This window comes from Micromonospora sp. DT47 (assembly GCF_049844475.1).
Lineage (GTDB): Bacteria > Actinomycetota > Actinomycetes > Mycobacteriales > Micromonosporaceae > Micromonospora.
Genome location: NZ_JBNCLC010000017.1, coordinates 1 through 55,983 on the forward strand (window position 1 = coordinate 1; position 55,983 = coordinate 55,983).

A 55,983-nucleotide genomic window follows, 5' to 3' on the forward strand; every position below is an offset into this window, starting at 1 on the left:
AGGGTGCGGTCCAGCCGGATCCGACCGGTCTGGCGATCCATCTCGTACTTGTTGCGCGTTCCCCTGGGGACCTCGATCGTGACGTCGAACTCCATGCGGCTGCTCCGGTCTTCGGACCTTCAGTCGGTGACCGGCAATCGGCCTGGTCGGTGATGAACACGGCGATCTCGCTGCCATGCGAGTGTTCGAAACACTGATAACGACACGGGCCAGTAGTTGTAACGGCTGGTCCGGCGGGGCGAACGCAGGCACCCTGAGAGTGTTCCGCCGCGGTGGGGGCCCGCCGGCATCCGACCGACCTGGGACCGCTGCGGTTAGGTCAGTTCACCGAGGAACGAGAAGAGGACCAAGAGCAGTTCCCGATGCGGCCGACGCGGCGGCGGCGTGTCCGGTATGCGAGGAACGAGAGACATCACCCACGAAGTCTCGATACTCGGCTCCTGCTACCGCGAGTTGCCCCACCGGTCCGCGACTGCACCGGCGAGCCCTTCGGCAAGCGTATGGCCTCTTCCTCCTCGACGGCTCGCCCCATCTCACGGCCCTCGACAAGCCGGCGGCGTTGATGCTGCCGATGGTGTGCGGACTGGCGGGTCGATCAGCGCACCGCCTGATCTCGGCTCATCGGGTGACGCTGCCACCCGCGCGTTCCACCCACGCCCCGAGGACGATCCTCGACGCTGGCAATACCAGGGCTTCCAGGTAGCGGCGGCACTATCCCTCCCTCCGCAGGAGGCGCCAGGGTTGGGGCCGGTGGGGGTGGGCGGGTCGATCCGGACCGCTCGGGGTGAGCCTCGGCCCCCTATCGCGGCGGCGCCGAGCACCCCGGCCCGGACAGGCGTAGGCTGGGGCTATCCCGGAATCGACGACATCCCATTCCCGAGGTGCCCGCCACACCGGCTCCGCGCGAGGGGATGCCATGTCCGTACCCGAGCGCACCCGTTTTGCAGTGGCCCGCCCGACCGACCTCCCGCCGTCGGAGCATCGGGACCAAGTCCCCACCTCCCACCGACCCGGGTGCCGTTGACCCGCGCCGGTGCGGCCCGGATCGGCTTCTGCGCTGCGGCGCTCACGATCGTCGCCATGGTGATCGACACCGTCCGCATCACCCACCTGCACCGGCTCCACCGCCGAGGCTGAGCCGAGCAACCGACGACCGGGCCCGTGACGGGGTCGGCGAATTGCCCCCTGCCCGGGGCATGACGCGATTCCGCGCACGACCCCACCGCTACGCCGCGGTCACGGCGATAAGGATCCGACATGACGCCATCGACCAACGCCCTCGCTCCCCCATCGCCGCCATCGACGCCGCGCCTGCGGATCGAACCGACCCGGTCCCCGCGCACGCTGCTCGACGGCGGCTGGTGGCCCCGCTCGACAGATCCGTTCGCGGAGCTACCCGGCCTCATCCTCGCCATCGACCGGCTGCGCGGGCCGATCAACCGGCTGGTCCTCAACGCCGGGACCTGGGACGGCAACCCGCGCCGCCTGGCCGTCGGCGGCAGGGTCCTGCGGTTGGGCTACTTCACCAGTCAGCCCACCAGCCTGCTGACCGCGATCTGCCTCAACGGCGATCGGATCGACCTGCTGGTCGTCCCGCCGGAGACCGCGGTCGACCTGGCCGAGGCCGCGATGACGCTCGCCGCCACCGCCGGCAACCTGGTCCATACCCCGCAACTGCTCACCGCCGCCGGCAGAGTGTCCGACGCGAGGGTCGACAGCGCGGGCAGGCGCACATGGGAGGCGGAGGGGGGCCGTCTCCAGACCGCCCCCGACGCCCGTGCCACCGTCGCTTCCTGCGGAGCCGACGCCAGACGGGCCGGGAAGTCCGCGCCGGTGGAACCGGCGCCCGCGCCGACAGCACCTCCGCCGAGGCAGCAAAGGACCGACGACGTTCCCACCATCACCACCAAGGAGCAGACCATGACAATCGCCCGGCACACGATCACCTCCGCACTGCGTCGGCGCGGCCAGCACACCAGGGCCGACTGGGTCGAGCGGGAGCTGCCGGAGCAGGTCGACACCAGCCGGCACACCGGACTGCTCGCGACCCTGCGTCTCGATCCCACCGAGCTCGCCGAGCCGACTGCCCGGTGAAAGTGGCCCTGCTGGGACCAGTGGCCTGGCGGACCCCGCCGCGCCACTACGGCCCCTGGGAACAGGTGACCGGTCTGCTCGCAGATGGGCTCGCCGCGCGGGGCGTCCAGGTGACGCTCTTCGCCACGTTGGACTCGATCACCTCCGCCGCACTCGACGGGGTGTGCCCACGCGGGTACGCCGAGGACCAGAGCATGGACGGGCGGGTCTGGGAGGCGATGCACGTCTCCCACGCGCTGGCCCGGTCCGCCGAGTTCGACCTCGTGCACAGCCACCTGGACTGGCTGCCGCTGGCATTCGCCGCGCACTGCGCCGCCCCGCTGCTCACCACCGTGCACGGATTCTCCGGGGCAGGAATCCTGCCGGCGTACGAGAAGGGCCGCTCGTCCTACGTCTCCATCTCCGACGCCGATCGGCTTCCCGGGCTCGACTACCTCGCCACGGTGCACCACGGCGTCGACCTCGACGGCTTGCCGTTCACCCCGGAGCCCGGCCCCGGGCTGGTGGCCTTCGGCCGGATCCACGCCGACAAGGGCACCCATACCGCCATCGAGATCGCCCGGCGGGCCGGCCGGCCGCTGACCATCTGCGGCATCGTGCAGGACGAGCGCTACTTCGACGAGCAGGTGGCCCCGCACGTCGACGGCGAGCGGGTCACCTTCCTCGGCGCTGTGGGCCCACGCCGCCGCGGGGAGATCCTCGGCGGCAGCGCGGCGCTGCTGCACCCCATCGCCTTCGACGAGCCGTTCGGCCTGTCCGTGGTGGAGTCGATGGCCTGCGGGACGCCGGTCGTGGCATACGCCCGCGGGTCGATGCCCGAGGTGGTCGATGAGGAGGTGACCGGGCTGCTGGTACGCAGCGTCGAGGAGGCCGTCGAGGCGGTCGGCCGGATCGCCTCGATCGACCGCGCGGGCTGCCGGGCACGGGCCCGGCACCGCTTCGGCGCCGACCGGATGGTCACCGACTACCTGGCCCTCTACGAGGATCTCACCGGTCGACCGGAACGCTGATACGTCCAGGTGCCGACGATTCGCTGCGAATCCGGCTCCGCCCGATCCAGGTTCACCGCCGGCCCCACACCCGCTGAAGCGGCCGCCGCCCTGAACCCGTTCCGTCGGCCATTCACGTTGGTCGACGTGCGCCGTTACCTCATGTGGTCGCCCCGTCCCCCGGTGGCGGCCGACAACCGGAAGGCACGGCACCCCATGCCCGCCAGCTACGGCTTCCTGAGCACCCACCCACCGACCCGGTGCGGACTGGCCACCTTCAACTCGGCCCTCGCCGCCCACCTCACCGCCGGCGGCCCGCCCGCCGGCGTCGTACGGGTCACCGCCTCCGGCGACGACAAACGCCCCGAACCCGGGGTCGTGCACACCTGGTCGGCGCGGAACGCGGCCGGCTGGCGGGGCGCCGCCGCGGCGCTCAACGCCTTCGACGTGGCCGTGGTGCAGCACGAGTACGGCATCTACCCCGGGACCGACGGCGAGGACGTCCTGCCGTTGCTGCGCCGGCTCACCGTGCCGAGCATCGTGGTCCTGCACACAGTGCTCCGTCAGCCCTCGGCCAGGCAGAAGACGCTGCTGGAGCAGATCGTTGCCGCCGCCGGCGCGGTCGTCACGATGACCGGCACCGCCCACGACCGGCTGCTCGTCGGCTACGCGGTGAACCCGGCGAAGGTCTCGGTGATCCCGCACGGCGCCGCCGACCACGTCGGCGCACCCGCGCTGAGGCGTACCCGCCCGCACCTGCTCACCTGGGGACTGCTCGGTCCCGGCAAGGGGATCGAGTGGGCGTTGCGGGCACTGGCCCGGTTGCAGGACCTCGACCCGACCCCCACGTACACGATCGCCGGCCGGACCCACCCGAAGGTGATCGAGCACCAGGGCGAGGCGTACCGGGCCGGCCTGCACCGCCTCGGCGCCGAGCTCGGCATTGCGCACGCCGTGGACTACCAGGCCGCGTACCACGACCAGGCCACCCTCGGCGCGCTGGTTCGCTCCGCCGACGTGGTCCTGCTGCCCTACGACTCGCGGGAACAGGTGACCTCCGGCGTCCTGATCGAAGCGGTGGCCGCCGGCGTCCCCGTCGTCGCCACGCCCTTCCCGCACGCGGTCGAGCTGCTCACCGGCGGCCCCGGGCTGGTCGTACCCCATCAAGACCCGACGGCGCTCGCGGCCGCGATCCGGCGGATCCTGACCGAGCCCGGCCTGGCCGCCGGCCTTGCCGGCCGGACCCGGCCGATAGCCGCGGAGCTGCGCTGGCCGGCGGTGGCGGCCCGGTACGAGGCCCTCGCCGGACGGCTCATCGCCGCTCGGTCGACCGCGGTCGCCCCGGCGGCGGCGTGACCGGGTCGAGCCACCGGGCCGGAACTCCCGGCCGCGCCGCCGAGCGGGCGCCCGCGCCGAGCTTCACCCACCTGGCCCGACTCAGCGATGACACCGGCCTCTTCGAACACGCCCGGCACGCCATCGTCCGCCGGGAACACGGCTACTGCACCGACGACGTCGCCCGGGGTCTGCTGGTCACCAGCCGCGAGCCGGAGCCGTCGGCGCAGGTGCTCGGGCTGGCCGAGCGCTACCTGGCCTTCCTGACCCACGCCCAGGACACGCGCGGCGCCTTCCACAACCGCCTCGGCCACGACCGGCGCTGGGCCGACCAGCCCGGTCTCGGTGACTGGTGGGGACGGGCACTGTGGGGGCTGGGGACGGCCGCCGCCCGCAACCCCGCCGCCTGGATCCGTACCGAATCGCTGGTGGCCTTCAGCCGCGGCGCCGCCCGGCGGTCGGCCGCGCCGCACGCGATGGCCTTCGCCGGGCTGGGCGCCGCCGAGGTGCTGCGTCGCCATCCCGGCCACGCCGCCGCAGCGGCGCTGCTCGACGACGCCGCCCGTGCCGTCGGCCCCGGCGACCCCGATCCGCGCTGGCCGTGGCCGCAGCCTCGGCTCAGCTACGCCAGCGCCGCCCTCGCCGAGGTCGTCATCGCCGCCGGACGGCTGCGCGGGGACGCCCCGCTGCTCGCAGCCGGGCTGCGGATGCTGACCTGGCTGTACGAGGTCCAACTGCTCGACGGGCGGCTCTCGGTCGTACCGGCGGACGGTTGGCGACGCGACGGTCCCCGCCTGCGCCACGACCAGCAGCCCATCGAGGTCGCCGCCCTCGCCGACGCCTGCGCCACCGCCGCCGCGGTCACCGGCGACCCTGTCTGGGAGACCGGGCTCCGGCGGGCCGTCGGATGGTTCCTCGGGGAGAATGACCTCGGCATGGCCATGTGGGACCCGGCGACCGGCGGCGGCTACGACGGGCTCACCCCGCACGGCCCCAACCTCAACCAGGGCGCCGAGTCGACGCTGGCGCTGATCTCCACCCTGCAGCACGCCCGGCAGTGGTCGTGACCGGGGCGCTGGCCACCCGCCAGGGGCTCACCCTCGCTCCCGATCCCCGTCGGGTCATCGTCAAGCTCTTCGTCCCGGGTGAGGACGCCGCCGTGGCGCACACCCGCGCGCACGACCTCGTCGACCGGATCGCGGACCTCGACCCTGACGAGACGGAGATCCTGCTCCGACAGACCATGCACGACTTCGGCGACCGGCACCACGACCTGGAAGGCACCTTCCAGCACCACTACGAGCTCGTCCGGCACCGGGTCACCCGCACCCGGCAGCTCTCACCCACCGCCCGGCTTGCTGGTGGGCGCCTACTTCAGCCACGAGTACGCCGTCGAGGCCGCGGCACTGTGCAATCCGTCCATGGTGGCCCACCCCGACCAGTCCGAGCTGCGACCCGGGCAGCTGCGGGCAGCGGTCAGCCTGCGCCAGATCGGTGAGGGTCACCTCTCCTCCATCGGATTCGCCAGCGCCGTGCTGGGGCCCGGGAGCCACCTCGTCGTGCAGGGACGGTCGGGGTCGCTGGTAACCGGCCGACGCGGCCACGTCCAGCACCGACGCGACCTGCTCGCCGCCGGGCTGCGCGAGGAGGGCTGGGACAACGAGGTGTGCGCGACGGTGCTGGCCGCCCTGCCGGAACACTACGACGAGGCCGATTTCGAACGGGTCCTGGGCGCTCTGCCGCCCGATCTGCTCTACTGCAGCACCACGCCGGACACCCTGGAACAGCTGCGCCGGACCGCTGCGGCCAGCTACGCCATCGCCTTCCCGGCCGACACCCTCCTGCATGAGCGGGTGCTCTGGCCGGCCACCGCGGCGGAGAGCAACGGCATGGAGGACGCCCGTTTCGTCAGGTTCGTCGACGACGCCGGCGTCCCGACGTACCGGGCGACGTACACCGCCTACGACGGTCGACGGGTCGCCCCCCGGACGGTGATCAGCGACGATCTGCGTCACTTCCGGATCGACCCGATGCGCGGCCCGGGCGCCCGGAACAAGGGGATCGCGCTCTTTCCCCGGGCCGTCCACGGCCGGCACCTCGCGCTCTGCCGCTCCGACGGTGAAACCATCGGCCTGACCGCCCTGGCCGACGACAACGCCTGGCGGGCTCCGGTGCCGCTGCACGGCCCGCGCCGCAGCTGGGAGTTGATCCAGGTCGGCAACTGCGGGTCGCCCATCGAGACCGACGCGGGCTGGCTGGTGCTCACCCACGGCGTCGGCCCGATGCGCCGCTACGCCATCGGAGCCCTGCTGCTCGACCTGCACCGACCGGAGCGGGTGATCGCCGAGCTGCCCGGGGCGCTACTGGCCCCCGATGACACCGAGCGCGAAGGGTACGTGCCCAACGTCGTCTACTCCTGCGGAGCGCTGCTCCACGGCGACCTGCTCTGGCTGCCGTACGGCGCCAGCGACGCCCGGGTCGGCTTCGCCACCGTACCCCTCGCCACGCTCGTCGAGGCGATGGTCCGGGGCCGGTCCAGCTGAAAGTCGAGCGGCCGACGAGGTCCGGCGGGCCGGACGTCCGCCCGGCGGGCGCCGTTGCGTTATCGGAACGGTGGACGTGTTGAACCCGTGCCGGGGTCCTCGGTCAGATCACTTGGGCGAGTTCGGTGAACGCCGCGGCCACCCGCGACGCCGGCGAGGCATCGACGGCGAGTTCGTGTTGAGTCACCTGGCGTTGGCGGGCACGCGCGTCGGCGCCGACCTCGTCCCGATCCTGGATGCTGGGCATGCGGGCGTGGTCCAGGTCGCGATGGCCTGGCTCACCGGAGACCTCGCCGCCGTACGGCCTCAGTTCAGCCCAGACGTTCAAGGTCTGTCTCGACTGGTCAAGTCGTTCCCCGACCTGGACGGGATCGGCGCTGAGACTTCACCCCTATTGCCTGGCGGCTGGTACCTCGGCGGCCAGTTTGGTGGCGCCCTCACCTTCGCTCACGGAGCAGCGCTCGACGCCACGGGGCGAGTCGTGATCCCGGTGCCGGGCGACGGCGAGGCCGGAACATCGGGCGATGCGTCCCCGGTTCCGGCCGGTCGCGCGGTTCCGGCAGGCGCTCGGACCCGACGGCGGCCTGGCCTCGCGGCGACACGGTCGCGCTGTTGCAGTCGGCGGCCGCCGACCGGATCTTGGCCGACGAACCCGCCGGAACCAGCTCGGTCGGCCATCACCTCTCGTACGCTGAAGATTGGTGGGCTCCGAAATGCGCTGGGGGGGTGCCGTGGAGAGCACGTCGAAGCGGGCGACGCCCGCGGATCCGTTGCCCGGGATCACGGTCGACGTGCGGACGGCCGGCCAGGAAGTGGCCACGCTCCCACCGGGGCTCGGCCCAGACGCGATCGGCGTGCTCGACGGCCGGACGTTCATGTACTCCGATGCGTCGGGCGACGTCCCGCCGGGTTCGATCGGCGGCCTGCTGGTCGAGGACACCCGGTATCTCAACCGGTGGCTGCTCACCATCAACGGCCAGCGGTTGATCGCGCTGGGCTCGGCGGCCACCGACTACTACTCCGCGGATTTCTTCCTGACCAACGCCGGCCACCCGGAACTTCCCGCGAACGCGATAGACGTACGGCGGCGGCGCCCGCAACGGCCTGCACGAGCGGATCGACCTCGCGTCCTACGCCGCCGAACCGGCCCGGATCGAGCTGCGGCTGCAGGTCGGGACCGACTTCGCCGACCTGCTGGAGATCCGTGGCGCCGGGGTCCGCGACCGGTCCGCGAAGATCACCCGCGAGCACGCCGCGGACGGATCACGGCTCCAGTTCCGCTACGCCAACGGTGGGTTCGCCGCGGACACGGTGGTGCACGTCAACCCGCCCGCAACCCGGATCGACGGTGACGACCTCGTCTGGGACATCGACCTGCTTCGCCGCGAGCATCGCCGGATCGACCTGCACGTGCCGCTCGCGCTCGGGCCGATGGATCTGCCGTCCGTGCACATCCGCTTCGACGAGGGCGAGCCGCGCAATGACCCGACGAGCCGGTGGCACGCCGAGCGACCTAGCATCGAGACCGACTCCCAGCTGCTCGCCCAGGTGCTGTACAAGGCGTCGGACGACATCCTCACCCTGCGGGCGCGGATCCGCATCGGTGACCAGAAAGTGATCCTTCCGGGCGCCGGGGTGCCCTGGTTCCTGACCCTCTTCGGCCGGGACGCGCTGATCTCCGCGTACCAGACCATTGTCTTGAACCCCTACCTGGCCCGCGGCACGCTGATCGCGTTGGCCCGGTTCCAGGGCACGAAATGCGACGACTTCACCGACGAGGAGCCGGGCAAAATCCTCCACGAGGTCCGCGGCGGGGAGCTGACCCAGCTGGGCGAGAAGCCGTACGGCCCGTACTACGGCACCGCGGACGCCACCCAGCTGTGGCTCATCCTGCTGTCGGAATACTGGCGGTGGACCGGCGACGACGAATTCGTCCGTACCCACCGGGACAACGCACTCGCCGCACTGAACTGGATCGACCGGTACGGCGACCGCGACGGCGACGGGTACGTCGAGTACGCCACCCGCTCTCCCGAGGGGCTCGGCAACCAGTGCTGGCGCGACTCCTGGGACGGCGTGCAGTTTGCCAACGGGGAACTCCCCGTGCTGCCGATCGCGACCTGCGAGATCCAGGGCTACACGTACGACGCGAAGCTGCGGCTGGCTGAACTGGCCGGCGGCCCGCTGGCCGACCCCGCGCTCGCGACCCGGCTGCGCGATGATGCCCAGCGGCTGTTCGAGCGGTTCAACCGCGACTTCTGGATCGAGGAGCGCGGCGGCTACTACGCCATCGGTCTCGACGGCGACAAACGCCGGATCGACTCGATGACCTCGAGCATGGGCCACCTCCTGTGGAGCGGCATCGTGCCGGACGACCGGGCACCGATCGTGGTCCGGCAACTGATGTCGGACCCGATGTTCTCCGGCTGGGGCATCCGCACCCTGTCCACCGAGGACCGCGGGTACAACCCGATCGGCTACCACAGCGGCACCGTGTGGCCGCACGAAACGTCACTGATCGCCGCCGGGCTGACCCGGTACGGCTTCCGCACGGAGTCGAACCAACTGGCGCTGGCGCTGCTCGACGCCGCCAAGTCCTTCGACTTCCGGCTGCCCGAGACCTTCGCCGGCCACCCCCGCGGCGAGGGGAAGTTCCCGGTCCCGTACCCGACCCCGTGCAGCCCGCAGGCCTGGGCGACCGGCGCGCCGGCGCTGATCATGCGGGCGATGCTCGGCGGCGACGCCCGCAACGGCGAAGTCGTCCTGGATCCTCACCTGCCCGACGAAATCCGCCGGGTACTGATCACCCGGCTACCCGCCTTCGGCAAGCGGTGGAACCTCGAAGCCGTTGGCGCCATCGGCCACGTACGGCTGACGACCTGACCCGCCGGCGACGCCGGCACCCGTGACCGCTGATCGTGATCAACGGTTTGCCACCGGCCAGCCCAGCTGGACCTGTCGCTGGCCCGGGTCGACCCGGAGGCGCCCACCGGGTTGATCCTCTTCGAGCCGCGGATCGCGAAGCAGTTTCTCCAACGGCAGGTTGACATCCTGCCAGCAGATCGTCTTGACCTTGGCCATGATCGACGCAACGCGGTGCCCGGGGAACTGCTGGTGCGGCTGCGGGTGGAGCGGGTGGCCGCCTTCACCGGCATCGCGGACTGACGTCGGCCCGGCGACCCGGACAGTGAACCGCCGGCCCCGCCCCGCGAAGGGGCCGGGCCGGCGGCTCGGGAAGCGTCGGTCAGTGCACGCGCCGGCGGCCGTAGGCGCCGGCCGCGATCGCCACGCCGACCGCGGCGAAGATGACCTGGATGAGGATCTCGATCCAGTCGATGCCCGCGGTGTTCTTCACGCCGAGGGCGTTGGCGACGATGGTGCCGAGGATCGCGGCCAGCACGCCGATGACGAGGGTGAGCCAGATCGGGATGTTCTGCCGGCCGGGTACGACCAGCCGGCCCAGCGCCCCGATGACCAGACCGATGACGATGGCGGTGAGAATGCCGGTAACTTCCACGGGAGCCGTCCCTTCCAGAATAATGCCGTCGGCCCGGTGTTTTGCCCTGAGCAACGAAAAACCAAACCCAGGAGCCGCCCGCGGATCATTCGCCGCCGGGGCCAGGCGCCGGGGAAAGGGCGCCCGCGCCGCTCACCCTTCGGGCGGGACGACCGGACGGACCGCTGCCGAGGACGTGGCGGCCCGGGTACGGAGGGAGCCGGACAGCCGCGAGACCGCGAACCTCAGCAGCGGCGCGTAGACCCGGGCCGAGTCGACGAGTGAGCTGAAGTGCGACGACGAGTTGCCCTTCACGTAGTGGGTGGCGATGGTGGTCTGCTCGATGGGGAGGCCGACCCGGGCCGCCTCCAGCAGGACGGCCATCTCGTATTCGAAGTGGTCGCCCGACACCGACAGCAGCCAGTCGAGCTGGTCGGCCGGGTGGGCGCGCAGTCCGGTCTGGGTGTCGCGGACGGCACAGCCGGTGACGGCGCGGAACAGCACCCGCGTGACGGCGTTGCCGACCCGGCTGCGCAGCGGGACCTCGCCGTCGAGCCGGCGCACGCCGAGCACCATCCGGCCGGTGGTCCGGGTGCGTTCGGCCACCCGCAGGACGTCCGCGACGCGGTGCTGGCCGTCGAAGTCGGCGCAGACCACGTCCTGCCCGGGATGCGCCTCGGCGACGTGCCGGAACCCGGTCCGCAGGGCCACCCCCTTGCCCCGGTTCGTCGGGTGGCGCAGCACCGTGCACCCGAGGTCGCGGGCCGCGTCGACGGCCCGGGCCGCCGCCGGGTCACTGCTGCCGTCGTCGACCACCACGACGTGCAGGTCGGGTGCGGCGGCGCGGAGATCGGCGACCATCTCCGGCAGTCGTGCCCCTGGCTGGTACACCGGCGCGAGGACAATCATCGGTTCCCTCTCGTCTCCTGTGGCCGGTCACGGGGCCGCCCGCGACGGGCGTCCCCCCGGATTGACGCCCGTCACATACCCCGTTGGACGCCGCGTCTCCCCTCGTTTTTCGTCACCCGCCGAGGGGTAGCCCCGTGCCCCGGTCGCGGCGCACCCACCGTTCGGCACGCCGCAGCGCGGCGACCATCGCGCGCTCGCGCCGCACCAGCGCCGGGGCGTCGCCCACGCCGAGGAAGGCGAGCCGGGCGGCGATCCGCGCGGCCCGCTCCGACCGCTCCCCGCCCGGTGGCTCACCGCCCGTCGCCGGCACCTCGACCAGGGCGGAGCCGCGCAGGCCGAGCACCTTGCCGGCGAGGAACCTGATCCGCGGCAGGTGCCACGCGTGCGAGACGATGCCCAGCGGTCGCCGGGCGTCGAAGTCCCACCCGGCCAGCAGCCCTTCCTCGACGGTGTGCACGAGGTTCTCCAGGGTGCTCCGCGACCGGGTCTCCACGCGCAGCTCCGCGTACCGGTCGAGGCCGGCCGCGCGCGCCTCGCGCAGCATCAGGTCACCCTCCCGGCTCCCGGCCGGCGGCGGCGTCGCCCCCTCGCACGCCTCGGCCCAACCGCCGGCGAGCACGATCCGGGGCGACGGGCCCCGCGCCGCGGACCGCAGGAAGTGGGACTCGTGGGCGGCGACGTAGTCGGCCGCGGCCCGCACCCGGGCGATGCTGGCCGGGGTGAGCGTGTAGCGGTCGTCGGCGCACCGGACCCCTCGCCCGAACACCACCAGCACCAGGGCGGTCGACGGTGTCATGCGCTCCCCTGGCTGCCGTCCACGACATCGACGGTACGACGTCGGACGGCACGCCCCCGCGCCGGCCCGAGACCCGCTCCGGCCGCCCGGCCGCCGCCCGGCCGCCGCCCGGCCGCTGCCCGGCCGGGTTCATGACTTCCGGGGGCGGGACAAACGGTGGTGCGCGGGACCGGGTCCGCTGACAGGATGCCCGGATAGACCTCGACTCCGGCGCCGGGCTGCTGCACCGACTCACGTCGTACGTGCCGAACCGCGAGTGGGACGTACCCGTCGACCACCCGGCCGTGCGCGGCGACCTCGTCCCGAACGACCCCGCGGCGCTGCCGCCGCCGATGAAGGGCTACCCGGACGCGCTTCCCGTCCTCGCCCTGCCGCGGGAGCTGCCCGACCCCGGCATCGCCGCGACGGCCGTCCTCGCGGGTGTCCCCGCTCCGACGCGGCCGCTCGACGCGGCGCAGCTCGGCCGGGTGCTCTTCCTCGGCGCCGGCGTCGTCCGCACCGCGGAACGCAACGGTCGCCGGGTCCTCTACCGCGCCTCCGGTTCGGCGGGGGCCCGCTTTCCGCTGGAGGTCTACGCGAGCACGCGCGGCGTCGCGGGGGTCCCGGACGGCGTGCACTGGTACGACGCGACACGGCACGGGCTCGTCCAGGTCGCACCCGCCGCCACCGGCACGGTCACCACGCTCGTCGTGACCGGCGTGCCGTGGCGGACCGGGTGGCGCTACGCCGAACGCGGGTGGCGGCATCTCTACTGGGACGCGGGAACGCTGCTGTCCCAGCTGTCGGCTGCGGCCGACAGCGCCGGCCTCTCGCCGCAGCTGCGGTCCCTGTTCCCGGACGCCGCGGTGCGGGAGCTCGTCGGCGCGGACGGGGTGCACGAGTACCCGCTGGCCCTGCTCTCCCTAGGCGACGGCGAGCCGGCGATCGGGCCCACCGCACCGGCGGCCCCGGGTGAGCTGCCGCCGGTCGAGCTGCCACTGTGCACCGCGGCGCAGCGCACGGGCGAGCGGGACGAGCTCGGCACGCCCTGGCCGCGGGCGGCCGCGCTCCCGGACTTCCCGCCGTCCGACCCCCTCGATCAGGTGGTGCGCCGGCGCGGTTCACAGCGACGCATGGACCGGACCCGGACCCTGCCGCGCCACCTGCTGGAGTGGCCCCTCGCCGCGGCCCTGCGCGGGGTGCGGGTGCCGCACTGGGTCGCCGTCCACGGCGTCGACGGTGTGGCGCCCGGCCTCTACCGCTGGCCCGATTTGTCGACGCCGGTCCGCGCCGGTGGCCTGCGTGACGAGCTGCTCCGGATCTGCCTGGACCAGTCGCTCGCCGGCGACGCCGCGTACGTCGTCATCGCGGCCACCCGACTGTCGTCACTGGACGACCGCGGCTACCGTGCCGCCCAACTCGCGGCCGGGCTGGTCGAGGGCCGGCTGCACCTGGCCGCATACGCCCTCGGCGCGGGCGCCTCCGGCATGACCTTCCTCGACTCGGAGGTCCCGGGTCTGCTGGACGAGCCGGACGACCTGGCGACGCTGCTCTTCACCTGCGTGGGTATCCCGGAGTACACCTCGCGCAGCGGCGGCGACCCGGGTGCGCCGGTCGAGGTCCGGCCCGTCGTGCCCCGCCTCGGATCGCGCTGACCGCCACCTTTACGAAGCCGAGCACCATCAGCGGGCCGTGCACCTGCTCCAACGGCGCGTGCGGCGCGGGCACCGGCAGGTCGAGCAGGAGCAGGGCGGCGTAGAGGCCGGTCGCCAGGGCGAACCCGCCGGCGGCGAGGACGGGGAGCCGCCAGCGTACGGCGAGCGGCCGGGGGTTCATGCCGACTCTTCCCGGAGCTGCGGCAGGGCCAGCCGCACCACGCAGGCGTCGGGGGCGCCGAAAGGCTCGAGCACGGCGCCGGCCGGTGGGGCGCCGGCGTGTTCGAGCGTGCCGCGGACGACGCCGACGTGCAGCGCGCAGATCGCGTCGGGGTTGCGGTTGACCAGTTCCAGGAAGGGGCAGGTGTGCAGGTGGATCTCGGTCGTCCCGTCGGCCGTCTCGTGCGGGCGGGGGCTGAAGCCCAGCCCACGCAGGACGTCGAGCAGGATGTTGACCGGGTCGCCGCCGGGGGCGGTGGCGGCGGCGAGGTGGCGCCCCCAGTCGTGGCCGGCGCGGGTGGCCTCGGCCCGGACGTCGCCGTGACCGCGGCGGGACAGGTGGTCGAGCAGGGCGGCGGCGAGCGCCCGGTACGGCGCGGGCGCCGGGGCCTCGGCGATGGCCACCCGGTAGCGCCAGGCCGGCCGGGCTGGCCGCCGCTGGCCCGCGCCTTGACCAGCAGCCCGGCGTCGACCAGGCGGTCGAGGTGGGTGCGGGCGGTGGAGAGGTGCAGCCCGGTCCGATACCTGCGCGACTGGCCGCAGAGCCAGACATCGACAGCAAGCGGTCAACCGGCTCCGCCACGGCGCACCGCGCCCGTCATGCCGGCAGCCGTTCCGCCGCGGCGAGCCGAACGTCCTCGTCCTCGATCGGGTCGTCGCGCAGCTCGGCCAGCCAGCTGCGGGCGTCGTCGGTGAGCGGGGTGTGCCGGGCGGCCAGCAACCGCACCGAGGGTTCACAGTCGAGCAGGTGAATCGGCAGTACCTCCATGGTGCGCTCCTCGTCCAGCAGCAGCAGGCTGCGCAGGTAGCTGGCCCGCTCGTACGAGTGCGGCGACGCGACGGTCAGCCAACGCAGCCGGCGGATGAGCATCGCCCTGGTGTCGGTGTGAGCAGCGGGTGGCGCGGCCATGAGGATGCGGGCGAGCCCCTCGGTGAGGACGTCATAGCCGCACCACTCGTCGCCGAGCTGGTCAAGTGCGGCGAACAGGACTGCGATGTCCTGTTCGTCGCCCTGCTCGGCAAGCAGGTGCGGGGCGTTGCGGAACAGTGGGTGGTCGGCATCCGCAGCCCAGGCCCGGGCAAGCGGGAGGACCTGGGGGCCGAGCGTGCGTAGCGCGCCGAACAGACCCGCCGGCCGTGCGGGTGCGAGCCGCTCGACGATGTCGAGGAGTTCGGGTATCGGGCGCCCCCGATGGCGGATCTGCCCGAGGGCCAGACCCATGGCGGCGGCGTCGGTGTCCGTCGACCGCAGGAGGGCTATCAGGTCTGCGTCGGATGCATCGGTCAACGAGACCCGGCGGACGCAACCCGGTGAACGGCTACGAACGGCGGCGCCGAGCACCGCATCGAGCCGGGCGTCCCGGCCTCGCCAGCGGGACCAGGGATGCTCCGAAGGCCACAGCTGCGCCGTATCCCCGACCCCGACCCGCATGGCAGCGGTCTCCCACAGGTCGTCCCACCACTCAACCGGCCATTCAACGGTGAGAGTGGTCAGTGCGTCGATCCAGCGAACCCCGTTGTGGATGTATCGGCGCAATGCCTCGCGGGCCTGCCCGCCACCTGCACGAGCCAGTGTCGTCAGCACCCCGACGGCCAGGTCGAACTGATTGTCCTCGTCGCTCGGGTCGGACTCCAGCCAGGCCCGGTATGGGCCGCAGGCGTGCAGCTGCGCGATCAAAGGAGCCACGTCGAGACGCAGGTCGCGCAGCAGTCGAGCCAGGTAGGTGGAGCGCGAGTCGGTCTGCCAGTCCCACCGGGTGTCCCGACCGCAACACTGATACACCAGCTCGGCGCGCTGCCGCTGGTGGCGCAGCCGGGCGACGGCAACCCCGCGACCCAGTTCCAGTGCCCCGTACAGGCTCCGGTACGGCGCGTAGTGCCAGCTGTGTGCGCAATCCCCGTCCTCGCAACCCATCGTCGAAAGTATGGGCCGGGCCCGCGGCGCTCCTCCACCGGTTAACTGCGACTCGCTCACTCCCGCGTGACGACGGTCGACGAGGGACACCAGGTCGTGGCCAGTCCTCTCGCGGTCCTGGGGGGGCTGCGAGGACCACAAGCCCTAACCCGCTCCGGTCAGCTCTCCTCACCGACCGCCGGCCGGTACCGCTCCGCGAACGCGACGGCGTCGCCCGGCAGTCGCTCGTCAAGGACCAGGCGGAACTCCGGTTCATCCGGTGCTCCCTCGCCGAGGCCGACGTGCACCTGGACGACCTCGTTCTTGTCGGTGTGTAGCCGAGCGGCCTGGGCCGGCGCTCGCCCTGCACCGGCGGGGGTCACGCGGCCCGGCGTCCGCCTTCGGTCTGATCGCGCTCGCCGGTGCGGTGGGCTGGTGCTCCTCGCGCTCACCGCCTGACCGGGCCGGAGCCCGGCCCGCGGGAGGTGACGCTCGGATTCACGGGCGCAGGATGAGCCGGATCGGGTTGCCCTGCTTGTCGTGGACCCGCCGTACCGCCTCCTCCGCGTCGGCCAGCGGCAGCACGTCGCTGATCGAGGCGGTCAGGTCAATCCGGCCCTGAGAGGCGAGCGACACCAGTTGCGCGACGTGCTCCGCCTCCGAGCCGTAGTGGCCGAGCACGGCCTGCCCCAGGTAGTTGAACCGGGTGTCCGACGGGATGATCACCTGCTGGCCGGCGATGCCGGCGAGCACCAGCCGCCCGCGCGGCCCGAGCACCGTCAGGGCCTGCTCGCGGACCGGGGTGACGCCGGCGAAGTCGAACGCGACGTCCAGACCGCGCGCGTTGGTCAACTCCAGCAGGGCGTCCCGGAAGCCGACGTCCTTGGGGTTCAGGGCCACGTCGGCGCCGAGCATCAGCGCCCGGTCCCGGGCCGCCGGCAGCGGATCCACCGCGACGACCGGGGCAGCGCCCACCAGCAGGAGCAGCTGCACCGCGTGCGCGCCGAGGCCCCCGACGCCCCAGACCCCGACCGCCTCCGCCGGCCGGACACGGGCGGTGTCGGTCACCGCCGCCCATGGGGTGGAAACCGCGTCAGGGATGATGCAGGCGTGCTCGAACGGCAGGGCGTCGGGAATCAGCACAACGGTGTCCTCGCGGGCCAGCGCGTACTCGGCCCAGCCGCCGTCGTAGTCGACGCCCCGGGTCAGCGCGGTACCGCGCCGGTCCCGCTCCCCCGCCTGGAGCAACACCCGCTGACCCGGCTGCCAGCCTTCGACGCCCTCGCCCAGGGCGTCGATCACGCCGGCCACCTCGTGGCCTAGCGTGACCACGTCGCCGGGCAGGTTGAGCGGGGTGAGGGTGCCGTCGATCAGGTGCACGTCCGACAGGCACACCCCGGCGGCGGCCACCTTGATCCTGACCTGCCCGCGCCCCGGCTCGGGCACCGGCACCGACTCCATCCGCAGCGCCCGCTCGGTCACGTGCAGCCGCCCGGCCAGCATCTCCGCCACCACGACACCCCTCTCCCTGCGACGACCTCGACCGTGCCGCGTACCCGGGCAGGGGCACGCGATGCCGGCGGCGGCGGAAAAAGCGCCGGCCGGGGCGGATCGCCGGGGTGGCAGGCCGACGGGCCGGTAACATCCGGTCACAGAACCGGCGGAACGAGGACCACCCGTGGGCGCTCGATTCGAAGAATTGGCCTAGCGGGAGACCCCGATCGGGGAGATCAGCCTGCGCCGGCGCCGCGACCCGCCGCTCGACGTCGACGTGTACGAGGTGAAGCTCGACGACGAGTTCCTGATGTCCAGTCTCTTCCCGGTCGCGGAGATCGAACTGGCCCGGCTCGGGATGGCGCAGCTGACCGGGGACGCGCTGGACGCGGTGGTCGGGGGTCTGGGCTTGGCTACACCGCGCGGACCGCGCTCGAGGACCCGCGGCTGCGCTCCCTGGTCGTCGCGCTGAAGGCGCGAGCTCTTCCGCAGAGTGGGGCTTGAGCCGGACACCGTAGGGCTCACCGCGTCCGTCCCTCGGCGAGGATCGGATGGGCAGCAATCGGGCGAAAGGCGCGAAAGGCGCCTAAGGCCGGTGGGACTGACACGAGACGAGAAACCGGTACTGACATCCGGCTGAGAAATCTCACATGCGGGCTGCCGGCTCAGCAACTGGCTGTCCCGGCTGGAGTGCCATAAGAGTCACTATGGTGTTCGCTCCTCCAGTTTGGATCCTCGCCGGCCTGACAGCTCAACCCTTGTCCCCTTGAGCGGCTGCGGTCAGCGCGGGCCCGGGTGGTCGTGCCGGGCCAGCACCGCGTAGCAGGCAGCGAGGACGATCGCGGTCGTCAGACCGGCGCCGCCGGCGCGGGTGACGGCCAGGAACACCATTCGCTGCGGTGCCACGTCCTCGGTGGCGGCCAGGGCGGCGCCGACTGCGGCGGCGAGCGCGATGGCCGTCCAGGCCGTCACCACGAGCACCCGCTCGGCTGGCGGCCGCTGTTCGGTCGCGGTCGTGGGCGACTGCGTACGCCACCATCGGACCAGCCAGACGACGACGGCGGCGGCGCCGATGACGGTGCTCACGCGCTGCGCCCAGCGATAGCCGGCCGTGCCGAGGTGCGACTCGGTCAGCCAGCCGATGTGCGTGGCGCCCCACATCCCGTCGTGCGTGAACGAGTCCCACAGCACGTGGGTCGCCGCGCCGGCCACCAGCGAGACGACCAGCATCGCCGCGCGGCCAGCCGGCCGATGACGCTGACGCGCGGGCCGGGACAGGCGCTCGCGGAGCCGGGCCGGCGAGATGGCGGTCAGGAAGCGGGCCAGCAGCCCATGCCACAGGGCCACTGCCACCAGACCCAGCACCACGTCGACGCCGAGGACGCCGGCGAGCGAGTGGGTCAGCGTCGCCTCCAACGGCAGCGGCAGGTAGTAGGGCAGGTCGGGAACCATGCTCCCGATCACCAGGGCCGACGGCACCAGCCACGCTGACCGCGTCAGCGGCAACACGGCCGCGACGTGACTACCGGTGAACGGCACCTCGCCCCCCTCGCTCGGATGGATCCCTGGTGTGCTGCCACCGCTGGCTGGCGGTGTACAGGCCGCGCACAGCGGTGCGGCTCTGTCGCCGCAGGGGTCAGCCGCGCATGGAGCCGGTGCTCTTGCCGGCGGGATCCATTGCGACGCAGGTGACATTATGGTCACCTCTGATCCACGCTCGCTGCGTCGGATAGAGGACGAAGAGTTCAAAAGATTCAAAGTCCGCCGTCGGGGCGTAGGACTCGAAACGGTCGTGGCAGCCCTGGTCCGCCTTCTCCAACACGTGCCCCTCGCCGGGCCAGTCCCTTCCCGACAACGCGAAGGCGGCGAAGACCTCGCCCTCGTGTGGTTGCGCACAGGGAACCGCCGGCAGACTGAGAACGTTGTCGCTGTCTTCCAGGTCGTTGACACAGTCGCCCGGCCGCAAATGCCGGGCACTCACCGAACCGCCGTCGGTTAGCTCGCCGGAGGGGTCGCGGTCGGCACCCGACGCGATCGCCACCACGATCAGTGCGGCCAGGCCCAGCACCCAGACACCGGAGAGCACCAGGCCGGCGATCGCCAGCCCTTTGCCGCGGTAGGGTCGGGTACGCATCTGGACGAGCGCGACGATGCCGAAGATCACGCTGAGCAGGACCCCACCAATGACCCCCAGCACCAGGGAGGCCACCGCGAAGCCGTTGATGCCCGGGTCGGGGGTCACCGGCTGGTAGGGCTGGTACTGCGGATACGGCCGGTAATGCGACCTCTCGTCGCCAGACGGCGCGGACGGGTAAGGCGGCAGCGCGGGTTGACCGGGCGGATCGAGTTGGGCCACGGCGGGGACCATATCAACGATCTTGGGCAGGAGCAGACCCACTGTGATCTGTGGAAGGCGCCCGACTGGGGTGGCGCTTAGGTGCTGAGTAGTTTCAGCTGGGGTCACCAACCAGCCGCCACAGATTGAAGATCAAGTTAGGCCATGTCTACCATTTCTTCGATGATCGCGGCCCACCAGGCGCCTTCCCTGGTTGCCGGCTCATCCACCCGAACAAGCTCTCGACGGACGCTTTCCGCACGGTCACAACAGCGCCGTCCCTCCTCCACCTCGGCGAGACGGGCCATCTCACCCACATGCTGGAGAAAGACCGCGAAACGGCCGACGTCGCGGTTCATGAAGGTGACTTCGGGCGAGCCATCTTCCACCGGGACGACAGACCACACCGATCCCTCAGCGAGGTCGATCTGAACCTCGCAGAGGCCGTGCCAGGCGCGCCCGATCGCTAGCCGTGACGGAGAATCTGGTGAAAGGCTGGCCCTCTCGATTGGATAGGCCTCGAAGAGAACCTCCACCTCGCGCGGCAGTTCCACCTCAAGCAGCCCTGAAGCCCCCGACGGGACAACCCCACCGAAGATCCGGCGCAGGTCTGACTCCGAGTACCGGACGATGTCCCGCATCTCCTAAGAACCTCCACCTGAGACCCGTGGAACTGGCGCCGATAAGTGGAGCGTCGGCGAGAACTATCGCGCAAAGACCGATCCATATACCCCAGCCCACGTCTACAGACAGCCCGGATCGTGGAATGATCGAAGGCGATCGCGCTTCATCCATCCGCTGACGACTTCCACATCGGTGCTGGCCTGAATGGTCGCCGTTCTTGCTGAACCAGGCAAGGGCCACGCCTGGACGTCGCGCCACTGCTGGTTCACCAGGAAGACTGACAGTGCATCGCCGCCAGCGTGGCCACATACACGAGCGGCACGATCGAGCTCAACGTCCGGCACTTTCAGCTGCGCCAGTTCCTCCGGGCCGCCCCAGTGGCACTCGCAGTTGTACTCGTTGGGATGAGCAGCCACGCCGCGGAAAGTGGCCGCGATGCGCTTCAGTGCGACGTCAAGGCGAACCCGTTCGGGCGCCCGTCGGGGATTCGTCATGGGAGTTCACGTTTGAGGACTCCGGCAGCCTGAGATGGCCGAAGATCGCTACCCTCCTGGGCCAAGTGCCAGGTCGCCATGGTCGATCTCCCCAACATGCGCCGTCCCGACCGACCGAGCAGAGTCTTCGCGGTTGCGACCCCGCCCAGGGGCTCGGTGGGCTAGGCGTCGGCCAGCAGCAGCATCCCCGCGTCAGTAGGTGCAGCAGCCGGTAGCCGGTCTCCCCAACGGTGTCCGGCCCGAACCCAGCAGCGCCCGGGTGCCGCACTCGACCAGCACACACAATCGCAGCATCGGGTAGCCCCACTCGTAACGCGGCCCCCGGCGTCGGCGGTAGACCGTCTCGACGGCGCCGGCGGCCGGTACCCGCAGCAGGGTGCCGTCGACGGCGACCACCCGCCGGCCCCGCCAGAACACCCCTGGCGTGTGCGGGGTACCCACCGGCCCGGCGACCGCCTCGAACAACGCCCGCAGCGGCGCCGGGCCCACTCGCCGGCGCGCCTTCGACAACGCCGACACGCCCACCCGCGTGGTGACAGACTCCTGCTGCAACGGAACTCCTCTCGCCGAATCGTTCTTGGTCGAACTTCGACATAGAGGAGTTCTGTTGTTTATGCAACCGCAGGGCTTGACACACCGGTCACAGCCTTAACTCCACGGCGTTGTGCCTGGCAAGTCGAGCGATCATGAGCGGCGGTCAGGCGTGGGCGGGCTGCATCGCCTCGGCGAGCAGGGCGACCGAGCGCAGGCGGGCCTCGCCGGTGGCGTGGTGGGCGACGATCAGCTCGTCGGCGCCCGCCTGCCGGACGAAGGCCTCGAGGTAGTCGCGCACCTCGGCGGGTGTGCCGAGGGCGGAGTACTGCAGCATCTGGTCGACGTGCGCGCCCGCGCCCTGGGCCAGGAGCTGGTCGGCCTGCTCGTCGGTGAAGCTCTGCCCGCGCCCGAACAGGCCCGTGGCGAACGCCCGGCGGGTGGCCTGGAACTGCTCGCGGGCGGCGGCGGCGGTGTCCGCGGCGACGACGTTGACCCCGGCGATCACGTACGGCCGGTCGAGCTGCTCGGACGGGCAGAACTCCCGCCGGTACGCGGCCACGGCCGCCTCCAGGGCCTGCGGCGCGAAGTGCGAGGCGAACGCGTACGGCAGGCCGAGCGCGGCGGCCAGGGTCGCGCCGAACAGCGACGAGCCGAGGATGTACAGCGGGATCTCGGAGCCTTTACCCGGCACCGCGTCCACGCCGGGGATGCGCGACCGCCCGGCGAGGTAGGCCTGCAGCTCCAGCACGTCCTGCGGGAACGCCTCGGCCGACTGTGCGTCGCGGCGCAGGGCGCGCATGGTGTTCTGGTCCGAGCCGGGAGCACGGCCCAGGCCCAGGTCGATGCGCCCCGGGTACATCGCGTCGAGGGTGCCGAACTGCTCGGCGATGGTCAGCGGCGTGTGGTTGGGCAGCATCACCCCGCCCGCGCCGAGCCGGATCTTGCGGGTGAACGTGCCGACGTGCGCGATCAGCACGGCGGGCGCCGAGGAGGCGATCGTCGGCATGTTGTGGTGCTCGGCGTACCAGACGCGCTGGTAGCCGTGCTCCTCGGCGGTGCGGGCGAGCTCGACGCTGGCCGCGATGCTGTCGCGCGCGGTCTCGCCGGGGCCGATGCGGGCCAGGTCGAGGATGGAGAGCGGAGTGGGCATGCGGCGGTCCTTCTGACTCGAGCGGGCACCGGCGGGCCGTGCCGGATCAGGCCGGCGTGACCAGGCTCGGTCCGCCGGCCGGACCCGGTGGACCCGGTCGGCGTGAAGCGGAGCACTTGCTCCGCCTTCCCTCCGACGGTAGCACCGAAACGGAGCAACCGCTCCGGTAGGATGTGTGCATGACATCACCAGCCACCCGCAGCGACGCCGCCCGCAACCGGGGCCGGCTGCTCGACGCCGCGGCCGGGCTGATCGCCGAGCGCGGCAGCGACGTCGACGTGCGCGAGATCGCCCGCCGGGCCGAGGTCGGCATGGGCACCCTCTACCGCCACTTCCCCACCAAGGAGGCGCTGCTCGACGCGGCGCTGGAGCACGTGTTCACGTCGTGGGCCGAGCAGGCGGCAGCCGCGCTGACCGGCCGGGCCTGGCCGGATCTGAGCCGGTTCCTCGGCGACGCGCTGACCCGGCAAACGGCGTCCCCCGGCCTGCTCGACGCGTACTGCCAGGCGCTGCCCAGCCAGGCCGGCAACACCGCCCGCCAGCACTGCCGCCAGCAGGTGGGACCGCTGATCGCGGAACTGGTCCGCGCCGCGCGGGAGGCCGGCGAGCTGCGCCCCGACGTCACCGCCGAGGACGTCTCGCTGCTGCTCGTCGCGCTGGGCCGGATCGCCCCCGTGGTCCCCGAATCCGCCTGGCGCAGAGTGCTCCAGGTGGCCCTGGACGGCCTGCGCGCGACCGCGGCCACGCCCATGCCCATGCCCATGCCCGCCCAATGATCCACCGACTGAGAAGAAACTCGGGCCGTGACCACGTGCGCGGCAGCATCCCGGCGTAGCCGGGACGAGGGCATGGCGGTGGGCTTGCCGTGTCGGTGCGGGGTGAGCCTGCGGCCCCACCTGCGGGTCAGGTTCGGCCCGAGCCTTGATCACCGCGATTGGTCGTGGACCGCGCGGAAGTAGTGCGGCACCCCTCTGACAGCGGCCAGACCAGTCCGTGGTCCGTCGTACCAGTCCATCTCCACATAGACGGGATCGAAGTCATCGCCTGTGCAGGGCTCGTCGATCGGGTTGGCCATTGGGGAAGGCTACCGAAGCCGCCCATGCTGAACCGCCGCCCGTGCTGGATGTACATGAGGGGGATCTGCTCGCGGCGTGGATCGACCGCAAGACGCCGAGAACCCGCCGTCGCGGTCCTGCCGCGCCGGTCGGGCCGCGGTTCGCGTTCTACGGACGGGTATCCACGAGGGACTATCAGGATCCAGTGTCATCGCGTCGGTGGCAGCTAGACGTCGCGACGGAGCTGATCGCCGGTCGGGGCCGGATCGTGGTCGAGTTCTTCGACGTCGGCCGCACCCGTGAGCTGTCATGGGCCCAGCGGCCGCAGGCCGCCGCGCTGCTGGCCGCACTCGCCGGTCCCGATCGCGGGTTCGACGCGGTCGTGGTCGGCGAGTACGCGCGGGCGTTCTCCGGCAGCCAGCTGAGCCGCCTCGCGGAGACACTGCGTCACCACGGCGTCGAAATGTGGATCCCCGAAACCGATGGGCCGGTCGACTTCGACGACGTGACTCACAAGGCGCTCATGATGATGCTGGGCGCTCAGGCCAGACGCGAGGTCCAACGGGCCCGGTTCCGCACGACTATGGCGATGCAGGCGCAGGCCCGCGAGCAGGGCCGCTACCTGGGCGGCCGGCCGCCCTACGGGTACCGGCTCGTTGACGCGGGACCCCACCCCAACCGCGCTCACGCGCAATGGGGCCGTCGCCTGCACCGGCTTGAGCCGGACCCGGACACCGCCCCGCACGTGGCATGGATCTTCGCCCAGCGGCTGGCCGGGCGCAGCATCGCCGGCATTGCCCGGGCGCTCAACGAGATGGGAGTGCCGTGTCCCTCGGCCGCCGACCCCGTACGCAACCCGCACCGCCCCGGCGACGCGTGGCGGCTGCGGACCGTGGCGGCGATCCTGGCCAACCCGCGCTACACCGGACGACAAGTGTGGAACCGGAAGCGCAGCGACCGGGAACGCACACAGGACGACCTACCCGGCCTGCTCCAGGCGCGGCGGCTTGCCGCCCGTACCCAATGGGCGCTGTCGACCAAGCCCGCGCATCCTGCCCTGGTCAGCGAGCAGGACTTCCTCGCCGCGCAAGCCGTCAGCGCTCTGCCCCAGGCTGCGGACGGAACCAAGCGCACGTACCTGCTGGCCGGGCTGTTGCGCTGCGCGTTGTGCGGACGCAGCCTGGAATCGCAGTGAAGCCACGGCAACCGTTGCTACCGGTGCCGACACGGTCACACCACCGCCCACCAGCCGACCGCACGACAGGTTGCCAACCCGCACCTGCGCGAGGACGTCATCATCGCCCGCGTCCTCGCGCAGCTTCCACATATCAGCAGCGATGACCTCCAGGCCCGGCGTCACCTCGCGCACGTCCAGGCCACCAACGAACCAGGCGAGCTTGCCCGACTCCTGCGTGCCTACGCGATCACGATCATCTGCGATCAGCGGAGCGTTGCACTGGAAAGCGACAGTCATCGTCAGTCGTAAATGCTTCGCAGGGGTTTGCGTGTCCGAGCGACACGAACCATTGCCCCACCGCCGATGACGATCGGCAAGACTCTGAGACTTACACAAGGCTAACTGCTTCGTGACCTCTTCGGGTCCGCCGAAGAGGTCACCGTGCAGGAACCCCTGGTCAACGCGCTGCCTGTGGGATCGCAGTCTCAGGTCCCGGGACGTATACCGCACCTGCGCGACTGGCCGCAGAGCCAGGCATCGATTCAGCAGCGATGATTCCGGCCGGCCCAGGTGCTCAACGGACCAACGCGCGCACGCCGTACGGCAAGCAGCGCCAACTTGACCACTTCGACCTTCACTGGGAGGTCAAGGGCCATCAGTTCGCCGCATCGTTGCTGCTCAACGCCTCGGCGCGCGCCGCCGCTCTTCAGGAGCTGGTGCTTATCCGGTGGTGGTTAGCACCAGCTCCTGAAGGAGCTGTGACCTGGTTTAGCGCGCCACGCTCTTGAGCAGCTTCAGCGCCTGCCCCTGGTTGCCGGTGAGCAGTGTGTGGTCGGCGTCCGCGATGAGCTGTGCCCAGTTGGCGGGTGCCCGGCCGGCGATGACCGCCTCCTGTGCCTCGTCCCGTGCCAGCGAAACGGGGTCGCCCGGGAAGCGCGGCCCGGTCCGCAGACCCCAGCCGAACGGGTACAGCGGCTGGTAGTCAGCATCGCCAACATTGATCGGCACCTGAGCCGCGTCCCGAGGCCAGCTCAGTGGCAGCTGACCGGTGAAGGGGCGCTTGCCGAAGAGCACGTCGGCAACCCCGGCGCCCTCGCTGCCCGGCAGCCACGATGCGACGAGAGCATCGATCTGGCCGAGCTGGTCGGTGACGAGCTGTGGCCGGCCGGAGACGACGAGAACGACGCAGGTGCTGATCTCGGCGCATACCTTGTCGATGACCGCACGGTCACCAGCTTGCAGGGCGAGCGACTTCTCCTCCTGCTGCGGCTGGGAGCACCAGCCGCATTCGGGTCCGCCGATGTCCCCGTACCCCTCTGAGTAGGATGACTCACCGACCACCACGACCCCGACGTCGGAACCGGTGGTCGGCGCCGATGCGTCGGCGCTGTAGGTGACCGTCGCACCGGGAGCGACCTCGCGGATTCCCTCGAGGATCGTGGTGCCGGGGATGGCATCGCCTGAGGTGCCCTGCCAGGTGATCGTCCAGCCACCGGCCTGGTGGCCGATGTTGTCCGCATTGCGGCCGGCCACGTAGACCTTGGCGCTGGGGCGCAGCGGCAGCGCGTTGCCCGCGTTCTTCAGCAGTACCTGCGACTTCGCCACGGCCTCCCGGCCGATCGCCCGATGCGCCGCGCTGCCGACCCTGTCGATGTTGTCGGCCGACGCGTACGGGTGCTCAAACAGCCCGAGCTCGAACTTCTTGTGCAGGATTCGCCCTACCGCGTCGTCGATTCGCTCCTGGCTGACCCGTCCCGCGGTGACCTCGGCGAGCAGCAGCTCCTGGAACTGCGGCGCGTTGTTGGGCTGCATGAACATGTCCGTGCCCGCGTTGACGCCCACCCGGACCTTGTACGCCGTCAGCCCCCCATTCGTCGGCTCGGCCGGATCGGGGATCTGGTGGATGCCCTCCCAGTCGGAGATGATGAACCCATCGAACCCCATCTCGCCCTTGAGCACGTCGGTCAGCAGTTCCTGGTGGGCGTGCATCTTGACCGGGTTGCCGAGCCCGTCCTCCGTCCAGTCCACGCTGGAGTAGGACGGCATGACGCTGCCCACGCGGTGATTGCGTAGCGCCGGGCCATAGGGGGCGAGGTCGATGCGGGCAAAGTCGGAACGGTTCGTCACCGTGATGCCCTGGTCGATGGTGTAGCGCTGCGACCACCACGGCTGGCTTGCGTTGGCCGCGGCGATGGCGGTGTTGTACTGGGTGTCGCCGTCACCGGCGAAGTGCTTGGCCGTGGCGAGCACCCGGTCGTCGTTGTCGAGCTGACCCTTGCGGCCCTGGAGACCATCGATGATCGTGGCCATCTGAGCCGCCAGTGCTGGGTCCTCGCCGAAGCTCTCGTAGCTGCGGCCCCACCGCTCGTCGCGGGAGACGCAGACGCAGGGTGAGAAGTTCCAGGGGATGCCGGTCGCGCGTACCTCGGTGGCGGTGGCGTGGCCGATCCGCTCCGCCAGCTCCGGATCGCGGGTGGCGCCCAGCCCCACGTTGTGCGGGAAGATGGTGGCTCCGTAGACGTTGCCGTGCCCGTGTACGGCATCGATCCCATAGATCAGCGGGATCGCGAGGCGGGTGCTGAGCGCCTGCGCCTGCAGCTCGTTGACCATCGCCACCCAGGCCGCCGGGGTGTTCTGCGCGGGGGTGGATCCACCGCCGGAGAGCACAGAGCCAAGGCCCCACTGGGCGACGCGGGTGGGATCGCTGGCGACAGCGCTCCGCTCGGCCTGCGTCATCTGGCCGATCTTCTCCACAAGCGTCATCCGGCCGAGCAGGTCGGCGACCCGGCTACCGGTCGGCTGCGACGGGTTGAGATAGACAGGACGCTCGGCCCTTGTCTCGGCAGCCGAGGCCGCCGAGACCGGGGCCAGCGACGCGGTGACGGCGACGACGATGCTCATCGCGGCGAGCGTGCGCCGTCGTCGTATGGGTGATGATCGGATCTCCATCTAGGAACCTCCTCGTCCACGGGAATCGGCTGAAGGCTATGATGTACTTCATACACAGGTCAATATAAGTCGTGGAGGAAGCTGCTCGAGGCAGCGCAGCGTCGATGACCACGGTGGACGCGACGGGACCTGCGAGGGCGCTGTTGCGTTGGGGGACCGGCGGACATGTTGAACCTTGCCCCTGCCGAAAACCCCATCCGCCCTGGTGAGGGCCGGTGTGGCGTGTCGGTGATGTAGGCCCGGTTGCTGGGCGCTGGGCCTGGGCGTAGCTGGTGATCGATGCGGCATGATGGGCTGCCGTGCTGCTGCGACTGGCGTACTTGGGTGTGACGAATGCGTTCGCGGTGCTGCGCCTGCTGCCAATGAGCAATCGGGACAATGACGTGGAGATCCTTGCCCTGCGCCATCAGATCGCGGTGCTGGAACGTGTGGGGCTCGTAAAGCCGGTTCGGCTACGCTGCCTGCGAATACTCGTTGATCAACCCGCCGAGGATCGGGCGCCGTCGGACCCAGGCGGCGGTCAAGTCAGTGACTCCCGACGGCGGGTTGGGCGGCTGCTGGCCGAGCGATCGATGTGGGCGGTGGCCGTTGTAGTGGGCCGTGTACTCGGCGAGGACGGCCGCGAGGTGGCGCTCGCCGACGATGAGCATCCGGTCGGTGCACTCCCGGCGTACGGTGCCCACCCACCGCTCGGCGAACGCGTTCGCCCGGGGTGCCTGCGGCGGGGTCTTGATCACGTCGATGCCTCCGGCGGTGAACACGGCGTCGAAGGTGTTCGTGAACTTCTTGTCGCGGTCGCGGAGCAGGAACCGCAGCCCAGCCGCACGTTGGTCGAGGTCCATCAGTAGGTTCCGTGCTTGCTGCGTCACCCAGGCGCCGGTTGGATGCGCGGTCACTGCGCCGAGGTGAACCTTCCGGGTGGCGATCTCGACGAAGAACAGCACGTAGATCCGCTTGAGCAACACCGTGTCGACGGTGAAGAAATCACAGGCCAGGATCGTGTGGGCCTGGGCGGTCAGGAACTGTTTCCAGGTCGGTCCGGACCGCCGGGGTGCCGGGTCGACCCCGGCCTGGTTGAGGATCTTCCACACCGTGCTGGCCGCCACCGGGTAGCCCAAGCCGACCAGTTCACCCTGGATGCGGCGGTGCCCCCACGACGGGTTCTCCGCCGCGAGTCGCAGCACCAGGTCACGGACCTGCTTGTCGACCGGTGGCCGGCCCGGCCGGGCATGCGGGTACGTCCATCGTCGGGCGACGAGTTCACGGTGCCACCGCAGTAGCGTGGCCGGGGTGACGAAGAATACCGACCAGCGAGGGCGGGGCAGTAGCCGCGACAACACCGCCAGCACCACCCGGTCGGCCGGTTCGAGGACGGGGCGGGTCACCTGTCGGCGCAGCACCGCCACCTGATGGCGGAGCACCAGAATCTCCACATCCTTGGCCCCACCGTCGCGGGTGATCTGGGACAACATCTGCAGGATCTGGCGAAGCAGCAGGTACAGCAACCACGCGCTCATGGCCACGAGCATGACGGCTGCGCAGGGCTCGAGCTCGCACAGAACCGCACTTCAGACAGCCGAACCGAATATTCGAGCCCCACAGCGCCGAGCGGCCCGGTGCCACCGGATCCTCCCGGCTCCTTCCTGGCCATCCAGCAGGTGGGCTGGTCATCCCGGCAGGAGAACCGTCTGCGTGCCAACCGCGTGGGTGTTCCTTCGCGTCCGCCGTCCGCCGTGTGTCGTCCGCCGTGCGCCTACCGCTCCCGGACGGCGTAGGTGAGGTGCGTCACCCTCGGGGAGGGCTCCGCGCGGACCGGCGCCAGGGCCACGCGGCCCGCGTCCACGCCCTCGAACAGGCGGATTCCGGAGCCGAACAGCACGGGTGAGAGCGCGATCGAGAACTCGTCGATCAGGCCGGCGTTCACGTACTCCAGGATCGTCGCGCCGCCGCCCGCGATGCGGACGTCGCGGTCGCCGGCGGCCTCGCGGGCCTGGTCGAGCGCGGGCTCGATGCCGTCGTTGACGAAGTGGAAGGTGGTCCCACCCGGCCGCTCCCAGGGGTCACGCTTCTCGTGCGTCACGACGAACACCGGCGTGTGGAACGGCGCCTCCTCCGGCCACATCTGCTCGCCGGCGTCGAACATGCGCTTGCCCATCACGCTCGCGCCGGTGCGCTCGAACGTCTCCCGCACGATGTCGTTGTCGCGCCCTTCCTCGCCGCCCTCGCCGAGCTTCAGGTTCTCCCGGAGGAAGCGCTGCGGGAATATCCACTGCTGCAGTTCCATCCACTGCTGCCCCATCAAGTCCTCGAGGGACTCGGGCGCGATGAAACCGTCCAGCGACATCGACACGCTGAAGAACACCTTCCCGGCCATCAGCCCTCAGCTCCCTTCCGAACGATCTCGGTGACGTAGCCAGCCAGCTTGCTCAGGGTCTGCTGGCCGCCCTCGATCGCGTGGTACTTCTCGACCGCCTCGTCGCGCAGCTCCTTGGTGGGGAACACCGTGCGCATCACGATCCGGGTCGCCGCCCCGTCGGGCGCGAACGTCAGGACCGACTCGAAGGCGTTCGGGTCGCCGCGGGACTCACCGTGCAGCAGCGCGATCCCCTCCGGCGGGACGATCTCGGTCCAGGAGATCCACTCCTGGTAGTCCGTCCCGTCCGGCCCGTGCATCACAAAGTCCCACTCCCCGCCGACGCGGAACTCGAACGACCGCGTGGTGGTGGTGAACCCCTCCGGCCCCCACCACCGCGACAGGTGCCGCACCTCGGTGAACGCCTCGAACACCAGCTCCCGTGGGGCGTCGATGACCCGGGAGATCACGATCTCGCGGTCAGCCGTCGCGGACTGCGCCGGCGCTCCTCGTCCCATCTCGCTCATCAGCTACTCCTCCTGCCTTGCCTGCTTCAGGTCCTGCACGTACGCGTCCAGCCGGTCGAAGCTCTCGTTCCAGAACCGCTCGAACCCGCCGGTCCACTCGTGGACCGGTCGCAGCCCGCGGGCGTCAAGGCCGTACAGGCGCTGCTTGCCTGCCTTGCGGTCTCGCACCAGCCCGACCTCCCGGAGCACCCGCAGGTGTTTGGACGCCCCCGGCTGGGTCATCCCCAGTTCCTGGGCCAACTCGGTCACCGGCCGCTCACCCGCCCGCAGCAGCACCAGGATCTCCCGGCGCTGCGACTCGGCGATCGCGTTGAAGACGTCCGACGTCGTCGCTGCTCGTGCCATGGACGCCATCATATACCGTTATCGGCATGCGTCAAGCCGGGAGGAATCAAGCGGGTCTTGTCAGATGACGATCATGACCCTTGTCACCTGACTCGGCTCAGGCTAGTGCGCACCTCGTCAGTTGATCTGGGCCAGCGCCTCGCGTAGGTCAGACGGGAGTGGGTCTCGGCGGTCAGGGTGTGGGCGCCGACCCTGATCTGTACCGTGCGGTAACGCCGCGCGGTGCGCACGAAACGCTTGATGGACCAGCCGGTCGCGTTCTCGACGAACCTGGTGACCGCGAGCGCGGCGAACACGATGGTCAGATGGGCCTCGATGGACTCGTCCGACGCGGAGGGAAACCAACAGACACCGCCGAGCCCGGAAACCGCAAGGTAAATCCGGACACTCTCACCCGGCGCCGTCCGGACCTACCCTGCGAGTCGCTGGTCGGCGCCTTGATCATCCGCAACCTTGAACCGGACGCGACAACCGTGGCCGGTGTCCTTTCCGGATGAGGATGGCGATGTTCGAGGGTAATTGGCGGGACTGGTGGCGGAAGTTCGGAGGTAGGCGGCGGGCCTTCGACAACCAGCCCGGAGAGGCCGGGGCACTGTCTCGGTGCCAGCCGCTGACCGAGGTATGGCTTCGCCATGCTGCGATCACGCCACAGGCCGAAGCCCTTGACTGCACGGCCTTGGCCTTGAGGCGAGTGGCTCCGTGGCGTCCGGCCACGGAGCCTCCGCGGAAACCCGTTGGCGGACCACGGCGACCACTGCTACTTTTCCGGCGGCCGTGCGAGAGATCGAGGAGGTGGTACCCGTGAACGCAGTATCGACATGGGTGCTCCCCTCCGGGGTCACGGTCGGGCGATAGGTCGTCCGGGAGCGCCGTTCACGAGCACCCGAAAGGCACGACCATGCGATTCACTTCCGAACAGCGCCTCGACGACGGCGTCCTCGAACGCGGGTTCACCCTCGGCGAGATCCCCGGCATCCTGTGGACGCCCGGATTCGCATCCGCACCGGCCCCGCTGATCCTGATCGGCCACCCCGGCGGACTGCACAAGATGTACCCCCGACTGGTGGCCCGGGCCCGGCACTCCACGGCGGAGGGCTTCGCCGCGGCCACCATCGAGCTCCCCGGGAGCGGTGACCGGCCCCGTTCCGCCGCCGCCGAGGAGGCCCGCGCCGACCTGCGCCGGGCGCTGGAGGCCGGCGAGCCGGTCGACGACGAGATCGTCGACCGGCTCGTCCTCCCGCTGGTCGAGAAGGCGGTCCCGGAATGGCGGGCCGCCCTGGACGCCCTCCTTTCGCTGCCCGAGATCGGCGGCCCGGTCGGGTACTCGGGAGGGGTGATCGCCATCGGCATCCGGCTGGCGGTGGTCGAGCCGCGCATCTCGGCCGCCCTTCTGTTCGCCGGGAGTTTCGTGCCCCGCACCATGTTCGAGGAGGCCCGACAGGTCACCATTCCGCTGCAGGTCCTGCTGCAGTGGGACGACGAAGGAAACGACCGGCAGATGGCCCTGGACCTGTTCGACGCCTTCGGCTCCAAGGAGAAGACGCTGCACGCCAATATGGGCGGGCACACCGGCGTCCCGCAGTTCGAGGGGGACGACGGGAACCGGTTCTTCGCCCGGCACCTGAAGTGAGGCCGGGCCGTCAGGCCGGCAGCAGACGATAGGAGCTGTCGGCCAGGATGCCGCTCATCGAGGACAGGTCCCGGCCATCCTCGATGGCGGTGGCCAGCAGATGCACAACCGCCCCGACCGCGGCGGTCTCAGCCATCGGCGGTACCGGCCGGTCGGGGCGGTGCGGGCTGCGTTGCTGATTCCGCCATCTTGGTCCGAACAACCCAGTGGTCATCCGCAGTTCAGCACCGAGAGGCGGCGGCCCGCCGGTGTGGTTTATCTAGAGCCCGAGCTCCGCGCCTGGCCCTGCGGCCCGCGGGGTAACGCGTACCGCCGAGCTGTCCGCCCTCGTGCCGCCGTCAGTGTTAGCGCGGCGGGATCACTTCCACCCCGTGACCTGCGCGTTTGGTGATCTATCTTCATCTGATGGACGGTTCCTTCGTTCGACGTAAGCGACGGCGGGTGGTTTGGGAGTGGATCGTGCTGAGGCGCCGGGCGTGGCCGGGCTGCACCAGTCGAAGGGGTATCCGTTGCGTCCGGAGGAACCGCTACCCTGCCGCCGCGACACGGAGTGGCAGACGACGGCGCCGCGCCGGGCACGCGGCGGCGGACGAATGCGCCCACTGCCCTTCCTGGTCGCCCCAAACCGGGTACCGACGCCGTCCGGTTGCTCACGCGAGTTGAATGTGTCGCGTGATCGTATGGCTCAACGGCACCCACGGTGCGGGCAAGACGACGACCAGCCTGCTCGTGCAGCAACTGATTCCGGATTCCCGGGTATTCGACGCCGAGAAGGTCGGCGAGACACTCATGGACATCTCGCCGGGGCTGCCAAGCACGGACAACTTCCAGCACTGGCCGCCGTGGCGGCAGCTCGTCGTCGAGACCGCTCGCCGCGTACTCGACTACACCGGCGGCACCCTGGTGATGCCCATGACTGTGCTGGTCGAGCAATACTGGCGCGAGATCAGCACGGGCCTCGCCCGACATGCCATCCCGGTAAGGCACTTCGTCCTCCACGCTGACCAGGACACCCTCCGCGGGCGTATCGAGGCGGAACACTCCGTTGCCTCCCCGTTCCGCCTCAGATACCTCGAGCCCTACGCCGAGGCGGCCTGCACCTGGCTGCATGCCGAGGCCGAGGTCGTCGACACCACGCACCTCACGCCCGCGCAGGCCGCCCTGCAGATCGCCCTCCTAGCTACCGGGGGAGGCTCACCTGGGCCTGCTGAACGCCGAAACGACTCGGAGCTTGGGCTGACTGTCGAGCCCGAGTTCGTAGTGTCCGCGGCGGACATTCTGCATGAACGCGTGTCCGGCGATGATCACCTGTGCGGTTGAGGCGGTCCGGAGCCCACGCATGGGTCGTAACCGGTGCTTGAGCTGGCTGTGATCGGCCTCGATCGGATTGTTCGCGTGCCGCTCGACGTGGTGCCAGGCCGAGGGGATCAGGTCGTCGAGCACCGCTGGGTAGACCGGGGCGGCGTCGGTGACGACCTCGCTGGGCGTCACCTTCAGCATCCGCAGCGCCCGCCGGAAGAACCGCCGGGCCGCGGCGGCATCACGGCGGGCCGAGACGAGCACGTCAATGACCTGCCCGTGCTGGTCGACCGCCCGGTAGACGTACCGCCAAACCCCGTTGACCTTCACGTACGTCTCGTCGACAGACCCCCGGTCACCGGGCGAGTGGCGAGCGAACCGGGCCGCGTCCGCCAGCAACGGGGTGAACCGTTGCACCCACCGGAACACGGTGACGTGGTCGACCTCGACACCGCGCTCAGCCAGGAGTTCCTCCACGTCCCGGTAGGAGAGGTTGTAGCGCAGGTACCAGCGGACCGCGACGACGATCGCCTCTGCGGGGAACCGGAACCCGGTGAACGCCGACCTCGGAGGCGACCAGGGACGACCAGGACTCGACAGCTTCACCCGTCAAACCTGCCTCGATCCCTGGACACGGACAACGCAACAGACCCCTCGGGGACGTGCGCAAGGTGGTCGTCTCGCGCCAGCCGCTGGAGTTCTCCTGGCGCAACTCCGAGCTGATCAAGGGTGACCTTCTCGATGCCGTCACCTCGCTCAAGGCCGATGCCGGCATCAGAGGCATCCTCATCCCCGGGTCGATCTCCGTGGTGCAGCAACTGCTCGCCGCGGGGCTGGTCGATGAGCTGCGCCTGCTGGTGCATCCGGTGGCGGCGCGTAAGGGCCGCAAGCTGTTCGACCAGGGCGACGCGCCGTACCACCTGAGAATGACGGCGACGGAGGCGTTTCCGACGGGCGTGATCCGCGTGATCTACTCGCCGACCGCGGCACCCACCAAGGTCCGCTACGACGAGGTCAAGGACCAGGTACCCGGAGGGAAATAGCCGCCTTTGCGGGGAGGATCGCCGCATCGGCGCCACATCCGTCGGTCAGCACGGATGGGTTCCGGCACCTAAGGGCCCACGTCCGCACATCAGCATTGCGCGCGTTCGACCAGGCTGTCGCAGCGCCCGACTCCGACGGATCAGTTGAGGCTCAGCGATCTTTCGGCCGGACAAGGAAGGCGAGGTGGGTGGCGATCGGGCCGTTAGCAACTCCCGTTCGCTCAAGGTCGAGCCGTGTGAGCTCAGGGGGGTCGAAGAGGCGGGAGCCCGCGCCGATGAGGATTGGCGCCAGATGGATCCGCAACTGGTCGACGAGCCCTGCTCGTAGGCACTGCTGTGCGATGTCAGCCCCGCCCATGACGCAGACGTTTTTGCCGGCTGCGATTGTTCTCGCTTCCTTGACTGCTTGATCCACGCCGTCTGTGACGAAGGTGAACGTGGTGGGGCCCTTGGTGAGCGTGGCCTTGGCGCGTTGGGTGACGACGAAGCACGGCGTGCCGAACGCGCCGTCGTCGCCCCATAGATCAATGCCCACGTCGAACGTCCGTCTGCCCATCACGAACGCACCCGTCGTCGTGAACATCTCCTGCACGGCTTGCCCATCCGCGTTAGGGCCATCGCTGCCCCCGGTGTTTGTGATCCAGTCGTGGAGGTGCTCGGCGCCCTCACCGAGGGGACTCGTCACACCGACGTTACGGCCGGCCGTAAAGCCGTCCAGGGACATGGTCATGTTGACGACTACCTGCGTCATTCGTCTGGTTCCTTCCAGAATCCTGCTCGGCTGGTGCCGCTTTCGAAAGTGGAGACTGGCGGCCAGCGACGAACTCATCGGTCGGCGGCGACGCCACTGGCGACGGCTGGCGAGCCGTGGACCATCAGGCGGCCTGCGCTGCCAGAACTGTCCTCACCGGACGCGCGCTCATGCTGCGCTCAGGGTAGTACCACACCGCCGCTCCGCCTATCCCACACCTCTTGCGCTGACGACGGAAGCGCCTTGCAGGCGCGCACACGTACGACCTAATAGGAGAGGTCGGCGGGTACCAGTGGCAATTGCCCCCATCGACCGCCCCTATTCCCCTACTGAGCCCTTTCATCCTGTCATGGCAGGTGAGGCGGCATGGGCGGTGGCGGCGTGTCGATGCTCCATGTAGGACGGGACTCCCGGTAAGACAGCAGTCGACCAAGATCCGGTGCCCCAACCGGGAGCCTCGCTGGGTTGTCTTACCCTGCCGCGATTCCGCTGTCCACCCGAACCCTGCGCGTGCGGGGTTGTCGAGGGTGATGGCGTGGATCCGCTCGTCAACAGACAGCCTGGTCAGTTACGGACACGAGATGCCGAGGCCCTCATCTTTGCGCTTTGCCGTCGTGGTCGCCTCGGCGTACACATCTGCCGCCTGACGTATGTTGATCGGGGAGAATATGTCTGTGGGACTGGTGTTCTTTGGAAGTTCCTGCATTAGGTCCACGAAGATTGTCAATCGGTCGAGCCGGACGCCGTACACGTCGAGCCAGTCCTTCGCCTCGTCCCTATCGTTCGGATCCCATGGCAGTGCGAGGTCACTGACCTCTTTGTACAGATCCGAATGGGCGGCTTCTAGATCTTGCAAGGCAGCAACGTGTTCCTGTAGAGACCGCGCCGCTTTGTCGCGCTCGCGTGCGGCCTCCGCCCGCGGCCGCGCGGCCGCGCAGCTCTTGTTGACGTCCGACACCCAGTCCGGCAACGGCCGCCGGCCAAGCGCCAGCTGCCTCCCGTCTGCCAGCAAACCGAGGACGGCGCTCACCAGCATCACCCCAGCCAAGCCAGCCAATACCCAACGGGTCCGCATTGTCACCGGACGAGGGATCCAGTTCGCCAGGACCGCGCCGACCATCGTGAGCACGCCCAGAATCACGATCAGGAGTAGTCCCCGCACGGCAGTCACGGAGGTCATCCTTTCATAGCGATTCGCCGATGGGCCGCAACGGCGGCTTCAGTGCGGCGAACAGCTTATACTCCAACCGGAGATATTGACCTGGGCTGAGCGGGAGGTGGCTGTCCGGGGCGGGAACGGCCACCATCGACCGGCGGCCAGCTCACGGTGCCACCGCAGCAAGGTGGCGGGGTAACGAAGAACGTCGACCAGCGGGACCGAGGCAGCAGCCGCGACAGGGCTGACAGCACCAACCGGTCGACGGGCCCGAGGTCCGGGCGTGCGACCTGCCGGCGCAGGACCTCGACCTGATGACGTAGCACGAGAATCTCGATGTCCTTGGACCGCTCGCCGCGCAGGCCTTGCACCACGAGCCGCAGGATCTGACACAAGACCAGGTACCCGAAGGACAGGAACATGCCCGCCACCATGCCTCGCGGTCGGCTGGCTGGGCCCCACAAAACCGCACCTCAGAGGCCAGAACCGGGTTTCCGAGCGGTACAGGAGTGCGCAGGATCTCGATGCCCTCCGTGGCGAAGACCTCGTCGAACGGCGCGATGTACTTGCTGTCACCATCCCGGATCAAGAACCTGAACCGGGCGACTCTGTCGCCGAGGTCCATCAACAGGTTCCGGGCCTGCTGAGTGACCCACTCCCCCGTCGGATGCTCGGTGGCGCCGAGAACGTGAACCCGCCGGTTGCTGACCTCCATCAGGAACAGGACGTAGATGCGGGTCAGCCCGATCGTGTCCACGTGCAGGAAATCGCAGGCAAGGATGCCTTTTGGCCTGGGCGGTCAGGAACTCGGTCCAGGTCGGCCCGCCGCGACGCGGAGCCGGGTCAACACCGGCAGCGGTCAGGATGGTCCACACCGTGCTCGGCGCTACCCGATAACCCAATCTGAATAGTTCGCCCTGCACCCGGCGGTGACCCCAGGTCGGGTTCTCCCGGGCCAGACGCAGTGCCAGGGCGCGGATCTCCGCCCGTATCGGCGGGCGCCCGGGTCGTCGTTTCGGGTAGGTCCACTTCCGGGCGACCAGCTCACGGTGCCACCGCAGCAAGTTGGCGGGGGTGACGAAGAACGTCGACCATCGCGAGCGAGGCAGCAGCCGCGACAGGGCTGACAGCACCACTCGGTCGACGGGCTCGAGGTCCGGGCGTGCGATCTGGCGGCGTAGCACCGCGACCTGATGACGTAGGACGACAATCTCGACATCCTTGGACCGCTCGCCGCGCATGCCCTGCACCGCCAGCCGCAGGACCTGACACAAAACCAGGTACCCAAAGGACAGGAACATGCCCGCCACCATGCCCCGCGGTCGGCTGGCTGGGCCGCACAAAACCACACCTCAGCGGCCAGAACCGGGTTTCCGAGCGGTACAGCCTCTCCGCGCCACGGTGACCGGCAGGACGCATGCCACGAGTGAGCCACACCAAACAGCGGTGGGCAGCCGATGAGAGAGCGAACCCGCCGGTCACCTCGACCAAGCCTGGCCGGGCCGCGGTCGTACCACCAGTAGATAAGTAGCCGATGAGAGTACGTTGAAACCGCGCCATTTGAATGCGAGATGAGCTAGGGCTTCGACACTTTGATGCTATCTCGAAAACTGAGGTTAAGAATTCCGCTCCGCCGTGGAAGAAAGACGCAACAAGCGACTGGCGTCAACGCTGCGGGAGGTCGATCGGGTCAGTATTATTTGGCTGGTGACTCGATAAGAATTCGAACCACTTCCTCAGGAACCTCGAAGGCGTTAGCCTGAACTCCGTAGTCGTATCGAGGGCGGAGCATGTCGGGTATCTTTAAATCGACATCTCCCGTCGCCTGCAGCGTTCGCGTCACACGATTGACTGGACGCGTGAAGCCACGCAGCATCCGCTTGGGGCCATATTTGCCACGCCCGCCGGCGACAACGATAGGCCGGCCCGCTCCGGGCACTGCGCCTCCAGCAGCGACCTGACAACCGCCTCGTCGATCGGAACCTCGTTCTCGTGCAGCGTCACGCCGGGGATCCTTCCGCCGGATGACATGGCAAGCCAGTGATTTCTCGGTCGACTGAACCCAACGCGGCGCGAGACGCGTGGCATGCCCACTGGTCTGGCACTGCCCGCCGCGTTGGGTTCAGGTGTTGTGCGCCTGGCTTGGTCAACGCAGCAATGACCGGGCTGTCGGTGCCAGCCGCAACTGCTGCGGGGGGCGGGTGAGCATAGTTGACAGCGTCGGTTGCACGTAGTCCCGCCAGTGGTCCGAGCGTTCCACCCGGTACAGGTGGTTGTCGAGATCGGCCCGGCTGGGAAACTGTGCGAACCATACGAAGACGTTCTCGCCGATGCGCACCGGCAGCGCGGGGAAGGTGTTCTCGGCGTGTTCGCTCTGCAGGCACGCCAGCGGCGGTGCGGCTCCAGTCTCGATGAGCACTGGGCGGATCTGACCGTCGAAGAAGTCTATGAATGCCTGATCGAATGGGCGGTCGCGGTAGTAGAGCGTGGCCAGGACTACTGACGGCGGCGGTGTGGGGTGGCCGAACGGGGGTCGTACATCGGTGGGGGGCGGGAAGCCTGTACGCGCGGTGACCGGCCGCAGCAGCAGCACGTTGTCGGAGTCGAACATTGTGGCGTTGGCCTGGTCCTTGTGGGTCTTCCAGGCCGGCCCGCCGTAGAAGCGGCCGAGCGCTTCGGCGCGGGATGGCATGTCCTCGAAGCCGCGTAGCCAGACGAACCGGTCGGGGTCGTCCAGGTCGCGGAACTGGGCAATGACTGCCATGCCGGCTGCCTCTTGGGTTTCGACGAACTCTCGGTCGAAGAGGTTGATCAACACGTCCCGCTGGCCGGGGTGCAGCGTGTACTGCCGTAGTTCGACGATCGGGTACCGTACGTCATTCATCGACGCCATGCCTCCATTTGTTAAAACACTCATTGTTACAACTAAGGTCGTGGCGACCGGTCGACTGGGGTGAGTCGTCTAGCGCGCCCGTAAGGTCTGGCGCAGTACGTCGGCGATTGACGTGCGCTGAAGTTCACGCCGCAGGGCCTCCTCGACCCCGCCGTAAACGTGGCCTAATGCCGGCCGGATGCCCCTACCGACCGGACACTCCAGATTCGGCTCAGTGCGGTGCATGCCAAACAGCGGCTCCTGCTCGACGGCGTCGTACACGTCGAGCAGGGTGATCTCCTCCGGGGCGCGGGCCAGGCTCCACCCCGCCCCGGCGCCGTGGCGTACGTCCACCAGGCTCGCCCGGCGCAGGTCGCCGAGGCTGCGCCGGATGATCACCGGGTTGGTGTTCACGCTGGCGGCGACCTGGTCGGAGGTCAGCAGCTCTTGGCCGCGCCGCCGGGCCAGCGCCATCCACGCCAGCGCGTGAACGGCGATTGTCAATCGGCTATTCGCTGCCATTGCTCCCCCTCCCTGTTGTAACAGCTTCCGTTACAGCAGGGAGGCGTGTCAAGTCACCCCCGGATCTCCACGGTGATCGTCTTCTACACCACGCCCGTGGACGTGGCCATGGTGTTGTGTTGTGTGATCAAGTGTGCATCAGTCGTTTTCTTGCAGCCAGTAGACGGAGATGGCGAGGAGCGGATCCGGTCCGTCGTTGCGAATCTGGTGCGGCACCTTGCTCTCGAACGCCGCGACGTCTCCGACGCGCAGAACCGTCGTCTGGTCCGCCCACGTCAAGGTACCGGTTCCCGACACGATGACCCACACCTCGCGCGACCGATGCACATCAAGGTCGTTGGACGTCTTCGGGGCAACTGACCAGCGAGCGACCTCGAACGGGGCGGGCGTCGTCGACGGGAACGGCAGCAGCGCGCGGTGCACCGGACCGCCCTCGGTGAAGTCGTACCAGTGTTCAAACCTTACGGGGCCGCTGGTAATAACTGGATTCGTGCTCGACATGTCGTCCAGGTTGCCTCGCCGAAGCTGTTGCGTCTGACGGTAATCGGACGAGGCGTTGCCGAGGTCGGCGCAAAATGCCAGGTGCCGACGCCGCACCTCCCGCACCTGATAGACGACGCGCATGTTCCCGCGCTCACGATGTCACTCTTTTGCCGCGAAGCGAGTGGGCTTGCACGCCCTCAGCGATTGTCTCCAGCAGGGATAAGGAGCCAGCGCGCAAAGCAGCTTTCGTCGTCCAGCTCGGTGTACCACCGGGTGCCAGCACCACCCCCAACCTGGTGGGAGGGCAAGATACGGCCCAAGCTCCGGGGCGTATTCGTCCAGGTGCTCAACATGCAAGGGTGCGAAGAAGTTGTCGTCTTCCCGGGGGATCGCAGGGCCGCGCCACACGAACCAGCCGTTGCTGCTACCGGCGATCGGGCGCAGGGCGTTAAGCGGCTCCAGGTGGCGTGGGCGCGACTGTGCGAAGCCGACCATCGTCCGCTGTCCGGGGGGCGCCGGCTCGACCGCAAAGCGTCGACAGGTGTCGCGTTGCGCAGCCGAGACACCCAAGCCCAGCATGCGTCGACGCCAACTGATCATGTCGCCCATCATGTGAAGTCAAACCGTCACAGGGCCCCGAGACCTCGCCCGGCGGCAGCGTTCAGTTCACCGTCTTCAGCATGGTCCTGGCCCAGGTCCTGCCACGTCCTCGAGTCACCTGCCGCGGTCACCCCCTGTTCGAAACGGCGCATCACGAGTACATCAGGTGCAGCGTCATCCCGGCGTCGGCGTGCGCCAGGTTGTGGCAGTGGTTGGCCCACACTCCGGGGTTGTCGGCCCGGATCGCCACCTCCCAGACCTCGCCGGGGCGTATGTCGAACGAGTCCAGCCACAAAGGGCTCCCGGTCGCCGGCCTTCCGTTGCGGGACAACACCAGGACGTGATGCCCGTGCAGATGCCACGGGTGCACGATCTGAGACCGGTTCGCGATCGTGAACTTGACGATGTCGCCGAGGCGTACGACCTGAGGCGGGATGTCCGGATCGGCCGCGCCGTTGACGGTGTGGGCGTACCGCGGAAGCAGTCCGTGCAGGTCGAGGCCGCGGTCAAGGACGAGGGTGAACTCCTTGTCGAACCGGGACCACGGCACCGGAGAACTGACGCCGTAGGTGAGCGGATCCAGCACCGGCCATGCGCCGGTCGCCGCCGACAACGGTCCGGTCGAGTAGACCACCCGTCCGTCGACGAACAGCGCCACCGGCGTGGCGGGTGCGGTGAACACCAGGTCGTAGCGTCCCCCGGCCGGGATCAGCACGGCCGTGTCCACAAGCGAGGTCGGGCCCTGCAGGTCGGATCCGTCGATCGCGGCGACTCGGAACGGGGTCCCGGCCAGGGCGTACCGGTGCGTGGTGCTGTCGGTGTTGATCAGCCGCAGCCGCACGGGCGCCCCCGCCTCGACCGGCTCCGCTCGCGGTGCGGGCAGTGGAAGGCCGGCCAGCGTGTGCACCGGCACCGTGACGTCGACGCCGGCCACCGGCGCCGGGCGCACCACCAGGACGCCGTAGAGCCCCATCCGCACGCCGACGTCGGATACCGCATGCGTGTGGTACCAGTACGTCCCGGCCTGATCGGCGCGGAACCGATAGACGAACTCCTGTCCAGGCAGCACCGCCGCCTGCGTCACGCCGGGCACCCCGTCCTGACTGTTCGGCACGTCGTATCCGTGCCAGTGCAGCGTGACGCCCCGCGCGATGTCCCGGTTGCGCAGCGTCACCTCAAGGACGTCGCCGATGGTGGCGGTCAGCTCCGGCCCGGGAACCTGCCCGTTGAACGCCCACGCCGCGACGTCACGGCCGCTCACGCTCACCGTGGCGGTCCCGGCCGTCAGGGTGAACCGCCTGGTCGGTTCGCCCGCGGTCCGCGCATCCCGATATTCGTGATCATGCGGTACGCCGGGAGCAGCGCCCGGGGTTGCGGCCAGCCCGGTTCCGGTCACCAGCGCCGCGACCGCCACCGCGAGGGCCGTCCGGGACACCGTCGGGGACGGGCGCGCGCCGAGGACGCGCCACGACACCGCGGTCGCCGCGACGGCCCCGGCGACCGCGAGCAGCCCCGCGCCCGCCGACGCCGGGTAGCCGTGCAGGACCGTGACGAGCAGGCCGCCGCTAACGGCGTACCCGGCGAAGAGGAGCGGGACCCCGACGGACCGGATGTCGCCCGGGGCCCGCAGCAGCCGCGGCCCGGCGACGACCACCGCCGCGAGCGACAGCGGGGCGGCGATGAGGACCTTCTCCGCCGCGAACCACCAGCCGGCGCGGGCGAGCGCGGTGATCGTGATCGCGCGGGCGAGCGTGGCGAGCAGCGCGAACGCGGCCAGCCCCAGTGCGAGCGGACGGCGCCGGGCAGCCGACGCGGCGCCGCCGCCCAGCCACCCGGCGGCCGCGAGGACCGCGATCACGAGGTCGGCCGCGAGCAGCGAGCCGACGGTCATGCCGGCTCCCCTTCCCGGACGGTCACGTGGGTGGCGCCAGTCGGCGCCGGGCGGGCCAGCTTTCGCGCTGCCTGGCTGACGCTGACCACGACGTGCACCGCGACGATTCCGATGAGGGCGTGCAGCCCGGCGATGGTGAGGCCGAACGGAGTACTGGCGCCCGCGGCGTCGGTGGACCCGTTCGCGAGCGCGGCGACGAGCGCCTGCACGACGACGAGGCCGAGCGGCAGCACCGCCAGTCCGACGAGCCGGCCCGGTGCCTTCGCCAGCACGGCGAGCAGGATGGTGAGCAGGGTGAGGACGGGGATGATCGCCATCCCATTGATGCTGTGCAGGGCGTAGGCGCCGTCGCCCGCGGGCTTCGTGAACGCGCCCACGGCGGCAAAGAGGAACTGCAGGACGAACGAGACGAGCAGCAGAGTGCTGACGATGACGAAGGCCTTGCGCATGGTGACCTCCTAGAGATGAGCCGGGGTCAGTGCCCGGGCGACGTGATCGGTGGCCGCGATCGCGCCGTACGCGACCAGCCGCACCAGGTCGGCGTCGGCCGGATGGGAAAGCCGCCAGAGGGCGACGTCGCCGACGCTGATCGCACTGGGCGCGAACGCCGCCAGCAGCGCGATCCGCGTCCCGATGCGGTCCGCCCCGGGCACGTCCCGGACCAGATCGACGGCCCAGTCTGCGGGCCGGGCCGGGAACTTTCCGTTCTCCCAGCGCACGGTGGCCGTGACGGTCTGGCGAGCGACGTCGCCCAGCAGGTCTCCGCCTCGCATGGCGGCGTTCCGCAACGACGCGTACGCGACGCCGACCGGGCTGTCCCCGGCCCAGGCCGGTGGCGCCGTCGTGCCGGCGTCGAGAAGCGGCAGACCGCGGCCCGGCTCCTTCGGCTCTCGGGCCGCCTTGGCGTAGAGGCGGCCCCCGACCGACCGCACCGCGCGCGAGCGCTGCAGGCCGCCGGGCAGCAGATCCGGTTCGAGCAGCGCCGAGACGACCCGGTTGATGAAGTGGAAGGCGAGCAGGGTGCCGGTGACCTCCGGGCGGTACGGGCTGGTCCAGGCGGCGGCTTTGGGGCTGCGGCTGGCCTCGGCCCAGGCGACGAGCTCGGCGTGCCTCGGCTCCGGTGGCGTCCCGCCCCGGGCGATGGCCTCGGCCAGCTCGTGCTCGCTCAGCGCGTGCAGCAGCATCACGTGGGCGTCGACGCAGAACCGGCAGCGGTTGGCCCGGGACACCGCCGACGCGACGACCTCACGGTCGACCCGGGACGCGTCCCCGGCGAGCAGGGCCTCGCGCATCAGCGCCCAGGTCGCGGCCAGCACCTCCGGCACGGCCGAGAGCGCCTGGAAGGTGGGCAACGGCCCGAGGAACTCGTCGCGCAGCTGTTGGTAGACCTCCGCGGTGAGACCGGTCGCCGCCTTCGCGGGAGTGGGGGTGAAGAAGCGGTATGTCATGGGCTCGATGCTTGCCTCGGCGGGCCGGGAAAACGTCGTGCCGCCGCAGACACTTGCCCCGGCGCCGATACCGCGTCCGCAGTACGCCTCATCTACTGCGCGCGCGGGATGCTCCGCTGACGACGGCCGTTCTACAGTGCGACCATGCGCCGTGATCTGCCGTACGCCCTCAGCGGTCTCGCCCTCGGCGTCCTCCTGCTCGGCAACGCCGTGCTCGCGCCGGACGCCGCAACGGTGCGGGCGCTCGACGTCGCCCTGATCCTGGTCATGGCGGCGGCCCTGGCTGCGTGCCGGCGGTACCCGGTGGTGGCGTTGATCGCGGTGACCGCCGCCATGCTGGCCCTCCACGTCCGGGTACACCCCGGGGTGTCCGCCGCGTTCCCCGTCCTCGGCGCGGTCTACGTCGCCGCCTGGCGGGGGCACCGTTCGGCCGCCGCCCTGGCCAGTCTGGTCTTCCTCGGCGGCTTCCTGGCCCGCGACATCTCGGTCGCGCCCGCCGGCCGGCCCGGCCAGCAGATCGTCGAGCGGACCGCGCTGCTGCTGGGTTGGTTCGTCGCGGCCAACGTCGCCGGTCTCGTCGCCCGGCAGCGCCGGGCGTACCTGGAACAGGTCGAACAGCGGGCGGTCGAGGCCGAACGCACCCGCGAGGAGATGGCGTTGCGTCGCGCCGGGGAGGAGCGCCTGCGCATCGCCCGGGACCTGCACGACTCGCTGACCCACAGCATCTCCGTGATCAAGGTGCAGGCCGGGATCGCCGTGCACCTGGCCCGCAAGCACGGCGAGGAACCGTCGGCCACGCTGCTGGCGATCCAGGAGGCCAGCAGCGCCGCGATGCGCGAGCTGCGGGCGACGCTGGGCGTCCTGCGCTCACCCGCCGACGGGGACTGCGTCGGGCTGGCCCGGGTGGGCGAACTCGCCGAGCGGACCCGGACGGCCGGCGTACCGGTGCAGGTGACCGTCACGGGTCAGCCCCGGGACCTGCCCGCCGAGGTCGACCAGGCCGGGTACCGGGTCGTCCAGGAGGCCCTGACCAACGTGGCCCGCCACGCCGGCCCCGCCACCGCGCAGATCCACGTGGGGTACGCCCCGGCACAGCTGACCGTCTCGGTGACCGACGACGGCCAGGCGTCGTCGGTCCGGCCGGTGACACCGGGCGTGGGCCTGCGCGGCATGCGGGAACGGGTCACCGGACTGGGCGGCACGCTGCACGCCGCCGCCAGCGACGGCGGCGGGTTCGCGGTACGGGCCACGTTCCCGCTGGACGGACCCGCGTGATCAAGGTTCTGCTCGCCGACGACCAGGCGTTGATGCGGGCCGGATTCCGGGCCCTGCTCGACGCCGAGGACGACCTGGAGGTCGTCGGCGAGGCCACCGACGGCGCTTCGGCCGTTGAGCTCTCGCGACGCCTGCGGCCGGACGTCGTGCTGATGGACGTGCAGATGCCGGGACTCGACGGCATCGAAGCCACCCGGCGCATAGCCGCCGATCCCGACCTCGCCGCGGTCCGCGTCCTCATCCTCACCAACTATGGGCTCGACTCCTATGTCTTCGCCGCACTCCGCGCGGGCGCCAGCGGGTTCCTACTCAAGGACGCCGACCCCGCCGACCTGCTGCAGGCCGTCGCGGTCGTGGCTCGCGGCGACGCGCTGCTCGCCCCGGTGGTCACGCGTACGCTCATCGGCGAGTTCGTCGCCGGCCCGCCGCCGGCCGACCCGGCGGCCGGACGCGACGTGCTGACCGCCCGCGAACAGGAGATCGTCGAGCTGGTCGCTCGAGGGCTGAGCAACAACGAGATCGCCGAGCGCATGGTGATCAGTCCATTGACCGCCAAGACACACGTCAACCGGGCGATGACGAAGCTGCACTGCCGCGACCGTGCCCAGCTGGTCGTGTGGGCGTACGAGTCGGGGCTGATCACGCCGCGTCGCCGGTGACACCCCATCGTCGTGCTCGGGCGACAACGGCGGCGCGACGGTCCGGTTCGGTCGTATCCCCGCGCTGGCCGACGGCGTCAAACTCGTGGAAGAGACCACGACGAGGCTGTGATCCCGGCCTGGTTGCACGCGTTTCTTTGGCAGATGACCTGCGGGACGAGCACGACCGCGGCCGACCGGCAGCCCGGTGCCGGCTCCGAATGGGCGGAGCAGTCACACGGGTGCTGTTGCATTGCCTGATGGGGGGACGCGTTGGAATCTGCGGTCGGGTTGGTGGTCAGAGCGCCCGGGCGAGTTCGTTGAACGCTTCGGCGACTCGGAGCCTGGGCGGTGCGTCGTGTCCGAGTTCGTAGTGCCCGCGGCGAAGGTTCTGTATGAACGCGTGTCCGGCGATGATCACTTGTGCGGTCTGCTCGGTTCGAAGCCCGCGCATGGGTCGTAGCCGGTGCTTAAGCTGGCTGTGATCGGCCTCGATCGGATTGTTGGCGTACCGCTCGACGTGATGCCAGGCCGATGGGACGAGGTCGTCGAGGACGGCGGGGTAAACCGGCGCGGCGTCGGTGACCACCTCGCTGGGCGTCACCTTCAGCACCCGCAACGCCCGCTGGAAAAACCGCCGGGCCGCAGCGGCGTCACGGCGAGCCGATACCAGCACGTCAATCACCTGCCCGTGCTGGTCGATCGCGCGATACACGTAGCGCCATACCCCGTTGACCCTGACGTAGGTCTCGTCGACGAACCACCGGTCACCCGGCGAGTGGCGGACGAACCGAGCGGCGTCGGCCAGCAGCGGGGTGAACCGCTGCACCCACCGACACACGGTGACGTGGTCGACCTCGACACCGCGTTCAACCAGCAACTCCTCAACGTCCCGGTACGAAAGGTTGTACCGCAGGTACCAGCGAACCGCGACGACGATCACCTCAGCCGGGAACCGGAACCCGGCGAAGGCCGACTTCGGTGGCGACCAGGGGCGACGGCGGCGCGATAAATTCACCGGTCAAGCCTGCCTCGACCCCGGCCACGGGCAACGCAACAGGCCCATCGAAGACAATCCACCGGCTTGGCTACTTGGTCTCGGCAGTCTCGTGGCCTCGGCTGGCCCCAGCTGTCCTCGCCCAATGGCGCGCTAATGGCACGGCAGGTGCTCGCCGTGACCGCCGGCCGGAAGCGATCGCCGACCCCCGCCTTGTAAAGATCAAGACTCCTGTCGGCGAACGTCGGCCTCGCTGCTGACCTGCTCACCTTGTCGGTTGCCGTCGCTCGTCAACTATGCCTGTCGACCGGCTTGGCTGTACGGATGGCTGTACAGCGGAGCCGCCAGGGCCGACTCAGGCACCTCATCATGATCGAGCACATCTGAGCCCCGCTATGATCGCGCGATCAATGATCGGCCCAACTGGCTCATTGGCGGAGGACGCATGACGCAATATCGCCGAAGTGGTCACTGGCGTCGGACAAGGGGCGGCGGCCTCCACTGGGTCTCGGCTCACACCGTGAATCGGGGCCGGCAGTCCTCAGGCTGGGCATGGTGGTCCTCCCCCCAGCCCACTCGCATCGAGGCAGTGGAGCCGTCGGCCACCGTGTCGCGCCCTAGGTATTCGACCGCCTCGGCGAGCTCCGCTGCACGCCTGGCGAAGCCGAATGCAAAGTGCCCAGTGTGCGGTGCCGCCGTGTACTACTACGCCAACGAATTCGGCAGCAAAGTCTACTTTGACGCAGTAGGAGAACCCTGGCCGAAGCATCCATGCACGGACAATCAAGAGGCCTCCTCGAACGCGTTCGGGAGCAGGTCCACGAGGGCAAGTCCCAGCTTGCGAGCCCACCCGTCGCATCGCGGGGCAGCTGGGCATCCCAGCAGGACCAGCTACGGCGCCCACTGGAAGCCCGTGGCGTCTGGGCGGCCTGCCGCGTCAACGGTCCCGAGCGGCGTGGTGACAATGCATCTCTCGAATAAGCCGTCCCGTCGAGACTGGTTAAACTGGATATTGTCGGCCATTTTTGTTCTTTCCTTCTGGGTGATCGTCCTATTGTCCCAGGGTGTGATACCTAACGACACCTATCGGAAGCTGGAATGTACCGAGCAACTAGAAGCCGCGGGCGTGGGTATTGATGATGACACGCCATCCAGGCAGTGCGAGGATTGGGTAAACAACCGTGGCCCGAAGCCGCCCGGCGTCACGGTGGAGTGATTTGGCCGTCGATGGCGCCGTCGGCGGGTGTGGCTGACCATCTCGTCGCGTTGGTCCTCCAACGGTTTCCGCCCTTGATCCCCAGTCCCTGAGTTCGAACCGCCTGCGGCTATCCGCTGGGTTCACCGGACAGCATGCGACTGGAGGAGCGGGCGGAGCGGCTCGAACGTCAGCTGGATAGCTCCCCTCGCCGACGAGAGGATCGAGCGAGGACAGAATAGGTTTCCCCCCAAGGCCGGCCCGGCCGATGCCGGCCGGAGGTCGCCGGGAGAAGGTCGACGAGGTCCGCGTCGCCGGGCGCCGGTGGCGGCTCGTCCGGGCGGACACGTTCACCCGGTTCGGCCTCGACGGGCCGCAGCCGCCGCGCCCGAGCGGCCCTGACGTCGGCGCTGCCGGCTCCGCCCGCCTCTACTCCGATTGGAGGGGTGTGGTGGTGGATCCTGGGGCGTCTGTCGGGCCGGTGCGGCGACGGTGACCGTGGATCTGCTGTCCCGCGCGCTATCCGGCGGCGGGTGTTCCCGCCGACGGGTACGCCGACAGCCGCACGGCCCTGCCTGGCCGGCCGCGATTATCGCGGACAAGCGGGGAGGTCTGACCAGGCTCCACTCCGCTCGTCCTGAACCTATGGATTGCCGGTGAGCCACCCCCGCTTTCATGGAGCTTCTTGATCATGGTCTGATGGCCGTGGGGAGGAAGTCGTCCGTGGCAGCACCGAAGAAGTACCCCGACGAGCTACGTCAGCGCGCTGTGCGCTTGTACCGCGAGTCGGACCCGAAGCCGGTCATCCGGCGCCTGGCTGAGCAGCTCGGCGTGCATCACGAGGCGTTGCGGAACTGGATCCGGCAGGCCGAGGCCGATACGGGTGAGCGTCACGACCGGCCCACCAGCGAGATGGCCGAGGAGAACCGCCGGCTGCGCAGGGAAGTCGCCGAGCTGCGACGGGCGAACGAGATTCTGAAGGCGGCGAGCGCGTATTTCGCGGCGGAGCTCGACCCGACCCGGCGACGGTCATGACGTTCATTTATGAACACCGTGGCCAGTTCGCGGTCGCGCTCCTGCTACGGGTCCTGAACATCGGCGCCTCGAGCTACTACGCGTGGGTCAAGCAGTCCGAACAGCCCTGCGACCGGGACGTGGTCGACCTGGGGCTGATCTCCAACATCCACGAAATCTGGGAGGCGTCCGGACGCACCTACGGCGCGGACCGGGTGCACCGGCAGCTACGCCGTGACGGCATCCGCGTGGGCCGCAAGCGGGTCGAGCGGCTGATGGCCGACCAGGGCTGGCAGGGGGCGTTCCTGCGTCGAGGCTGGCGCGGCGGCTCCACGAAGCAGGACCCACGGCACACGCCGGCGCCGGATCTGGTCAACCGGCAGTTCACCGCCGACGGGCCGAACCGGCTCTGGGTCGCCGACGCCACCCGCATTCCCTGCGGCGAGGGCGTGTTCTGGCTCGCCGCGGTCCGCGACGCGTTCTCCCGCCGGATCGTGGGGTGGAAGACCTCCGACCGCTGCGACACCGACCTGATCCTCGCCGCCCTCGAATACGGGATCTGGTCGCGCGATGTCCGCGACGGCCAGTTGATCCATCACAGCGACAGGGGATCGAACTACACATCTTTCCGGTTCGCGGAACGCTTGCAGGACAACGGGATCCTGCCGTCGATGGGCTCCGTCGGCGACTCGTTCGACAACGCGCTGATGGAGAACTTCTGGTCGACGTTGAAGATCGAACTCGTCTACCGAACCTCCTGGCGGACCCGCGACGAGGCCGAGAACGCGATCTTCGCCTACATCGACGGCTGGTACAACACCCGCCGCATCCAACGCGAGCTGGGCTACCTCAGCCCCGACGAGTACGAGACCGCCTGGCACACCCGCCAGAACCATCCAGCCGAGCCACCTATCACCACCCCTGCGCCAGCCGGCAGCAGGTAACCACCGCTCCATCAAAGCGGGGGGAACTCAGGTAGCTGTACGCACCTGTGCTCTGCAAGGAGGCCGGCGACCGTGGCCGAGAGATCGACGGCTCGTTCGGCCGATGCGGCTTTCCAAGATCACGACGACGCGGCGAGTGTCGTAGACAGCTGGATCTTTCGCCAGTCGCTGCTGGCAGCAGGTGGTTCCGACTCGTACGACAGGCGGCAAGAGGCTGCCGCGCCGCACTGGCATGAGGAAATGCCGGACGAGTACGAGGAGTCGTACCCTCCCGCGGACACGCGTCAGGAGCACGAAGCGCGACACGCATGGCACCGGGTACACCCGCAGTACGAGGATGAGTACGGGCAGTACGTCGCGGCCTACCCTGCGCACGAGCATGCCTACCGGACGTCAGACCCGCTGGCCTACCGCGAGCCGGCGTACGACGAGCCCGACCATACCTATCTGTCCGACAGCTATCTGTCCGATGAGCACGATCAGGCCCATCGGGAGGAGCGCTGGGCCCAAGCGCCGTACGACCATGCCACGTCGGTCCACGCGGATGCGGACACCGCGCAACTGGAAAGGTATACCGCGCCGAAGGCGGCCTACGCCCACGGGGAGTACCCCGACCGCGATGAGTACCACCACGAGGAGTCCGACGCGCAGGACGCCGGGACGGACGAAGGGCGGCCGAGAAGGACGCATCTTCGGGACGGTGTTGCCCGCTCACGGCCGGCGAGTCGGCGGCGCCGCTGGCTGATCCCGGTCGGCGGGCTCGCGGTGGGGGCGCTACTGTGCGCTCTGGCGCTCACGTGGGGGTCGGGCCGGCCGCCGGCAGGCGGGTTGCCGATATCGGCGGCCACCACCCCGCCGGACGCGTTCCAGCAGCCGACCACCCTCTCGCAGACGCCGTCGACGGCGCCAAGCTCCGCGACACCCCGCAGGTCCTCCGCGACGCCCAGCGCCACGCCGTCGGTCACCCCCAGCGCCACACCGTCGGTCACGCCGTCCGCCACGCCGACCCCGACGTCCACCGCGGCCACGCCGACGCCGACCCGGAACTCGGGCCCGATCCTGCTCGGCCCCTCGAGCAGCCGCGGGGTGGCGACCATGGTCCAGGGGTACTGCGATCGGCACACCGGAGGCTCAGCGGACCCCCGCAACGACGGCCGTTGGCAATGTACGAGGCTTCTCTCCGCGTCCCTCGTCGACATGGACGTCGCTTGCCGCGATACGTACGATTCGGGCGCCTACGCACGGACATCGAATCCTGGCGATGCGTACGCCTGGCGGTGCTACCGCTGACCCGCGGGGTGTACCGGTTGGGTGTGTGGTCGCCCCGCGATAGGCGGGCCGACCACACACCCCTCACCGATGCCTGTAGCGGGACGGTGGCCTTCTTGTCGACCCGTCCCGTGATTGCCCGGTCCCTGCAACCGGGGTCACCATTCGGTTCATTGTTTGAACCAGTTGCTGGCTGCCTTCGTCGAGGTGCCGGGCGGCAGCCCTCGCCCCCGCCACACGCGCTATATAGGCGTTGCGGGTTGGCATAGCAACTCGCCCGTGGCCGGGTCCTGGCACAGGTAGCGGTGACCTTCGTGCATCCACCCCCGCAACAAGTCCTTGAAGGCTTCGTCAATGACGATTAGGTCGCTGCGCAGCGCTGCGGCTTCGAGGTACCGAACATCCTCGCTGTTGAGATGGTCGGGGATCGCGCTGTAGACGAGACTGGCCGGGGTCGCGATCCAGACGCCGAGCCACGCATGTACTCAACTACCCTCAGCAGCATGCCGACCCGGATTGTGATCGCCGACGACTCCTACCTCATCCGCCAGGCGGTCGCCGGCCTGGTCGGTGACGAGGACGACCTGGCGGCGGTGGCAACGGTCGGTGACGTCGACGCGCTCCTGGCCGCGGTCGAGCAGCACCGGCCCGACGTCGTAGTGACGGATGTCCGCATGCCGCCGACGCACACCGACGAGGGCATCCGCGCAGCTCAACGCGTGCGGGACGCCGCCCCGCAAACGGGCGTCGTCGTGCTCAGCCAGTTCGTGCGCCGCGAGTACGCGGTCCAGCTCTTCGAAGGCGGGGCTGGCCGGCGGGCGTACCTGCTCAAGGACCGGGTCGCCGAGGCCGGCCAGCTCGCCCACGCCATCCGCGAGGTGGCCCGCGGCGGGTCGGTGATCGATCCTCTGGTAGTCGAGGCTCTGCTCACCCCGGCCGGCGGCGACCGGCGCCTTGGCAGGCTGACACCGCGCGAGCTTGATGTACTCCGCGAGATGGCGGCGGGCCGTAACAACGCCGGCATCGGCGAGGCGTTGAGCCTCACCGAGCGTGCCGTCGCCAAGCACATCAACGCGATCTTCGCCAAGCTCAAGCTCACCGAGGAAGAGCAGGTGCACCGTCGGGTTCAGGCAGTGTTGCTGTTTCTCGCCGCGTCATAGGCGCGCAGCCGGTGACTATCGTCCCCTGACCCGGACTCGAAGTGACGGACAAGCTGCCTCCGCACGCGCCGAGCCGGTCGGCCATCCCGGCCAGACCTGAGCCGTCAACGACGGCGGACGGGTCGAATCCGGCGCCGTCATCGGTCACGACGAACGCGCAGCCGCCGTCCACGGTCCGCAGGTCGACCTCGACGCACGACGCTCTCGCGTGCTTGACCGCGTTGGTCACCGCCTCGAGGCACGCGAAGTAGACTGCGGTCTCGACTCCGGAGGGCGGCCGCGTGGCCATCCAGTCGGACACGGTCACGGGGGTGTCGAGCCCGGCGACGGAGTCTCGCAGTGCGGCCCCGATCCCGAGCTCGCGCAGGGCAGGTGGGTAGGCGCCCGAGGCGATCGTGCGCAGATCGACGAGGGTGCGCTGCGCCAGGGCCTGAAGTTCGGTGATCCGCTGCCGTGCGCCAGGATCGACCAGCGGCTGTAGCCGGACCAGGCCGACGTTGAGCGCAAGCAGTCCCTGCTGCGCACCGTCGTGCAGGTTGCGTTCGATGGCCCGGCGCGCCGCGTCGTGCGCCTGGGTGATCCGCTGCCGGGACGCTCGCAACTGCTCGGCCTGGTCTCGGGCATCGGCCAATGCGCCGGTAAGGCGCTCGGTGAGGGCCACCGTGTGCAGCGCAGGCCCAACCTGCCGGGTGAGTCTGTCGAGCAGTCGAGACTCCGCTCCGGTAAGCGGCCAGTCCCGCCAGATCTCCACCGAGCCGACCGGCGCCCCCTGGTGGAGTACGGTGCGCGTCACATGCGCCTCGTCGGTCCGCGCGCCGCGCGGTGCCGTGGCTGCCACCCGGTCAGTCGACGACACGCGGGCCACGACCGCGACGTGTTCTGCCCAGAACGTCTCCTGCAGCAATCCGGCCAGCCGCGGCAGCGCGTCCGCAGGCGAGCCTGCCTCCCCGATCTGTTCGGCGGCCGCCGCCAGCGTGGCCAGTTGGTCGTGCTGGGCGCCGTAGACCGCTCTGCGCGCCCAGCGCATGAACCGGTCGCGCAGGGGGTGTACGGCGAGCACCGCTACCACGGTCCCCAACACCTGTCCCCGCAGGTCGGCGCCGAGCAGTCGCCCGACCGTCACGGCGACTGCGAGATAGACCAGGCCGGCCACGACCGCGAGGAAGGAATAAGTGAGCGTGTGCGCAAGCACCCGCTCGAGGTCGTACAGGCGGTAGCGGAGAACGGCGACCGCGATCGCCGTCGGCAGGAGCACGGCGATCAGCAGCCCGCTGCCGGTAAGCAGCCACAAGGCCACGCCGAGGCCGGCGCCGACGAGCATGCAGAGCACCTGGGCGCGCGCGGCCCCGTTTGCCTGGAACAGCCGGTGTGTGAGCGAGCCGAGGCCGAGCAGGACCAGCGCGGGCATGGTCAGCCAGATGACCGGTTCGACGACTGCCAGCAGGCCGGCGACGCTCTCTATCACGAACGGGTTGGCCACCGTCGGCTCGATCGACTCACGCGAGCCGAACGCCAGCAGCAACGACTCCAGAGCCACCAAAGTGGTGGCCGCCCACAGCACCGGCCGCCAGCCGCGACCCGGCAGCCGGCCGTCGGGGAACAGCAGCGGAATCAGCGTGAACGCAAAGTAGTAGCTGGGCAGGAACACCCAGGCAGAAAGCCACCGGCCGATCATTTGGCCGGGGATCTGGACATCCTCCATCACCAGGATCGCGCTGGCACCGAACAGCGCGCTGCTGATCGCCATGCCGAGCAGCAGCCAGCCGACTGCGTTGCCCGGTGCATGTCGCACGACCAGCCAACCCATCGCCGAGGCAGTCAGCGGGACCCAAAGATCGGAGGAGACCAGCACGTCGTACTGCCCCAGGCCGAGCACCGCGCCCAGATTGACCACCCCGAGCCCGCCGGACGCCAGGGCGAGCAATGTCGACTTGTTCATGTGTCCAGCTTCCTTCGCCCAGCGGCAGCCTGTCGGGTGCGTTGGGGGAAGCCTGCACCCCCACGGAGTGGCCTGTTGCCACTCCTGCCCTGGGGCGCCGCCGTTCACGATGATGAAGGCGGTAGACCTCGTTGCGCCCGACCGATGGAGATCATTATGACCACGGCCACAACCGCTCACCTGACCCGGCGTCTGGGCACCGTTGCCCACGGCGCACTTGCCGTGCTCTACGCGGCGTTCACCGGCCTGGCATCGTTCGGCATCCCCTCCCTGCTCACCGCATGGACCACCGCCGGACCGGAGCTCGAACTGCGCACCGCGTACGTCTATTGGGGCGTACTCGCCGGGCTCTTCATCCCGGTCGCCGCCCTCGCACTCCTACGGCGCGCTCTCGTCGCCCCGGCCACGATGCTGCTGGGCCTGATCGTCTCGATCGGCTGCACACTGGCCATCGCGCTCGAGCCCGAGAATGCTCAGTACGCAGCGATGACAGGGATCCCAGCGCTGCTGCTCGTACTGTTCCACCCGCAGCGCGGCTCGCTTCTGCAGGCCGGCGCCGCCGGCATGGACCGGCTCCTGACAGGTCTCGTGGCCGTGGCCGCCGTGCCGGCGGTACTGCTCGCGCTGGACCACGCGCGAAACAGCGCTGCCACCCCCTACACCGACACCATGCACGGGCAGTACGCCCAAGGCTCGATCATCGTCCTCGCCCTGCTCTGCAGCGGAGCCGTGACAGCCTTGCGGCAGAGTGGCTGGGTTGTCGCCGCAGTGGTGACGGTCGCCGGGACGGCCCTCATCGGTGTCGCGGGCATCGTCTTTCCCAACGACTTGATGAGCGTCGGCCGGCCGTGGGGCATCGCATGTGTCGTGCTGGCCGCTTGCTTCGCGGGGGCATCCCTAGGCGCTCGGCG

At 69.9% G+C, this 55,983-nt stretch carries 56 protein-coding genes and 5 pseudogenes (1 of these 61 only partly in view); 25 read left to right on the top strand and 36 right to left on the bottom strand.

What is annotated here, in order from left to right; genetic code table 11:
• Positions 1-95: inorganic diphosphatase (locus ACLQ2U_RS22755; protein WP_425752868.1), on the bottom strand; the 95-nt coding region annotated here is incomplete at its 3' end.
• Between the two features lie 919 nt (positions 96-1,014).
• On the opposite strand from ACLQ2U_RS22755, the gene ACLQ2U_RS22760 reads away from it, so the two are divergent.
• The 6 genes from ACLQ2U_RS22760 (at position 1,015) to ACLQ2U_RS22785 (ending at position 6,961) form a co-directional block, all read left to right on the top strand.
• The gene (locus ACLQ2U_RS22760) at positions 1,015-1,137 is read left to right on the top strand and encodes a hypothetical protein (protein WP_425752767.1); all 123 of its coding nucleotides are present in this window, start codon (positions 1,015-1,017) and stop codon (positions 1,135-1,137) included.
• Positions 1,138-1,257: 120 nt separating this feature from the next.
• Positions 1,258-2,094 (top strand): DUF5994 family protein, encoded by an 837-nt coding sequence (locus tag ACLQ2U_RS22765; protein WP_425752768.1) that lies wholly within the window; start codon positions 1,258-1,260, stop codon positions 2,092-2,094.
• The gene (locus ACLQ2U_RS22770; protein WP_425752770.1) at positions 2,091-3,104 is read left to right on the top strand and encodes a glycosyltransferase family 4 protein; all 1,014 of its coding nucleotides are present in this window, start codon (positions 2,091-2,093) and stop codon (positions 3,102-3,104) included. The genes ACLQ2U_RS22765 and ACLQ2U_RS22770 overlap by 4 nt, the downstream gene beginning before the upstream one ends.
• A gap of 195 nt (positions 3,105-3,299) precedes the next feature.
• Complete coding sequence (locus ACLQ2U_RS22775) at positions 3,300-4,439, top strand: glycosyltransferase (RefSeq protein WP_425752869.1); 1,140 nt, start codon at positions 3,300-3,302, stop codon at positions 4,437-4,439.
• A complete protein-coding gene (locus ACLQ2U_RS22780; protein WP_425752771.1) occupies positions 4,436-5,485 on the top strand; it encodes a glycosyltransferase in 1,050 nt (349 codons plus the stop codon). Before ACLQ2U_RS22775 ends, ACLQ2U_RS22780 begins: the two co-directional genes overlap by 4 nt.
• Before the next feature lie 294 nt (positions 5,486-5,779).
• A complete protein-coding gene (locus ACLQ2U_RS22785) occupies positions 5,780-6,961 on the top strand; it encodes a glycoside hydrolase family 130 protein (RefSeq protein WP_425752772.1) in 1,182 nt (393 codons plus the stop codon).
• A gap of 103 nt (positions 6,962-7,064) precedes the next feature.
• Here the strand turns inward: ACLQ2U_RS22785 and ACLQ2U_RS22790 are convergent, their stop codons facing one another.
• Positions 7,065-7,208 (bottom strand): hypothetical protein, encoded by a 144-nt coding sequence (locus ACLQ2U_RS22790; RefSeq protein ID WP_425752773.1) that lies wholly within the window; start codon positions 7,206-7,208, stop codon positions 7,065-7,067.
• Between ACLQ2U_RS22790 and ACLQ2U_RS22795 the strand changes: the two are divergent.
• The 4 genes and pseudogenes from ACLQ2U_RS22795 to ACLQ2U_RS22810 form a co-directional block, all read left to right on the top strand.
• Positions 7,155-7,421 (top strand): annotated as a pseudogene (locus tag ACLQ2U_RS22795) (hypothetical protein); the annotation flags it as partial. The gene ACLQ2U_RS22790 and the pseudogene ACLQ2U_RS22795 overlap by 54 nt on opposite strands.
• A gap of 415 nt (positions 7,422-7,836) precedes the next feature.
• A pseudogene (locus ACLQ2U_RS22800) lies at positions 7,837-7,995 on the top strand (glycogen debranching N-terminal domain-containing protein); the annotation flags it as partial.
• A gap of 124 nt (positions 7,996-8,119) precedes the next feature.
• Entirely contained in the window at positions 8,120-9,844 is a 1,725-nt protein-coding gene (locus ACLQ2U_RS22805; protein ID WP_425752870.1) for an MGH1-like glycoside hydrolase domain-containing protein, read from the top strand.
• 111 nt (positions 9,845-9,955) lie between these two features.
• On the top strand, positions 9,956-10,126 hold the full coding sequence (locus ACLQ2U_RS22810; RefSeq protein ID WP_425752774.1) for a hypothetical protein: 171 nt from the start codon (positions 9,956-9,958) through the stop codon (positions 10,124-10,126).
• Between the two features lie 79 nt (positions 10,127-10,205).
• Here the strand turns inward: ACLQ2U_RS22810 and ACLQ2U_RS22815 are convergent, their stop codons facing one another.
• From ACLQ2U_RS22815 to ACLQ2U_RS22825, 3 genes are all read right to left on the bottom strand, one after another.
• On the bottom strand, positions 10,206-10,478 hold the full coding sequence (locus ACLQ2U_RS22815; protein WP_425752775.1) for a GlsB/YeaQ/YmgE family stress response membrane protein: 273 nt from the start codon (positions 10,476-10,478) through the stop codon (positions 10,206-10,208).
• A gap of 132 nt (positions 10,479-10,610) precedes the next feature.
• Positions 10,611-11,366: a glycosyltransferase family 2 protein gene (locus ACLQ2U_RS22820; RefSeq protein ID WP_425752776.1), complete on the bottom strand. Its 756-nt coding sequence runs from the start codon at positions 11,364-11,366 to the stop codon at positions 10,611-10,613.
• A 112-nt stretch (positions 11,367-11,478) separates the two neighbouring features.
• On the bottom strand, positions 11,479-12,162 hold the full coding sequence (locus ACLQ2U_RS22825) for an ElyC/SanA/YdcF family protein (protein ID WP_425752777.1): 684 nt from the start codon (positions 12,160-12,162) through the stop codon (positions 11,479-11,481).
• Between the two features lie 242 nt (positions 12,163-12,404).
• Here ACLQ2U_RS22825 and ACLQ2U_RS22830 point away from each other — a divergent pair, with 242 nt between their 5' ends.
• Positions 12,405-13,796 carry a nitroreductase family protein gene (locus ACLQ2U_RS22830; RefSeq protein WP_425752778.1) on the top strand — a complete coding sequence of 464 codons (1,392 nt, stop codon included), beginning with the start codon at positions 12,405-12,407 and terminating at the stop codon, positions 13,794-13,796.
• 177 nt (positions 13,797-13,973) lie between these two features.
• On the opposite strand, the pseudogene ACLQ2U_RS22835 reads toward ACLQ2U_RS22830, so the two are convergent.
• From ACLQ2U_RS22835 to ACLQ2U_RS22850, 4 genes and pseudogenes are all read right to left on the bottom strand, one after another.
• Positions 13,974-14,536, bottom strand: a pseudogene (locus ACLQ2U_RS22835) (transcriptional regulator); the annotation flags it as partial.
• A gap of 77 nt (positions 14,537-14,613) precedes the next feature.
• On the bottom strand, positions 14,614-15,930 hold the full coding sequence (locus ACLQ2U_RS22840) for a hypothetical protein (RefSeq protein ID WP_425752779.1): 1,317 nt from the start codon (positions 15,928-15,930) through the stop codon (positions 14,614-14,616).
• A 158-nt stretch (positions 15,931-16,088) separates the two neighbouring features.
• The gene (locus tag ACLQ2U_RS22845; RefSeq protein ID WP_425752780.1) at positions 16,089-16,292 is read right to left on the bottom strand and encodes a hypothetical protein; all 204 of its coding nucleotides are present in this window, start codon (positions 16,290-16,292) and stop codon (positions 16,089-16,091) included.
• Positions 16,293-16,407: 115 nt separating this feature from the next.
• Positions 16,408-17,412, bottom strand: a complete 1,005-nt coding sequence (locus ACLQ2U_RS22850; RefSeq protein ID WP_425752872.1) for a zinc-binding dehydrogenase — start codon at positions 17,410-17,412, stop codon at positions 16,408-16,410.
• Between the two features lie 277 nt (positions 17,413-17,689).
• Between ACLQ2U_RS22850 and ACLQ2U_RS22855 the strand changes: the two genes are divergently transcribed.
• Positions 17,690-17,875 carry a hypothetical protein gene (locus ACLQ2U_RS22855; protein ID WP_425752781.1) on the top strand — a complete coding sequence of 62 codons (186 nt, stop codon included), beginning with the start codon at positions 17,690-17,692 and terminating at the stop codon, positions 17,873-17,875.
• A 308-nt stretch (positions 17,876-18,183) separates the two neighbouring features.
• On the opposite strand, the gene ACLQ2U_RS22860 is transcribed toward ACLQ2U_RS22855, so the two are convergent.
• From ACLQ2U_RS22860 to ACLQ2U_RS22885, 6 genes are all read right to left on the bottom strand, one after another.
• On the bottom strand, positions 18,184-19,098 hold the full coding sequence (locus ACLQ2U_RS22860) for a DUF4184 family protein (RefSeq protein WP_425752782.1): 915 nt from the start codon (positions 19,096-19,098) through the stop codon (positions 18,184-18,186).
• A complete protein-coding gene (locus ACLQ2U_RS22865) occupies positions 19,040-19,759 on the bottom strand; it encodes a septum formation family protein (protein ID WP_425752783.1) in 720 nt (239 codons plus the stop codon). Before ACLQ2U_RS22865 ends, ACLQ2U_RS22860 begins: the two co-directional genes overlap by 59 nt.
• A 137-nt stretch (positions 19,760-19,896) precedes the next feature.
• Positions 19,897-20,379 (bottom strand): SUKH-4 family immunity protein, encoded by a 483-nt coding sequence (locus ACLQ2U_RS22870; protein WP_425752784.1) that lies wholly within the window; start codon positions 20,377-20,379, stop codon positions 19,897-19,899.
• Positions 20,380-20,481: 102 nt separating this feature from the next.
• Positions 20,482-20,856 carry a hypothetical protein gene (locus tag ACLQ2U_RS22875; protein WP_425752785.1) on the bottom strand — a complete coding sequence of 125 codons (375 nt, stop codon included), beginning with the start codon at positions 20,854-20,856 and terminating at the stop codon, positions 20,482-20,484.
• Positions 20,857-21,048: 192 nt separating this feature from the next.
• A complete protein-coding gene (locus ACLQ2U_RS22880; RefSeq protein WP_425752786.1) occupies positions 21,049-21,408 on the bottom strand; it encodes a hypothetical protein in 360 nt (119 codons plus the stop codon).
• 145 nt (positions 21,409-21,553) lie between these two features.
• Entirely contained in the window at positions 21,554-22,540 is a 987-nt protein-coding gene (locus ACLQ2U_RS22885) for an LLM class flavin-dependent oxidoreductase (RefSeq protein ID WP_425752787.1), read from the bottom strand.
• Positions 22,541-22,719: 179 nt separating this feature from the next.
• On the opposite strand from ACLQ2U_RS22885, the gene ACLQ2U_RS22890 reads away from it, so the two are divergent.
• Positions 22,720-23,316, top strand: a complete 597-nt coding sequence (locus ACLQ2U_RS22890) for a TetR/AcrR family transcriptional regulator (protein ID WP_425752788.1) — start codon at positions 22,720-22,722, stop codon at positions 23,314-23,316.
• Between the two features lie 149 nt (positions 23,317-23,465).
• On the opposite strand, the gene ACLQ2U_RS22895 is transcribed toward ACLQ2U_RS22890, so the two are convergent.
• Entirely contained in the window at positions 23,466-23,615 is a 150-nt protein-coding gene (locus ACLQ2U_RS22895; RefSeq protein ID WP_425752789.1) for a hypothetical protein, read from the bottom strand.
• Between the two features lie 185 nt (positions 23,616-23,800).
• Here ACLQ2U_RS22895 and ACLQ2U_RS22900 point away from each other — a divergent pair, with 185 nt between their 5' ends.
• On the top strand, positions 23,801-24,790 hold the full coding sequence (locus ACLQ2U_RS22900) for a recombinase family protein (protein WP_425752873.1): 990 nt from the start codon (positions 23,801-23,803) through the stop codon (positions 24,788-24,790).
• Between the two features lie 750 nt (positions 24,791-25,540).
• Here the strand turns inward: ACLQ2U_RS22900 and ACLQ2U_RS22905 are convergent.
• The 6 genes and pseudogenes from ACLQ2U_RS22905 to ACLQ2U_RS22930 all read right to left on the bottom strand — a co-directional run.
• On the bottom strand, positions 25,541-27,673 hold the full coding sequence (locus tag ACLQ2U_RS22905) for a glycoside hydrolase family 3 protein (RefSeq protein WP_425752790.1): 2,133 nt from the start codon (positions 27,671-27,673) through the stop codon (positions 25,541-25,543).
• A gap of 500 nt (positions 27,674-28,173) precedes the next feature.
• On the bottom strand, positions 28,174-29,238 hold the full coding sequence (locus ACLQ2U_RS22910) for an integrase core domain-containing protein (protein ID WP_425752791.1): 1,065 nt from the start codon (positions 29,236-29,238) through the stop codon (positions 28,174-28,176).
• A gap of 236 nt (positions 29,239-29,474) precedes the next feature.
• Entirely contained in the window at positions 29,475-30,095 is a 621-nt protein-coding gene (locus tag ACLQ2U_RS22915) for a dihydrofolate reductase family protein (RefSeq protein ID WP_425752792.1), read from the bottom strand.
• Positions 30,095-30,601, bottom strand: coding sequence for an SRPBCC family protein (locus ACLQ2U_RS22920; RefSeq protein WP_425752793.1), 507 nt, complete (start codon positions 30,599-30,601; stop codon positions 30,095-30,097). Before ACLQ2U_RS22920 ends, ACLQ2U_RS22915 begins: the two co-directional genes overlap by 1 nt.
• A 3-nt stretch (positions 30,602-30,604) precedes the next feature.
• Positions 30,605-30,946, bottom strand: a complete 342-nt coding sequence (locus ACLQ2U_RS22925) for an ArsR/SmtB family transcription factor (RefSeq protein ID WP_425752794.1) — start codon at positions 30,944-30,946, stop codon at positions 30,605-30,607.
• Between the two features lie 117 nt (positions 30,947-31,063).
• Positions 31,064-31,269, bottom strand: a pseudogene (locus tag ACLQ2U_RS22930) (IS1634 family transposase); the annotation flags it as partial.
• Between the two features lie 575 nt (positions 31,270-31,844).
• On the opposite strand from ACLQ2U_RS22930, the gene ACLQ2U_RS22935 reads away from it, so the two are divergent.
• Positions 31,845-32,576, top strand: coding sequence for an alpha/beta hydrolase (locus ACLQ2U_RS22935; RefSeq protein ID WP_425752795.1), 732 nt, complete (start codon positions 31,845-31,847; stop codon positions 32,574-32,576).
• Positions 32,577-32,586: 10 nt separating this feature from the next.
• Here the strand turns inward: ACLQ2U_RS22935 and ACLQ2U_RS22940 are convergent, their stop codons facing one another.
• Entirely contained in the window at positions 32,587-32,712 is a 126-nt protein-coding gene (locus ACLQ2U_RS22940) for a hypothetical protein (RefSeq protein WP_425752796.1), read from the bottom strand.
• Positions 32,713-33,770: 1,058 nt separating this feature from the next.
• Positions 33,771-34,475: an IS6 family transposase gene (locus ACLQ2U_RS22945; protein WP_425752874.1), complete on the bottom strand. Its 705-nt coding sequence runs from the start codon at positions 34,473-34,475 to the stop codon at positions 33,771-33,773.
• 47 nt (positions 34,476-34,522) lie between these two features.
• Between ACLQ2U_RS22945 and ACLQ2U_RS22950 the strand changes: the two are divergent.
• Positions 34,523-34,918: pseudogene (locus tag ACLQ2U_RS22950) on the top strand (dihydrofolate reductase family protein); the annotation flags it as partial.
• Positions 34,919-35,069: 151 nt separating this feature from the next.
• Here the strand turns inward: ACLQ2U_RS22950 and ACLQ2U_RS22955 are convergent.
• The 10 genes from ACLQ2U_RS22955 to ACLQ2U_RS23000 all read right to left on the bottom strand — a co-directional run bounded on the left by ACLQ2U_RS22955 (position 35,070) and on the right by ACLQ2U_RS23000 (position 44,641).
• A complete protein-coding gene (locus ACLQ2U_RS22955) occupies positions 35,070-35,669 on the bottom strand; it encodes a dihydrofolate reductase family protein (RefSeq protein WP_425752797.1) in 600 nt (199 codons plus the stop codon).
• Between the two features lie 568 nt (positions 35,670-36,237).
• Positions 36,238-36,840, bottom strand: coding sequence for a hypothetical protein (locus ACLQ2U_RS22960; protein WP_425752798.1), 603 nt, complete (start codon positions 36,838-36,840; stop codon positions 36,238-36,240).
• Between the two features lie 1,824 nt (positions 36,841-38,664).
• Positions 38,665-38,829 (bottom strand): hypothetical protein, encoded by a 165-nt coding sequence (locus ACLQ2U_RS22965; protein ID WP_425752799.1) that lies wholly within the window; start codon positions 38,827-38,829, stop codon positions 38,665-38,667.
• Positions 38,830-38,971: 142 nt separating this feature from the next.
• Complete coding sequence (locus tag ACLQ2U_RS22970) at positions 38,972-39,718, bottom strand: NIPSNAP family protein (RefSeq protein ID WP_425752800.1); 747 nt, start codon at positions 39,716-39,718, stop codon at positions 38,972-38,974.
• 69 nt (positions 39,719-39,787) lie between these two features.
• Complete coding sequence (locus tag ACLQ2U_RS22975; protein ID WP_425752801.1) at positions 39,788-40,201, bottom strand: Rrf2 family transcriptional regulator; 414 nt, start codon at positions 40,199-40,201, stop codon at positions 39,788-39,790.
• Between the two features lie 156 nt (positions 40,202-40,357).
• Positions 40,358-40,843, bottom strand: a complete 486-nt coding sequence (locus tag ACLQ2U_RS22980) for a cupin domain-containing protein (protein ID WP_425752802.1) — start codon at positions 40,841-40,843, stop codon at positions 40,358-40,360.
• An 18-nt stretch (positions 40,844-40,861) separates the two neighbouring features.
• The gene (locus ACLQ2U_RS22985; RefSeq protein WP_425752803.1) at positions 40,862-41,314 is read right to left on the bottom strand and encodes an immunity protein Imm33 domain-containing protein; all 453 of its coding nucleotides are present in this window, start codon (positions 41,312-41,314) and stop codon (positions 40,862-40,864) included.
• Between the two features lie 139 nt (positions 41,315-41,453).
• A complete protein-coding gene (locus ACLQ2U_RS22990; RefSeq protein WP_425752804.1) occupies positions 41,454-43,193 on the bottom strand; it encodes a multicopper oxidase family protein in 1,740 nt (579 codons plus the stop codon).
• Positions 43,190-43,642 (bottom strand): DUF6220 domain-containing protein, encoded by a 453-nt coding sequence (locus ACLQ2U_RS22995; protein ID WP_425752806.1) that lies wholly within the window; start codon positions 43,640-43,642, stop codon positions 43,190-43,192. The genes ACLQ2U_RS22990 and ACLQ2U_RS22995 overlap by 4 nt, the downstream gene beginning before the upstream one ends.
• 9 nt (positions 43,643-43,651) lie before the next feature.
• Positions 43,652-44,641, bottom strand: coding sequence for a carboxymuconolactone decarboxylase family protein (locus ACLQ2U_RS23000; protein WP_425752807.1), 990 nt, complete (start codon positions 44,639-44,641; stop codon positions 43,652-43,654).
• 144 nt (positions 44,642-44,785) lie between these two features.
• On the opposite strand from ACLQ2U_RS23000, the gene ACLQ2U_RS23005 reads away from it, so the two are divergent.
• Together ACLQ2U_RS23005 and ACLQ2U_RS23010 are read left to right on the top strand one after the other, a co-directional pair.
• Positions 44,786-45,916 (top strand): sensor histidine kinase, encoded by a 1,131-nt coding sequence (locus tag ACLQ2U_RS23005; RefSeq protein WP_425752809.1) that lies wholly within the window; start codon positions 44,786-44,788, stop codon positions 45,914-45,916.
• Positions 45,913-46,575 (top strand): response regulator, encoded by a 663-nt coding sequence (locus ACLQ2U_RS23010; RefSeq protein ID WP_425752810.1) that lies wholly within the window; start codon positions 45,913-45,915, stop codon positions 46,573-46,575. Before ACLQ2U_RS23005 ends, ACLQ2U_RS23010 begins: the two co-directional genes overlap by 4 nt.
• 277 nt (positions 46,576-46,852) lie before the next feature.
• Here ACLQ2U_RS23010 and ACLQ2U_RS23015 read toward each other — a convergent pair whose 3' ends face one another.
• Entirely contained in the window at positions 46,853-47,572 is a 720-nt protein-coding gene (locus ACLQ2U_RS23015) for an IS6 family transposase (protein WP_425752811.1), read from the bottom strand.
• Between the two features lie 943 nt (positions 47,573-48,515).
• Here ACLQ2U_RS23015 and ACLQ2U_RS23020 point away from each other — a divergent pair.
• From ACLQ2U_RS23020 to ACLQ2U_RS23045, 6 genes are all read left to right on the top strand, one after another.
• A complete protein-coding gene (locus tag ACLQ2U_RS23020; protein ID WP_425752812.1) occupies positions 48,516-48,767 on the top strand; it encodes a hypothetical protein in 252 nt (83 codons plus the stop codon).
• A 247-nt stretch (positions 48,768-49,014) separates the two neighbouring features.
• Entirely contained in the window at positions 49,015-49,242 is a 228-nt protein-coding gene (locus ACLQ2U_RS23025; RefSeq protein WP_425752813.1) for a DUF5954 family protein, read from the top strand.
• Positions 49,243-49,469: 227 nt separating this feature from the next.
• Positions 49,470-49,781: a transposase gene (locus tag ACLQ2U_RS23030; protein ID WP_357219759.1), complete on the top strand. Its 312-nt coding sequence runs from the start codon at positions 49,470-49,472 to the stop codon at positions 49,779-49,781.
• Positions 49,778-50,704: an IS3 family transposase gene (locus tag ACLQ2U_RS23035; RefSeq protein WP_425752814.1), complete on the top strand. Its 927-nt coding sequence runs from the start codon at positions 49,778-49,780 to the stop codon at positions 50,702-50,704. The genes ACLQ2U_RS23030 and ACLQ2U_RS23035 overlap by 4 nt, the downstream gene beginning before the upstream one ends.
• 72 nt (positions 50,705-50,776) lie before the next feature.
• Positions 50,777-51,994: a hypothetical protein gene (locus ACLQ2U_RS23040; protein ID WP_425752815.1), complete on the top strand. Its 1,218-nt coding sequence runs from the start codon at positions 50,777-50,779 to the stop codon at positions 51,992-51,994.
• Positions 51,995-52,476: 482 nt separating this feature from the next.
• Positions 52,477-53,133, top strand: coding sequence for a response regulator transcription factor (locus ACLQ2U_RS23045; protein WP_425752816.1), 657 nt, complete (start codon positions 52,477-52,479; stop codon positions 53,131-53,133).
• Here ACLQ2U_RS23045 and ACLQ2U_RS23050 read toward each other — a convergent pair.
• Complete coding sequence (locus tag ACLQ2U_RS23050) at positions 53,069-55,072, bottom strand: sensor histidine kinase (protein ID WP_425752817.1); 2,004 nt, start codon at positions 55,070-55,072, stop codon at positions 53,069-53,071. The two genes, ACLQ2U_RS23045 and ACLQ2U_RS23050, sit on opposite strands and share 65 nt — an antisense overlap.
• Before the next feature lie 156 nt (positions 55,073-55,228).
• On the opposite strand from ACLQ2U_RS23050, the gene ACLQ2U_RS23055 reads away from it, so the two are divergent.
• Positions 55,229-55,983, top strand: partial view of a hypothetical protein gene (locus tag ACLQ2U_RS23055; RefSeq protein ID WP_425752818.1) — the 5' portion only. It continues 7 nt past the right edge of the window; only the first 755 of its 762 coding nucleotides appear in the window; its start codon is at positions 55,229-55,231; its stop codon lies beyond the right edge, outside the window.

Excerpts from the sequence above, each read along its gene's own strand:
- ACLQ2U_RS22920 (WP_425752793.1), bottom strand. The coding sequence starts at position 30,601 with ATGAGCGAGATGGGACGAGGAGCGCCGGCGCAGTCCGCGACGGCTGAC.
- ACLQ2U_RS22860 (WP_425752782.1), bottom strand. The coding sequence starts at position 19,098 with ATGTCACCTGCGTCGCAATGGATCCCGCCGGCAAGAGCACCGGCTCCA.
- ACLQ2U_RS22905 (WP_425752790.1), bottom strand. The coding sequence starts at position 27,673 with ATGAGCATCGTCGTCGCCGTCACCGCGTCGCTGGCCCCGGTCTCGGCG.
- ACLQ2U_RS22935 (WP_425752795.1), top strand. The coding sequence starts at position 31,845 with ATGCGATTCACTTCCGAACAGCGCCTCGACGACGGCGTCCTCGAACGC.
- ACLQ2U_RS23025 (WP_425752813.1), top strand. The coding sequence starts at position 49,015 with ATGCCGGCCGGAGGTCGCCGGGAGAAGGTCGACGAGGTCCGCGTCGCC.
- ACLQ2U_RS22890 (WP_425752788.1), top strand. The coding sequence starts at position 22,720 with ATGACATCACCAGCCACCCGCAGCGACGCCGCCCGCAACCGGGGCCGG.
- ACLQ2U_RS22790 (WP_425752773.1), bottom strand. The coding sequence starts at position 7,208 with ATGCCCAGCATCCAGGATCGGGACGAGGTCGGCGCCGACGCGCGTGCC.
- ACLQ2U_RS22775 (WP_425752869.1), top strand. The coding sequence starts at position 3,300 with ATGCCCGCCAGCTACGGCTTCCTGAGCACCCACCCACCGACCCGGTGC.
- ACLQ2U_RS22970 (WP_425752800.1), bottom strand. The coding sequence starts at position 39,718 with ATGGCGTCGATGAATGACGTACGGTACCCGATCGTCGAACTACGGCAG.
- ACLQ2U_RS22885 (WP_425752787.1), bottom strand. The coding sequence starts at position 22,540 with ATGCCCACTCCGCTCTCCATCCTCGACCTGGCCCGCATCGGCCCCGGC.
- ACLQ2U_RS22870 (WP_425752784.1), bottom strand. The coding sequence starts at position 20,379 with ATGCGGGACATCGTCCGGTACTCGGAGTCAGACCTGCGCCGGATCTTC.
- ACLQ2U_RS22985 (WP_425752803.1), bottom strand. The coding sequence starts at position 41,314 with ATGATGGGCGACATGATCAGTTGGCGTCGACGCATGCTGGGCTTGGGT.
- ACLQ2U_RS22825 (WP_425752777.1), bottom strand. The coding sequence starts at position 12,162 with ATGACACCGTCGACCGCCCTGGTGCTGGTGGTGTTCGGGCGAGGGGTC.
- ACLQ2U_RS23000 (WP_425752807.1), bottom strand. The coding sequence starts at position 44,641 with ATGACATACCGCTTCTTCACCCCCACTCCCGCGAAGGCGGCGACCGGT.
- ACLQ2U_RS22990 (WP_425752804.1), bottom strand. The coding sequence starts at position 43,193 with ATGACCGTCGGCTCGCTGCTCGCGGCCGACCTCGTGATCGCGGTCCTC.
- ACLQ2U_RS22765 (WP_425752768.1), top strand. The coding sequence starts at position 1,258 with ATGACGCCATCGACCAACGCCCTCGCTCCCCCATCGCCGCCATCGACG.
- ACLQ2U_RS22895 (WP_425752789.1), bottom strand. The coding sequence starts at position 23,615 with ATGGCCAACCCGATCGACGAGCCCTGCACAGGCGATGACTTCGATCCC.
- ACLQ2U_RS22840 (WP_425752779.1), bottom strand. The coding sequence starts at position 15,930 with ATGGGTTGCGAGGACGGGGATTGCGCACACAGCTGGCACTACGCGCCG.
- ACLQ2U_RS23035 (WP_425752814.1), top strand. The coding sequence starts at position 49,778 with ATGACGTTCATTTATGAACACCGTGGCCAGTTCGCGGTCGCGCTCCTG.
- ACLQ2U_RS22910 (WP_425752791.1), bottom strand. The coding sequence starts at position 29,238 with ATGAGCGCGTGGTTGCTGTACCTGCTGCTTCGCCAGATCCTGCAGATG.
- ACLQ2U_RS23005 (WP_425752809.1), top strand. The coding sequence starts at position 44,786 with ATGCGCCGTGATCTGCCGTACGCCCTCAGCGGTCTCGCCCTCGGCGTC.
- ACLQ2U_RS23045 (WP_425752816.1), top strand. The coding sequence starts at position 52,477 with ATGCCGACCCGGATTGTGATCGCCGACGACTCCTACCTCATCCGCCAG.
- ACLQ2U_RS22875 (WP_425752785.1), bottom strand. The coding sequence starts at position 20,856 with ATGACGAATCCCCGACGGGCGCCCGAACGGGTTCGCCTTGACGTCGCA.
- ACLQ2U_RS22915 (WP_425752792.1), bottom strand. The coding sequence starts at position 30,095 with ATGGCCGGGAAGGTGTTCTTCAGCGTGTCGATGTCGCTGGACGGTTTC.
- ACLQ2U_RS22980 (WP_425752802.1), bottom strand. The coding sequence starts at position 40,843 with ATGCGCGTCGTCTATCAGGTGCGGGAGGTGCGGCGTCGGCACCTGGCA.
- ACLQ2U_RS22940 (WP_425752796.1), bottom strand. The coding sequence starts at position 32,712 with ATGGCTGAGACCGCCGCGGTCGGGGCGGTTGTGCATCTGCTGGCCACC.
- ACLQ2U_RS22955 (WP_425752797.1), bottom strand. The coding sequence starts at position 35,669 with ATGACGCAGGTAGTCGTCAACATGACCATGTCCCTGGACGGCTTTACG.
- ACLQ2U_RS23050 (WP_425752817.1), bottom strand. The coding sequence starts at position 55,072 with ATGAACAAGTCGACATTGCTCGCCCTGGCGTCCGGCGGGCTCGGGGTG.
- ACLQ2U_RS22850 (WP_425752872.1), bottom strand. The coding sequence starts at position 17,412 with ATGCTGGCCGGGCGGCTGCACGTGACCGAGCGGGCGCTGCGGATGGAG.
- ACLQ2U_RS22995 (WP_425752806.1), bottom strand. The coding sequence starts at position 43,642 with ATGCGCAAGGCCTTCGTCATCGTCAGCACTCTGCTGCTCGTCTCGTTC.
- ACLQ2U_RS22820 (WP_425752776.1), bottom strand. The coding sequence starts at position 11,366 with ATGATTGTCCTCGCGCCGGTGTACCAGCCAGGGGCACGACTGCCGGAG.
- ACLQ2U_RS22925 (WP_425752794.1), bottom strand. The coding sequence starts at position 30,946 with ATGGCACGAGCAGCGACGACGTCGGACGTCTTCAACGCGATCGCCGAG.
- ACLQ2U_RS23020 (WP_425752812.1), top strand. The coding sequence starts at position 48,516 with ATGCATCTCTCGAATAAGCCGTCCCGTCGAGACTGGTTAAACTGGATA.